General features: G+C 74.3%; 53 protein-coding genes (2 of these 53 only partly in view). 31 read left to right on the plus strand and 22 right to left on the minus strand.

Translation table 11 applies throughout. The features are described from left to right. Nucleotides 1-164: the 5' portion of a hypothetical protein gene (locus ACI79Q_RS08920; RefSeq protein ID WP_456614560.1), read on the minus strand. Its footprint begins 85 nt before the window's first position; only the first 164 of its 249 coding nucleotides appear in the window; its start codon is at nucleotides 162-164; its stop codon lies off the left edge, out of view. A gap of 308 nt (nucleotides 165-472) precedes the next feature. Between ACI79Q_RS08920 and ACI79Q_RS08925 the strand changes: the two genes are divergently transcribed. Then, nucleotides 473-1,705 carry a choice-of-anchor I domain-containing protein gene (locus ACI79Q_RS08925; RefSeq protein WP_456614561.1) on the plus strand — a complete coding sequence of 411 codons (1,233 nt, stop codon included), beginning with the start codon at nucleotides 473-475 and terminating at the stop codon, nucleotides 1,703-1,705. 43 nt (nucleotides 1,706-1,748) lie between these two features. On the opposite strand, the gene ACI79Q_RS08930 is transcribed toward ACI79Q_RS08925, so the two are convergent. Continuing rightward, nucleotides 1,749-2,456, minus strand: coding sequence for a class I SAM-dependent methyltransferase (locus ACI79Q_RS08930; RefSeq protein ID WP_456614562.1), 708 nt, complete (start codon nucleotides 2,454-2,456; stop codon nucleotides 1,749-1,751). Between the two features lie 115 nt (nucleotides 2,457-2,571). On the opposite strand from ACI79Q_RS08930, the gene ACI79Q_RS08935 reads away from it, so the two are divergent. The 9 genes from ACI79Q_RS08935 (at nucleotide 2,572) to ACI79Q_RS08975 (ending at nucleotide 10,361) form a co-directional block, all read left to right on the plus strand. Further along, nucleotides 2,572-3,231 (plus strand): prepilin peptidase, encoded by a 660-nt coding sequence (locus ACI79Q_RS08935; protein WP_456614563.1) that lies wholly within the window; start codon nucleotides 2,572-2,574, stop codon nucleotides 3,229-3,231. A gap of 187 nt (nucleotides 3,232-3,418) precedes the next feature. Continuing rightward, nucleotides 3,419-3,661 (plus strand): Flp family type IVb pilin, encoded by a 243-nt coding sequence (locus ACI79Q_RS08940; protein WP_456614564.1) that lies wholly within the window; start codon nucleotides 3,419-3,421, stop codon nucleotides 3,659-3,661. Between the two features lie 80 nt (nucleotides 3,662-3,741). Continuing rightward, nucleotides 3,742-4,152, plus strand: coding sequence for a TadE/TadG family type IV pilus assembly protein (locus tag ACI79Q_RS08945; protein WP_456589014.1), 411 nt, complete (start codon nucleotides 3,742-3,744; stop codon nucleotides 4,150-4,152). Beyond that, a complete protein-coding gene (locus tag ACI79Q_RS08950) occupies nucleotides 4,140-5,111 on the plus strand; it encodes a pilus assembly protein TadG-related protein (protein ID WP_456614565.1) in 972 nt (323 codons plus the stop codon). Before ACI79Q_RS08945 ends, ACI79Q_RS08950 begins: the two co-directional genes overlap by 13 nt. 10 nt (nucleotides 5,112-5,121) lie before the next feature. Beyond that, complete coding sequence (cpaB, locus tag ACI79Q_RS08955; protein ID WP_456589016.1) at nucleotides 5,122-5,862, plus strand: Flp pilus assembly protein CpaB; 741 nt, start codon at nucleotides 5,122-5,124, stop codon at nucleotides 5,860-5,862. Continuing rightward, nucleotides 5,859-7,052, plus strand: a complete 1,194-nt coding sequence (locus ACI79Q_RS08960; RefSeq protein ID WP_456589017.1) for an AAA family ATPase — start codon at nucleotides 5,859-5,861, stop codon at nucleotides 7,050-7,052. Before cpaB ends, ACI79Q_RS08960 begins: the two co-directional genes overlap by 4 nt. Continuing rightward, the gene (locus tag ACI79Q_RS08965) at nucleotides 7,049-8,527 is read left to right on the plus strand and encodes a CpaF family protein (protein WP_456589018.1); all 1,479 of its coding nucleotides are present in this window, start codon (nucleotides 7,049-7,051) and stop codon (nucleotides 8,525-8,527) included. Before ACI79Q_RS08960 ends, ACI79Q_RS08965 begins: the two co-directional genes overlap by 4 nt. Next, entirely contained in the window at nucleotides 8,524-9,465 is a 942-nt protein-coding gene (locus ACI79Q_RS08970) for a type II secretion system F family protein (protein WP_456589019.1), read from the plus strand. The genes ACI79Q_RS08965 and ACI79Q_RS08970 overlap by 4 nt, the downstream gene beginning before the upstream one ends. Next, complete coding sequence (locus tag ACI79Q_RS08975) at nucleotides 9,465-10,361, plus strand: type II secretion system F family protein (RefSeq protein WP_456589020.1); 897 nt, start codon at nucleotides 9,465-9,467, stop codon at nucleotides 10,359-10,361. Before ACI79Q_RS08970 ends, ACI79Q_RS08975 begins: the two co-directional genes overlap by 1 nt. A 133-nt stretch (nucleotides 10,362-10,494) precedes the next feature. On the opposite strand, the gene ACI79Q_RS08980 is transcribed toward ACI79Q_RS08975, so the two are convergent. After that, the gene (locus ACI79Q_RS08980; protein ID WP_456589021.1) at nucleotides 10,495-10,839 is read right to left on the minus strand and encodes a hypothetical protein; all 345 of its coding nucleotides are present in this window, start codon (nucleotides 10,837-10,839) and stop codon (nucleotides 10,495-10,497) included. Nucleotides 10,840-11,010: 171 nt separating this feature from the next. Between ACI79Q_RS08980 and ACI79Q_RS08985 the strand changes: the two genes are divergently transcribed. From ACI79Q_RS08985 to ACI79Q_RS09000, 4 genes are read left to right on the plus strand one after another with little or no spacing between them, the layout of a single operon-like run. Beyond that, nucleotides 11,011-12,138 carry a baeRF2 domain-containing protein gene (locus ACI79Q_RS08985; protein WP_456589022.1) on the plus strand — a complete coding sequence of 376 codons (1,128 nt, stop codon included), beginning with the start codon at nucleotides 11,011-11,013 and terminating at the stop codon, nucleotides 12,136-12,138. Nucleotides 12,139-12,170: 32 nt separating this feature from the next. Further along, complete coding sequence (locus ACI79Q_RS08990; protein ID WP_456589023.1) at nucleotides 12,171-12,428, plus strand: DUF2795 domain-containing protein; 258 nt, start codon at nucleotides 12,171-12,173, stop codon at nucleotides 12,426-12,428. A gap of 1 nt (nucleotide 12,429) precedes the next feature. Continuing rightward, nucleotides 12,430-12,660 carry a hypothetical protein gene (locus tag ACI79Q_RS08995; protein WP_456589024.1) on the plus strand — a complete coding sequence of 77 codons (231 nt, stop codon included), beginning with the start codon at nucleotides 12,430-12,432 and terminating at the stop codon, nucleotides 12,658-12,660. 1 nt (nucleotide 12,661) lies between these two features. Beyond that, nucleotides 12,662-13,045, plus strand: coding sequence for an acyl-CoA thioesterase (locus ACI79Q_RS09000; protein WP_456589025.1), 384 nt, complete (start codon nucleotides 12,662-12,664; stop codon nucleotides 13,043-13,045). On the opposite strand, the gene ACI79Q_RS09005 is transcribed toward ACI79Q_RS09000, so the two are convergent. Then, on the minus strand, nucleotides 13,046-13,594 hold the full coding sequence (locus tag ACI79Q_RS09005) for a DUF4240 domain-containing protein (protein WP_456613600.1): 549 nt from the start codon (nucleotides 13,592-13,594) through the stop codon (nucleotides 13,046-13,048). Nucleotides 13,595-13,650: 56 nt separating this feature from the next. Continuing rightward, nucleotides 13,651-14,688 (minus strand): LacI family DNA-binding transcriptional regulator, encoded by a 1,038-nt coding sequence (locus ACI79Q_RS09010; protein WP_456613601.1) that lies wholly within the window; start codon nucleotides 14,686-14,688, stop codon nucleotides 13,651-13,653. Nucleotides 14,689-14,919: 231 nt separating this feature from the next. Here ACI79Q_RS09010 and ACI79Q_RS09015 point away from each other — a divergent pair, with 231 nt between their 5' ends. Together ACI79Q_RS09015 and ACI79Q_RS09020 are read left to right on the plus strand one after the other, a co-directional pair. Further along, nucleotides 14,920-16,122 carry an endo-1,4-beta-xylanase gene (locus ACI79Q_RS09015; protein ID WP_456589028.1) on the plus strand — a complete coding sequence of 401 codons (1,203 nt, stop codon included), beginning with the start codon at nucleotides 14,920-14,922 and terminating at the stop codon, nucleotides 16,120-16,122. A gap of 179 nt (nucleotides 16,123-16,301) precedes the next feature. Then, a complete protein-coding gene (locus ACI79Q_RS09020) occupies nucleotides 16,302-16,730 on the plus strand; it encodes a ChaB family protein (protein ID WP_456614566.1) in 429 nt (142 codons plus the stop codon). Nucleotides 16,731-16,775: 45 nt separating this feature from the next. On the opposite strand, the gene ACI79Q_RS09025 is transcribed toward ACI79Q_RS09020, so the two are convergent. Together ACI79Q_RS09025 and ACI79Q_RS09030 are read right to left on the minus strand one after the other, a co-directional pair. Beyond that, nucleotides 16,776-18,074 (minus strand): M24 family metallopeptidase, encoded by a 1,299-nt coding sequence (locus tag ACI79Q_RS09025; protein WP_456614567.1) that lies wholly within the window; start codon nucleotides 18,072-18,074, stop codon nucleotides 16,776-16,778. 71 nt (nucleotides 18,075-18,145) lie between these two features. Next, nucleotides 18,146-19,261, minus strand: a complete 1,116-nt coding sequence (locus ACI79Q_RS09030) for a diguanylate cyclase (RefSeq protein WP_456589031.1) — start codon at nucleotides 19,259-19,261, stop codon at nucleotides 18,146-18,148. Nucleotides 19,262-19,409: 148 nt separating this feature from the next. On the opposite strand from ACI79Q_RS09030, the gene ACI79Q_RS09035 reads away from it, so the two are divergent. From ACI79Q_RS09035 to ACI79Q_RS09045, 3 genes are all read left to right on the plus strand, one after another. Next, on the plus strand, nucleotides 19,410-19,592 hold the full coding sequence (locus ACI79Q_RS09035; RefSeq protein ID WP_456589032.1) for a hypothetical protein: 183 nt from the start codon (nucleotides 19,410-19,412) through the stop codon (nucleotides 19,590-19,592). Between the two features lie 70 nt (nucleotides 19,593-19,662). Next, nucleotides 19,663-20,358 (plus strand): NADPH-dependent F420 reductase, encoded by a 696-nt coding sequence (gene npdG, locus ACI79Q_RS09040; protein ID WP_456589033.1) that lies wholly within the window; start codon nucleotides 19,663-19,665, stop codon nucleotides 20,356-20,358. 70 nt (nucleotides 20,359-20,428) lie between these two features. Beyond that, on the plus strand, nucleotides 20,429-21,190 hold the full coding sequence (locus ACI79Q_RS09045; protein WP_456589034.1) for a helical backbone metal receptor: 762 nt from the start codon (nucleotides 20,429-20,431) through the stop codon (nucleotides 21,188-21,190). Nucleotides 21,191-21,305: 115 nt separating this feature from the next. Here ACI79Q_RS09045 and panB read toward each other — a convergent pair whose 3' ends face one another. Beyond that, a complete protein-coding gene (panB, locus tag ACI79Q_RS09050) occupies nucleotides 21,306-22,136 on the minus strand; it encodes a 3-methyl-2-oxobutanoate hydroxymethyltransferase (RefSeq protein ID WP_456613604.1) in 831 nt (276 codons plus the stop codon). Then, complete coding sequence (locus ACI79Q_RS09055) at nucleotides 22,133-23,968, minus strand: NAD+ synthase (protein WP_456589036.1); 1,836 nt, start codon at nucleotides 23,966-23,968, stop codon at nucleotides 22,133-22,135. Before ACI79Q_RS09055 ends, panB begins: the two co-directional genes overlap by 4 nt. A gap of 152 nt (nucleotides 23,969-24,120) precedes the next feature. Here ACI79Q_RS09055 and ACI79Q_RS09060 point away from each other — a divergent pair, with 152 nt between their 5' ends. From ACI79Q_RS09060 to ACI79Q_RS09080, 5 genes are all read left to right on the plus strand, one after another. Continuing rightward, complete coding sequence (locus ACI79Q_RS09060; RefSeq protein WP_456589037.1) at nucleotides 24,121-25,461, plus strand: glutamine synthetase family protein; 1,341 nt, start codon at nucleotides 24,121-24,123, stop codon at nucleotides 25,459-25,461. A gap of 98 nt (nucleotides 25,462-25,559) precedes the next feature. Continuing rightward, complete coding sequence (locus ACI79Q_RS09065; RefSeq protein WP_456614568.1) at nucleotides 25,560-26,300, plus strand: type 1 glutamine amidotransferase; 741 nt, start codon at nucleotides 25,560-25,562, stop codon at nucleotides 26,298-26,300. Beyond that, nucleotides 26,297-29,401, plus strand: a complete 3,105-nt coding sequence (locus ACI79Q_RS09070) for a bifunctional [glutamine synthetase] adenylyltransferase/[glutamine synthetase]-adenylyl-L-tyrosine phosphorylase (protein WP_456599197.1) — start codon at nucleotides 26,297-26,299, stop codon at nucleotides 29,399-29,401. Before ACI79Q_RS09065 ends, ACI79Q_RS09070 begins: the two co-directional genes overlap by 4 nt. 117 nt (nucleotides 29,402-29,518) lie before the next feature. After that, entirely contained in the window at nucleotides 29,519-31,099 is a 1,581-nt protein-coding gene (locus ACI79Q_RS09075) for an AMIN-like domain-containing (lipo)protein (RefSeq protein ID WP_456614569.1), read from the plus strand. Nucleotides 31,100-31,150: 51 nt separating this feature from the next. Next, the gene (locus ACI79Q_RS09080; protein WP_456614570.1) at nucleotides 31,151-31,471 is read left to right on the plus strand and encodes a CDGSH iron-sulfur domain-containing protein; all 321 of its coding nucleotides are present in this window, start codon (nucleotides 31,151-31,153) and stop codon (nucleotides 31,469-31,471) included. 19 nt (nucleotides 31,472-31,490) lie between these two features. Here the strand turns inward: ACI79Q_RS09080 and ACI79Q_RS09085 are convergent, their stop codons facing one another. Continuing rightward, the gene (locus ACI79Q_RS09085; protein ID WP_456614571.1) at nucleotides 31,491-33,038 is read right to left on the minus strand and encodes a methyl-accepting chemotaxis protein; all 1,548 of its coding nucleotides are present in this window, start codon (nucleotides 33,036-33,038) and stop codon (nucleotides 31,491-31,493) included. 241 nt (nucleotides 33,039-33,279) lie between these two features. On the opposite strand from ACI79Q_RS09085, the gene ACI79Q_RS09090 reads away from it, so the two are divergent. Next, the gene (locus tag ACI79Q_RS09090; RefSeq protein ID WP_456614572.1) at nucleotides 33,280-34,194 is read left to right on the plus strand and encodes a bile acid:sodium symporter family protein; all 915 of its coding nucleotides are present in this window, start codon (nucleotides 33,280-33,282) and stop codon (nucleotides 34,192-34,194) included. Between the two features lie 13 nt (nucleotides 34,195-34,207). On the opposite strand, the gene ACI79Q_RS09095 is transcribed toward ACI79Q_RS09090, so the two are convergent. Further along, on the minus strand, nucleotides 34,208-35,221 hold the full coding sequence (locus ACI79Q_RS09095) for an iron-containing redox enzyme family protein (RefSeq protein WP_456589044.1): 1,014 nt from the start codon (nucleotides 35,219-35,221) through the stop codon (nucleotides 34,208-34,210). A gap of 75 nt (nucleotides 35,222-35,296) precedes the next feature. On the opposite strand from ACI79Q_RS09095, the gene ACI79Q_RS09100 reads away from it, so the two are divergent. Then, the gene (locus tag ACI79Q_RS09100; protein ID WP_456614573.1) at nucleotides 35,297-36,139 is read left to right on the plus strand and encodes an SDR family NAD(P)-dependent oxidoreductase; all 843 of its coding nucleotides are present in this window, start codon (nucleotides 35,297-35,299) and stop codon (nucleotides 36,137-36,139) included. A 310-nt stretch (nucleotides 36,140-36,449) separates the two neighbouring features. Here the strand turns inward: ACI79Q_RS09100 and ACI79Q_RS09105 are convergent, their stop codons facing one another. Beyond that, a complete protein-coding gene (locus ACI79Q_RS09105; protein ID WP_456614574.1) occupies nucleotides 36,450-38,522 on the minus strand; it encodes a cutinase family protein in 2,073 nt (690 codons plus the stop codon). Between the two features lie 238 nt (nucleotides 38,523-38,760). Here ACI79Q_RS09105 and ACI79Q_RS09110 point away from each other — a divergent pair, with 238 nt between their 5' ends. Continuing rightward, nucleotides 38,761-38,901, plus strand: a complete 141-nt coding sequence (locus ACI79Q_RS09110; protein ID WP_456614575.1) for a hypothetical protein — start codon at nucleotides 38,761-38,763, stop codon at nucleotides 38,899-38,901. A gap of 68 nt (nucleotides 38,902-38,969) precedes the next feature. Here the strand turns inward: ACI79Q_RS09110 and glnA are convergent, their stop codons facing one another. Then, a complete protein-coding gene (glnA, locus tag ACI79Q_RS09115; RefSeq protein WP_456589049.1) occupies nucleotides 38,970-40,403 on the minus strand; it encodes a type I glutamate--ammonia ligase in 1,434 nt (477 codons plus the stop codon). Between the two features lie 246 nt (nucleotides 40,404-40,649). On the opposite strand from glnA, the gene ACI79Q_RS09120 reads away from it, so the two are divergent. Then, a complete protein-coding gene (locus ACI79Q_RS09120) occupies nucleotides 40,650-41,012 on the plus strand; it encodes an RDD family protein (protein ID WP_456614576.1) in 363 nt (120 codons plus the stop codon). A gap of 49 nt (nucleotides 41,013-41,061) precedes the next feature. Next, nucleotides 41,062-41,595, plus strand: a complete 534-nt coding sequence (locus tag ACI79Q_RS09125; protein WP_456589051.1) for a GNAT family N-acetyltransferase — start codon at nucleotides 41,062-41,064, stop codon at nucleotides 41,593-41,595. 22 nt (nucleotides 41,596-41,617) lie between these two features. On the opposite strand, the gene ACI79Q_RS09130 is transcribed toward ACI79Q_RS09125, so the two are convergent. The 3 genes from ACI79Q_RS09130 to ACI79Q_RS09140 all read right to left on the minus strand — a co-directional run bounded on the left by ACI79Q_RS09130 (nucleotide 41,618) and on the right by ACI79Q_RS09140 (nucleotide 44,726). Next, complete coding sequence (locus tag ACI79Q_RS09130; protein WP_456614577.1) at nucleotides 41,618-42,454, minus strand: DUF4191 domain-containing protein; 837 nt, start codon at nucleotides 42,452-42,454, stop codon at nucleotides 41,618-41,620. Between the two features lie 79 nt (nucleotides 42,455-42,533). After that, entirely contained in the window at nucleotides 42,534-43,520 is a 987-nt protein-coding gene (gene lipA, locus ACI79Q_RS09135) for a lipoyl synthase (protein WP_456597629.1), read from the minus strand. Nucleotides 43,521-43,604: 84 nt separating this feature from the next. Beyond that, a complete protein-coding gene (locus ACI79Q_RS09140; RefSeq protein WP_456589054.1) occupies nucleotides 43,605-44,726 on the minus strand; it encodes a hypothetical protein in 1,122 nt (373 codons plus the stop codon). 56 nt (nucleotides 44,727-44,782) lie between these two features. Between ACI79Q_RS09140 and ACI79Q_RS09145 the strand changes: the two genes are divergently transcribed. Continuing rightward, nucleotides 44,783-45,712, plus strand: a complete 930-nt coding sequence (locus ACI79Q_RS09145; protein ID WP_456589055.1) for an LLM class F420-dependent oxidoreductase — start codon at nucleotides 44,783-44,785, stop codon at nucleotides 45,710-45,712. 40 nt (nucleotides 45,713-45,752) lie between these two features. On the opposite strand, the gene ACI79Q_RS09150 is transcribed toward ACI79Q_RS09145, so the two are convergent. Both ACI79Q_RS09150 and ACI79Q_RS09155 read right to left on the minus strand, forming a co-directional pair. Continuing rightward, complete coding sequence (locus ACI79Q_RS09150) at nucleotides 45,753-47,291, minus strand: diguanylate cyclase domain-containing protein (RefSeq protein WP_456599208.1); 1,539 nt, start codon at nucleotides 47,289-47,291, stop codon at nucleotides 45,753-45,755. A 60-nt stretch (nucleotides 47,292-47,351) separates the two neighbouring features. Beyond that, nucleotides 47,352-49,676 (minus strand): putative bifunctional diguanylate cyclase/phosphodiesterase, encoded by a 2,325-nt coding sequence (locus ACI79Q_RS09155; RefSeq protein WP_456614578.1) that lies wholly within the window; start codon nucleotides 49,674-49,676, stop codon nucleotides 47,352-47,354. 274 nt (nucleotides 49,677-49,950) lie between these two features. Between ACI79Q_RS09155 and leuS the strand changes: the two genes are divergently transcribed. Then, nucleotides 49,951-52,845 (plus strand): leucine--tRNA ligase, encoded by a 2,895-nt coding sequence (leuS, locus tag ACI79Q_RS09160; RefSeq protein ID WP_456614579.1) that lies wholly within the window; start codon nucleotides 49,951-49,953, stop codon nucleotides 52,843-52,845. A gap of 40 nt (nucleotides 52,846-52,885) precedes the next feature. Here the strand turns inward: leuS and ACI79Q_RS09165 are convergent, their stop codons facing one another. The 4 genes from ACI79Q_RS09165 to ACI79Q_RS09180 all read right to left on the minus strand — a co-directional run. After that, nucleotides 52,886-53,479, minus strand: coding sequence for a carboxymuconolactone decarboxylase family protein (locus ACI79Q_RS09165; RefSeq protein ID WP_456614580.1), 594 nt, complete (start codon nucleotides 53,477-53,479; stop codon nucleotides 52,886-52,888). 72 nt (nucleotides 53,480-53,551) lie between these two features. Further along, nucleotides 53,552-54,208 (minus strand): lipoyl(octanoyl) transferase LipB, encoded by a 657-nt coding sequence (gene lipB, locus ACI79Q_RS09170; RefSeq protein WP_456613615.1) that lies wholly within the window; start codon nucleotides 54,206-54,208, stop codon nucleotides 53,552-53,554. A 67-nt stretch (nucleotides 54,209-54,275) separates the two neighbouring features. Beyond that, on the minus strand, nucleotides 54,276-55,007 hold the full coding sequence (locus ACI79Q_RS09175) for a Type 1 glutamine amidotransferase-like domain-containing protein (protein ID WP_456613616.1): 732 nt from the start codon (nucleotides 55,005-55,007) through the stop codon (nucleotides 54,276-54,278). Next, on the minus strand, nucleotides 55,007-56,194 hold the 3' portion of the coding sequence (locus ACI79Q_RS09180; RefSeq protein WP_456614581.1) for an FAD-dependent oxidoreductase. It continues 60 nt past the right edge of the window; the window shows 1,188 of its 1,248 coding nt (coding positions 61-1,248); its start codon lies beyond the right edge, outside the window; it ends in the stop codon at nucleotides 55,007-55,009. The genes ACI79Q_RS09175 and ACI79Q_RS09180 overlap by 1 nt, the downstream gene beginning before the upstream one ends.

The following is a 56,194-nucleotide window of genomic DNA, read 5'->3' on the forward strand; positions in this document are numbered from 1 at the left end:
AGCCAGCCGGCCACCGTCGCGGCCCTCACCGCGATGTCGAAGGCCGACGTGTCGCCGGCGAGGAGGTCCCGGATCAGGAATCCGGCCGTGCCGACGAAGAGCAGGGCCGCCACCGCCAGGAACCACGGCTCGCTGCGGACGTCGCGTGCGCCTCGACCCGTCACGCAGCACAACCTAGAAGGCCGACGGTGCTGGCGACCAGCGCACGAGGCGCTTCCGGCCGACGGTGGGAGCGGCAGGCGGCACGAGTCGTCACCGCGTGCCGGGTCCGGCGCTTGCGACGTCCGGGAACGCGCCCGTGCGGGCAGTCGGTGTCCACTGCTGGTCGGGTGGCGGACACCCGGGGTTGGTCCACCGGCTGCCCGGGCGCCGTCTTCGCTGGTCAGGGTCGGGGCACTGTCCCGCTACCCCTGGAGCTCCCGTGTCACCCCGCGCCCGGCGTCTCACCTGCACGTTCCCTGCCGTCGCCCTGATGCTCGCCGCGACCGTCGCCCCCGCCGGTGCGAAGCCGGCGCCCGCGCCGGTCTTCACCGAGCTGGCCACGTTCGAGGTGACCGGGGAGGTCGCCGAGATCCTCGCGGTGACCCCCGACGGCCGGACGCTGCTCTACACCGACTCGGCCACCGGCGAGGTCGGGCTGGTCGACCTGACCAGACCCGCCGAGCCGACGGCGATCGGCAGCGTGCAGCTGGATGGGGAGCCCACGTCGGTGACCGTCACCCGCGACGGGCGCCACGCCCTCGCCGTGGTCGACACCAGCACGTCCTTCGCCGCCCCGTCGGGGGAGCTGGCCGTCGTCGACCTGCGCACCCGCGCCGTCGTCCGGACCATCGACCTGGGCGGCCAGCCCGACTCCATCGCGATCAGCCCCGACGGTGCGGTGGCGGCGGTCGCGATCGAGAACCAGCGCGACGAGGACCTCGAGGTCGACGGCGTCGAGGGCGGTCTGCCGCAGGCGCCCGCCGGTTTCCTGGCCGTCGTGGAGCTGCACGGGACGCCGGAGCGGTGGACGGTCGACCGGGTCGAGCTGACCGGGCTGGAGGGCGCCCTGTACCCGGACGACCCCGAGCCGGAGTACGTCGACATCGACCGCCGGGGCATCGCGGCGGTGACGCTGCAGGAGAACAACGCCATCGCCCTGGTCGACCTGCGTTCCCGCACGGTCGTCGGGTCCTTCTCGGCCGGGACAGTGACGCGCACCGACGCCGACACGTCCGACGACGGCGTGATCGCGTTCGACGACGCGCTGACCGCACCCCGGGAGCCCGACGCCGTCCAGTGGACGCCGGGGGGCAACCTGGTCACCGCGGACGAGGGCGACCTGGCCGAGGAGCCCAGCGGCGGTCGTGGCTGGACCGTCTTCTCCCCGGACGGGGAGGTCGTCTCGACCTCCGGGGGAGCGGCGGAGCAGGCCCTCGCCGCGGCGGGCCGCTACCCCGACGGGCGCAGCGACGACAAGGGCGCGGAGTTCGAGGGCACGGAGGTCGCCACGCTCTACGGCACCACCTACGCCTTCATCGGGTCCGAGCGCGGGGACGCCGTCCTGGTCTACGACCTCGCCGACGAGGGCGCGCCCGAGCTGCTGCAGGTGCTGCCCACCGGGGAGGCCCCGGAGGGGCTGCTCGCCGTCAAGCGCGGCCACCTGTTCCTGACCAGCAACGAGGACGACGGGACCATCTCGCTGTTCCAGCTGACGAAGCCCTGAGCTCCCCGGCCGGGGGCGCCCACCGCGCCCCCGGCCCGGGTGGTCAGGCGGCGACGGCGGTGACGAACGTGCAGATGCCCTCGCCGGAGTCCGCCCGGTGGCGTATCCCGATCAGCCAGAGCAGGGCGGTCTCGATCCGGTGGGCCAGCTTGCGTGGTCCCTCGTACCAGGTGGAGCCACCGGTCGTGACCGTGATGTCCTCGAACCCCGCCAGCCGGATGTGCTCGACGAGCATCCAGTCGGGGAGGATCGAGATGTGGCCCGGCTGGTAGTAGTGCCCGGGCCCGAAGATGAACGGGGCGCCGCGCAGGAACATCTTCAGCCGTGAGTGCGGGTGGGTGATGTTCGGGGTGCTCACCACGAGCTGGTCTCCTGGCCGGAGCAGGGCCCGGATCGAGCGCAGCACCTGCCGCGGGTTCTCCACGTGCTCGAGCGTCTCGACGCACATCACCAGGTCGAAGGGGCCGCGGGTCTCCTCGGTCCACTGCGGGTCGTCGAGGTCGAGGCGGTGGATCCAGTCGTGCGGCGGGTCCAGGTCGGTGGGGACGACGTCGAACCCGGCGTCCCGGAGCCGGCAGGCCAGCGCGCCGCAGCCGGCACCGACCTCCAGGATCCGGCCGCCGGTGGGCAGGGCCCGGCGTGCCAGCTCGACGGCGTACTCGTGCACTCCCGGGGCGGCGTGGATGCCGTGCCCCTGGTACGACCCGGTCGCAGCGGTTCGGGACGTGGTGGTGCGCTCGTCGGCGGTCACCTTCGGGAGTGTGGCCCAGCCGCCGCGTGCCCGCTCGTCGCGGCGTCGGCCGGGGCCCCGGGGCTGGCCTGTGCCAGGGTGGGCGCGTGCAGACCCCGGCCCGGTTGGCCGCCCCGTGACGGCGGCGGTCGTCGCTGTCGGCGCGATCGGTGGCCTGCTCGTGGGGGCGGCCGCGAACCGGGCCGCGGGCACCTTCCCGTGGGGCACGGCCGACGGGGCCACCCGGCGGTTCGCGGTGCGGCCCCCGGTGCTCGAACTGCTGACCGCGGGGTTGTTCGCGCTCCTGGCGCTGCGGCTGGGGGCGGTCGCGGAGCTGCCGGCCTTCCTGGTCGTCGCCGGGGCGGGCGTGCTCCTCGCGGTGATCGACCTCCGGCACCGGCTGCTGCCCGACCGGGTTACCGGTCCGGCCGTCGTGGCGACCGCGGTGCTGCTCACCGGAGCGGCAGCGGTGGAGGGCTCCTCGGACGCGCTGCTGCGGGCGGGGCTGGCGGCCGCCGCGCTGTTTTGCGGCTACCTGGTCCTCGCGCTGATCTCGCCCGCCGGCCTCGGCATGGGCGACGTCAAGCTGGCCGGCCTGCTCGGCCTGCCGCTGGGCTGGCTCGGCTGGCAGGCGGTGCTGCTGGGGGCGCTGGCCGGCTTCGTGGTCCAGGCCGCGCTGGCGCTGCTCCTGCTCGCCGCGCGGCGGATCGGGCTCAAGGGGGAGCTGCCGTTCGGGCCGGCCATGCTGCTCGGTGCGGCGATCGCGGTCGCCTGGAGCGGAACGCCCCCCGGCTGACGGCGACACCGGCGGTGACGCTGGGTCACCAGCGGACCGGAGCCGTCCCTCGATGGGCGGAGTGCCGTCCCTGGATCGGGTGACCCGCCCTCAAGCCCCGGTGTGTTCCGCACGACAACTCCCTCCAACGCCGCGAGGCCGGATCGCCCGATCCGGACCCGACGGCCCGCAACCGGAGGAGCACCGCATGCTGATCAACGCCTACGCCACCCTGGCCAGCCTCGTCGCCGTCGCCCAGGACCGCCTCAAGAACGAGGAGAAGGGCGCCACCGCCGTCGAGTACGGCCTCATGGTCGGCCTCATCGCCGTGGCCATCATCGCCGCCGTCGTGACTCTCGGCGACGAGCTGAGTGGCCTGTTCGACTCGGTCGGCGGAGAGCTGGAGAAGGCCAACGCTGGCGTGGGCACCACCACGACCACCACCGGCTGACCAGCAGCTGGCCGGAACGGCGCAGCGGCCCTCGTCCTGAGGGCCGCTGCGCCGTCGCACGAGAGAGGCGGTGGATCGGGATGAGGGGACGGCTGCGCGACGAGCGCGGTGCCAGCGCCGTGGAGTTCGCCTTCATCGTGCCGCTGCTGATCGTGCTGGTCATCGGCATCGTCGAGTTCGGCCACGCCTTCCAGGTGCAGGGCACGCTGTCGGCCGCCGCCCGCGAGGGGGTACGGGCCATGGCGCTGCGCAACGACCCGGTGGACGCGCGCAACGTCGTCCGCACCGCCGCCGCCTCGCTGCACCCGGCGATCACCGACGACCAGATCCACATCACCATCGTCGGCGGCACCGCCGAGACCTGTCCCACCACCGGCGCCGGCGACACCGCCGTCCGCCTCACCATCACCTACCCGAAGCCGTACCTCACGGACTTCTTCGGCGCGGGGATCGAGCTCACCGGAACGGGGGTCATGCGATGCAACGGCTGATCTCGCGGGCCCGGCGCCGGCTGGACGGCGAGCACGGCGCGAGCGCCGTCGTCCTCTCGCTGCTGATGGTCCCCATGCTGGGGTTCGCGGCCATCGCCGTGGACATCGGCGCGCTGTACGCCGAGCGCGCCCGGCTCCAGGTCGCGGCCGACGCCGCCGCCATCGCGGTGGCCCAGGACTGCTCCCGCGGCAACTGCGGCGACATGCTGGCGACCGCCCAGGAGCTGATCACCCTCAACGACCCCACGGGCACGGCCGGCCAGCCCGTGCTCAGCAGCGACCCGGTCAGCGTCACCGTCACCGGTGGTGCCCCCAAGGAGCACTGGTTCGCTCCCGTCATCGGGCACGACTCCAGCCACGTCTCGGCGACCGCGACGGTCGGGTGGGGCGCGCCGAGCCAGGGCACCGCGGTCCTGCCGCTGACCTTCTCCTGGTGCTCGTTCCGGGCGCAGACCGGGGGCGGGCTGCCGTCGACCGAGACGCTGCAGACGATCATGTTCAGCAAGTCCGACGACGTCGGCGGGTGCACCGGGCCGTCGGGCAACTTCGTGCCGGGTGGTTTCGGCTGGGTCGTGCCCGACGCGGGCAGGTGCCACGCCACCTCCGCGATCGGCCAGCGGCTCACCTCCGACACGGGTGTGTCGCTGCCGTCCGGCTGCTCGGAGGCCGACCTCCAGGGCTGGCTGGGCCGGACGGTCCTGCTGCCGCTCTTCGACGAGTTCGGCGACGGCGGCAGCAACGGCTGGTACCGCGTCTACGGCTACGCCGCCTTCACCCTCACCGGCTACGCGGTCAACGGCTCGATCAGCAGCGGCAAGAAGGTCTGCGGGCCCGGCACCAACTCCAGCGACCGGTGCGTCACCGGCTACTACACCCGCTTCGTCGAGCTCTCCGACGCCTGGACCTACAGCCCGGACGCCCCGCAGCTCGGGGCCTCGATCCTCCGACTCATCCGTTAGGGGCGCCCACGTGAGACGTCGACTCCTGGCCACCGCGGTGGCCCTCGCGCTCGTCGTCGCCGGCACGGTCGTCCTCGTGGGCTACGTGCGCGGCGCGGAGACCCGCGCCCTCGCCGGCGTGCAGACCGTCCAGGTCCTGGTGGCCGAGGCCCTCATCCCCGCCGGCACCCCCGGCGCGGCCCTGGGCGAGCTGGTGGGCATCGAGCTGCTGCCGGCGAAGGCGGCGCTGCCGGGCCGGGTCACCGACCTGGCGACGCTGGCCGACCGCGTCGCCACCGTCGACCTCGCGCCCGGCGAGCAGCTGCTCGACAGCCGGTTCGTACGGCCCGAGGAGCGGCAGGCGCCCGGCACGGTGCCGGTGCCGGAGGGGATGCAGGAGGTGAGCATCGTCCTGGAGCCCCAGCGGGCCGTCGGCGGCCGGCTGGCCGCCGGCGACACCGTCGGCGTCTTCGTCTCCATGGGCGACCCGGCGACGACCCACGCCGTCCTGCACGAGGTCCTGGTCACCCAGGTGCAGGGGGCACCCGCCCCGCCCGCGGCGCCCGCCGACGGGGCGACGCCGGCCGTCTCCGCACCGGCCCCCTCCGGCAGCCTCATGGTCACCTTCGCCGTGACGGCCGCGCAGGCCGAGGCCGTCGTCTTCGCCGCCGAGCACGCCAGCGTCTGGCTGTCCCTCGAACCGCCCGACCCCGACGTCTCCCGCACCCAGGTGCTCACCCCCGACACCATCTACGGAAAGGCCTACTCATGAGCCGCGTCGTCCTGGCCGGAGCCGGCGAGGACCTGGTCCTGCGCGTGAAGGAGGCCACCGGCGGCGATCTGCAGGTGCTGCCGCCGGGCCGGCTGCCCAGCGATCCGGCGCGGCTGTTCGAGCAGCTGGTCGACGACGAGCTGCCCGACGTGCTGCTCGTCGGCCCGCACACGCCGGCGCCCGAGGTGCTGACCCTGGCCGGCCGGCTCGACGTGCAGTCACCGGGCATCACCGTCGTCCTGGTGGCCGACCCGTCCCCGGACATGTGGCGGTCGGCGATGCGCGCCGGCATCCGCGACCTGCTCCCGCCGGACGCCGACGTGGCCGAGATCGCCGCCGCGGTCGAGCGCGCCGGGCATGCGGCGGCCGGCCGTCGCCGGGTGCTGCGGCCGGTGGCCGAGACCGACCGCTACGCCGGCCGGGTCATCACCATCGCCTCGCCCAAGGGCGGCGTGGGCAAGACGACGGTCTCCACGAACCTGGCGATCGGGCTGACCGCGGCCGCGCCCCAGTCCACGGTGCTCGTCGACCTCGACGTGCAGTTCGGCGACGTCGCCTCCGCCCTGAGCCTGGTGCCCGAGTACACGCTGCCCGACGCCGTCCACGGGCCGGCCAGCGAGGACACCATGGTCCTCAAGACGTTCCTCACCCAGCACCCCAGCGGGCTGTACGCGGTGTGCGGGTCCGAGTCGCCGGCGGCCGGCGACACGATCACCGGTGACGACGTCAGCCGGTTGCTGGCCTCGCTGGCCCGGGAGTTCCGGTACGTCGTCGTCGACACCGCCCCGGGGCTGTCGGAGCAGACGCTGGCGGCGCTGGACCGCGCCTCCGACGTCGTGATGCTCACCAGCATGGACGTGCCGGGGGTGCGCGGGCTGCGCAAGGAGATGGACGTGCTCCGCGAGCTGTGCATGATCCCCGCCGGCCGGCACGTCGTCATGAACTTCGCCGACCCCAAGGGCGGCCTGACCGTCCGGGACGTCGAGACGACGATCGGCACGGGGGTCGACGTCGTCCTGCCCCGGTCGAAGGCGGTGCCGGCCACCACCAACCAGGGCGTGCCCATCCTGACCAGCGGCGGCCGCCGCGACCCGATGGTGCGCGAGCTGCGCCGGCTGGTGTCGCGCTTCTCCGCCACCCCGCTCATGAAGGCCAGCCGCTACCGGGCCAAGCACCGGGCGGAGGCGTGAACCTCGCCCAGCGGCTGGAGGCCGCGCGCCAGGGAACGGGGCCCGCCGCGCCCGCGCCCGCGGCCCGGCCCGCAGCCGACGCCGGCACCGACCGGCCGGCGACCGCGGTGCCCGCCCCGGTCGTGCGCCCGGCCGCCGTCCCCCGTCCGACCGGATCGCCCGCCCCTGCGCCGCCGACCGACGCGCTGGCGCGGCTGAAGGACCGCGTGGGCAAGGCCCTGTTCGAGCGCATGGGCAGCCGGATGAACGACCCGTCGATGGCCGAGGACGCGCTGCGCGCCGTCGTGCTCAAGGAGCTTGACGAGGTCGTCGAGGAGGAGAACGTCCCGCTCAGCGCCGAGGAGCGGCAGCGGCTGACCGCCGAGCTCGCCGACGACGTGCTCGGCTACGGCCCGCTGCAGCGGCTGCTCGACGACGACGCGGTCAGCGAGATCATGGTGAACGGGCCGGACTCCATCTACGTCGAGCGCGGCGGCAGGCTCCAGCGCACCGCGACCCGGTTCACCTCCGAGGAGCACCTGCGCCGGGTGATCGACCGGATCGTCTCCCGCGTGGGCCGCCGCATCGACGAGTCCTCCCCGCTGGTCGACGCCCGGCTGGCCGACGGCTCGCGCGTGAACGCGGTGATCCCGCCGCTGGCCTTCAGCGGCTCCACCCTGACCATCCGGAAGTTCGCGAAGGACCCGTTCCGGGTCGACGACCTGATCGGCTTCGGCACGCTCTCGCCGGAGATGGCCGAGCTGCTGCACGCCTGCGTCGACGCCCGGCTCAACATCATCGTCTCCGGCGGTACCGGCACCGGGAAGACGACGCTGCTCAACGTGCTCTCCTCGTTCATCCCGGAGGGCGAGCGGATCGTCACCATCGAGGACGCCGTCGAGCTGCAGCTGCAGCAGGAGCACGTCGTCCGGCTGGAGTCACGCCCGCCGAACATCGAGGGCAAGGGCGCGATCACCATCCGCGACCTGGTGCGCAACTCGCTCCGCATGCGGCCCGACCGGATCGTGGTGGGGGAGTGCCGCGGCGGGGAGTCGCTGGACATGCTGCAGGCGATGAACACCGGGCACGACGGCTCGCTGTCGACGGTGCACGCGAACTCCCCGCGTGACGCCATCGCGCGGCTGGAGACGCTGGTGCTCATGGCCGGCATGGACCTGCCGCTGCGGGCCATCCGCGAGCAGATCGCCTCCGCGGTCGACGTCGTCGTCCAGCTCACCCGGCTGCGCGACGGCACCCGGCGGGTCACCCACGTGACCGAGGTGCAGGGCATGGAGGGCGAGACGGTCACGCTGCAGGACGCGTTCCTGTTCGACTACTCCGCCGGCGTGGACGCCTCGGGCAGGTTCCTCGGCAAGCCGGTGCCCACGGGGGTGCGGCCGCGGTTCACCGACCGGTTCGACGAGCTGGGCATCACCCTCTCACCGCGGGTGTTCGGCGCCGCGGAGCCGGCCCGCCCCTCGAGGTGGGAGCGGTGAGCGAGCTCCTCCTGGTGCTCGGCGTCGCCGCGATCTCCGCCGCCCTGCTGATCCTCGCCCTGGTCGTCGTCCCGGCCGGCCCCCCGCGGGTGCCCCTCACCCGGCTCGACCCGTCCGTGGCACCCCCCGCGTCCGCGCTGGCCGGCGCCGGCGCGGCGGCGGGAGCCGCGGTCGAGAAGGTGCTGCTCAAGCGTGGCCGGCTCGCCGCCGGCGCCGCCGCCCTGGAACGGGCCGGCATGGCGACGACGTTGCCGAACTTCGTCCTCGCCGTCGGGCTGACCACCGTCGTCGCCGGGCTCGTCGGCGGGCTGCTCGGCGGCCCGCTGCTCGCCGTGCTGTTCGTGGTGCTGGTGCCCGTCGGCGCCAAGCTGCTGCTCGGCTTCCGCGCCGGGCGGCGGCAGGCCGCGTTCGCCGACCAGCTCGACGACTCCCTGCAGCTGATGGCCAGCAGCCTGCGCGCCGGGCACAGCCTGCTGAGGGCGGTCGACTCGGTGTCCCACGAGGCCGAGGCGCCGACCTCGGAGGAGTTCGCGCGGATCGTCAACGAGACGCGCGTCGGCCGCGATCTCAGCGACGCGCTCGACGAGGTCGCCGCCCGGATGGGCAGCGACGACTTCACCTGGGTCGCCCAGGCGATCGCCATCCACCGCGAGGTCGGCGGCAACCTCGCCGAGGTGCTGGACGCCGTCGGGAACACCATCCGCGAGCGCAACGCCATCCGCCGTCAGGTCAAGGCGCTGTCGGCCGAGGGCAAGCTCTCGGCCGTCGTGCTCATGGCGCTGCCGTTCGGCGTGACCGGGTTCATCTCGATCACCAACCCCGCCTACATCGCGAAGTTCACCGAGAGCCTCGTCGGCTACGCCATGCTCGCCGCGGCGGCCGTGATGCTGCTGGTCGGGGGCCTGTGGCTCAAGAAGACCGTGGCGATCAAATTCTGATGAGCAGCGTCCCCGTTCCCGTCCTGCTGGCCGCCCTCGCGGTCAGCGTCGCCGTCCCGCTGCTCGGCTGGGCGCTGCTCGCCCGCTCCTCCGCCGCGACGGCCCAGGCGCGCGACAACCTGGTGCGCGGCCTCGGCCCGACCGGCGCGGCCGCCGCGGCCAGTTCCGGGCCGGGGGTGCTGACCCGCGTCGCCCGGGGCCTGACCCCCCGCGGAACGGTGGCCCGGCTCAACCGTCTCGCCGGCACGGCCGGTCGCCCGGCGGCCTGGCCGGTCCCGAGGCTGGTGGCGGCGAAGCTGGTGCTGGCCCTGATCGCGGGGGCGCTGGGGCTGCTCGTGGCCACCGCCCGGCCCGGCCCGCTGATGGTCGTGGTCGCCGTGGTGGCGACCGTCGTCGCCTACTTCCTCCCCGAACTGCTCCTGTACAGCCGCGGCCAGGAGCGGCAGGAGGCGATCGCCCTCGAGCTGGCCGACACGCTCGACCAGATGACGATCGCCGTGGAGGCGGGGCTCGGTTTCGAGTCGGCGATGGCGCGGTCCGGGAGCAACGGCACGGGGCCGCTGGCGGAGGAGCTCGTGCGCACGCTGCAGGACATCGCCGTCGGCCAGCCGCGTCGCGACGCCTACCTGGCGCTCGCCGAGCGGACGGGCGTCCCCGACCTGCGCCGCTTCATCCGCGCCGTGGTGCAGGCCGACCAGTACGGCGTCTCGATCGCCGACGTGCTGCGCACCCAGGCGCAGGAGATGCGGCTCAAGCGCCGCCAGCGCGCGGAGGAGAAGGCGATGCAGATCCCGGTCAAGGTGATCTTCCCGCTGATCCTCTGCATCCTGCCGACGCTGTTCATCGTGCTGCTCGGCCCCGCGGTCATGGACATCGCCGCAGCGTTCAGCGGCTGAGCACATCGTCGTCCTCCGGACGACACCGCGGCCCATGGCCGTTCCCCGGCGACGTGGAGCCGTTTCGTCGTCCCTGCGCGGAGGCCTCCGGCCCCCACTCGGGCCGACCCTGCACGGGCCGGCCCGAGTCAGGTCAGCCGGTGGAGCGGGGCTGGGCGGGGTTCGTCGGGTCGCCCTGCGAGGGCGGGTTCATCGCGGGCCCCGTGGTCGCCTCGGAGACCTTGGAGCCGGCCGCGGCGTGCGACGGGTCGTCGGCCGCCGGTGCGGCGGGGTCGCCACCCGAGGGCTGGGCGCCCTCGCGGAGCGCCTGGAGCCGGTTCTCCATGATCGCCACCACCTGCGGGCGGTCGGCGTGGGCGCGTTCGTACTCGAGCACGGTCTCCAGACCCTGGGCGTCCAGCGTCCGGATCCGCGAGGCCAGGCCCTCCACCGGCAGGTGGTCGTAGTCGGGCAGTGGCAGCTGGTCGTGCTCCGTCATCCCTCGTCCTCTCTGCGGGTCCGTGTCGCCGCACCGCCTACCCCCGCCTCCCGGAAACGACACCGGGTGTGAGCTTCCGGCCGGTGGGTAGGCGGCGACGGCGGGAGTCGCGGCTCCGCGCCGCCCCGCCATCCGAACACCCCCGATCGACCGAGGAGTTGTCCCCCCGACATGGACGTGTCCTTCCTGGAGCCGGTGTTCGCCGCGCCCGGGCCCTACGCCACGGTCTGCGCCGACGTCACGCACACCAACGAGAACGCCGACGCGGAGCTGGAGCTGCGCGTGCGTGCGCTCACCGAGCAGCTCGCGGAGCAGGGTGCGCCGGAGACGGTCGTCGAGGCCGTCCGCGGCCGGCTGCTCGAGGGCAACGAGGGCGGCGAGGCCGGCACGCTGAAGGGTCGCGCCGTCGTCGTCGCCTCCGACGGCTCCGTCGTGCTCGACGAGGCGCTGGCCGACGCGCCGGCCCGGGAGACCGCGGAGTGGGCCGACCAGCCCGACCTGGTGCAGATCCTGCCCCAGCTCGCGGGCCGCCTGCCGCACGTCGTCGTGGTCGCCGACCGCACGGGCGCCGACATCACCACGGCCGGGCTCCCCGGCCGGCCCGACCAGGAGAAGCAGGTGGAGGGCGACACCTTCCACATGCGCAAGGTCAAGGTCGGCGGCTGGGCGCACAACACGTACATGCACACCGCCGAGAACCAGTGGGAGGAGAACCTCGGACTGGTCGCCGACGAGCTCGACTCCCTGGCCCGGCGGCTGCCGCTGCGGTTCATCCTCGTCGCCGGTGACGTGCGGGCCCGGCAGATCCTGAGCGACAAGGCGCACGCCGCATGGTCGGACCTGGTGGTCACCATGGAGGAGGGTGGTCGCGCCGCCGGTGCCGAGCGGGCAGCGATCGACGCCCGCACCGCCGAGCTGATCGCCGAGCACGAGGCACGCGACATCGCAGACGCCCTCGAGAAGGTGCAGGCCGCCGGTGCGCACGGGCTCGCGCTCACCGGCACCGCCGCCGTGGTCGAGGCGCTGCGCAAGGGGCAGGTCGAGACCCTCCTGCTCGCCGACGAGCAGGACGACGCCACCCTCCTGGTCGGCAACGGCCCGCTCGAGCTCGGTGTGAAGCAGCAGGACATGGACTCCCTGGGCGTGCACGGCACCGTCGTGCCGGCCGGCCGGGCGCTGGTCGCCGCCGCCGCCGCCAGCGCGGCCGGGGTGCTCGTCGCGCCCCGTGCGGCGCTCCCCGACGGCGAGCCGGTCGCCGCGATCCTCCGTTACACCGACGACTCGACGCCGTCGGCCTGACATCCGCAACGAAGCCCGAAGGAGAACCACCCGTGAGCGACCCGCACCAGCCCGGCACCGCGCCCGGAACCGATCAGCGCGGCATCGAGCGCCGCGCCGCACTCGCCGAGGCCCTCGGCAAGGAGGTGTGGCCGGCCGACCGCGACCAGTTGATCGCCAAGGCGCAGGAGGGGCCCGCGGCCGACCGGGTGCTCTCGGACCTGCAGCGCCTGCCGGCCGGCCGGCAGTTCGAGAACGTCCAGGAGGTGGCCGAGGCCCTCGGCCTCGGCACCGAGCAGCAGCGGTTCTGACGTGACCACGCAGAAGCAGCCCAGCGCCGAGGCGCTGGACAACGTCACCGAGGACAACGTGGAGACGCGGTCCCAGCTGCTCCCGGAGGAGGCGGCGTTGCAGGGCAGCGGCATGGAGGAGGTCGCCGCCGAGGTCATCCTGGCCGAGTCGGAGGAGCGGACGGTCAACGCCGATCCCGACGACGCCCAGGGTGCCCACCGGCAGTCCGCCGAGACCGCCGACCTGCCCTGACGTGCGGCACGAGCACCCGGTCCGGCTGCGCTGGTCGGACCCCGACATGCTGGGTCACGTCAACCACGCGCGGGCGCTGAGCCTGCTCGAGGACGCGCGGCTCGCGCTGGGCGAGGATCACGCCGGAGGCGGCCTGATCCTCGCCCGGCTCGAGGTCGACTACCTGCGCCAGCTCTACTACCGGGTCGGCGAGGAGCTCTGCGTGCGCAGCTGGGTGACCCGGCTGGGCACGAAGTCCTTCACGATGCGGCAGGAGCTGGCGCAGGACGGCGAGGTGGCCATCCGGGCCGACGTCGTCCTGGTGGTCTTCGACTTCGCGGCGAACACGAGCCGGCCGATGACCGACGCCGAGCGCGCGCACTGGAGCAGGTACCTGGAGGGCTAGCTAGCTCTGGCCGTAGGCGGCCCAGAGCCGCGGGAAGCGGGCGGCGAACCACTCGTCGTCATCCTGCGGGAACGGCTCACCGGACGGCTCACCGAACTGGTCGTCCACCTCGTCGGGCCCCGGGTCCAGGTCCTCCTCGGCGAAGCCACGGTCCTCCAGCACCTCCAGGGGTGCGTAGGCCCACTCCTCGGCGCACCCGAAGTCGTCCTCGTCCTCGTCCCACTCGAGGTCGGCCAGGGCGTCCGGATCGGCGAGCACGCGCTCGTAGGCGGCCTGTCCCTGGCTGATCAGCCAGTTCCGGAAGTCGAGGAAGGCGTCGTCGCTCGCGCCGCCGAGCGCGAGGTACGCGGCGGCCCAGAGGTCCCAGCGGTTGGCCCGGGCGCGGGCGGCCATCAGCTGGCGGTAGAAGCCGAGGACGTCGTCGTCCGAGAGCTCCTCGAGGGCGGCCGTGAGGGTCGCGACGTGCTCGGCGACCACCGAGTCCTTCGCGGTCTCGGCCGCCTCCGCGCGGGTGTCCTCGACCAGCGTCCAGAAGGTGTTCGCGTCCACGGCGGGAACCTACCGGCGCGCGCGGTGGTGCCGTGGTCGTCCCGGCCCTCCCGTTCCTAGGAGGAGACCGGCTCGGCGGGGCGCAGCCGTGACGGGGTGGTGCTGTCACGCACGACGAGCCGCGTGGCCAGCTCCAGCCGCGGGCTCTCGATGGTCTCGCCGTCCACCATGCGCAGCACCGTCCGTGCTGCCAGCACGCCCATCTCGGTCAGCGGCTGGTGCACCGTGGTGAGCGGCGGGGAGGACCAGCGGGCCTCCGGCAGGTCGTCGAATCCGACGACGCTGACGTCCTCGGGCACGCGCAGGCCCCGGCGCCGGACTCCTTCGTAGATCCCCAGTGCCATCTGGTCGTTCGCGGCGAAGACGGCGGTCGGCGGGTCGGGCAGGGCCAGAAGGCGGTCGGCCGCGCGGGCTCCCGAGGCGTAGCCGAAGTCGCCTTCCACCACCAGGTCGGCGTCGAACGGCAGCCCGGCGGTCTCCAGGCCCGCCCGGTACCCGGCCAGGCGGGCGCGGCTGGCCCAGAGATCGGGCGTGCCGGCGACGAAGGCGATGCGCCGGTGGCCGAGCCCGGTCAGGTGCTCGGTGGCGCTGAGGCCGCCCGCCCAGTTGGTCGCGCCGATGGTCGGCACGTCCAGCTCCGGGACGCCGGCCGGGTCGACGACGACCGCGGGGACCTGCAGGTTGCGCAGCTCCGCGTCGAGCTCGGGGTCCAGCTCGCTGGTGACCAGGATGGCGCCGTCGCTGGCCCGGGCGCCGAGGTTGTCCAGCCACCCCCGGGTGGCGCTGGCCCGGCGGTGGATCGCGGTGACCACGGTGCCCACGCCTGCCGCGTGGGCGACGTCCTCCACCCCGCGGATGATCTCCAGCGCCCACGGGCTGTCGAGGTCGTTGAAGACCAGGTCGATCAGCCGCGCCCGGGCCCGGCCGCCTCGGCGCTGGTAGCCGTGGTCGCGGAGCAGCTGCTCCACGCGCTCGCGGGTCTGCGGAGCCACGTCGGACCGCCCGTTCAGGACGCGGGAGACCGTCGGGACCGACACCCCGGCCGCCGCGGCGATCGCCGCGATGGTCACCGCGCCGGTCTGCTCGTCGGCCAACGGACCTCCTCCTGGTCGGGGCGGCCAGCCTACGGCCGGCCCCGCGGCCCCGGGCGGGTGCGCCGCGGAGCTCCCCCTGACGGGCGAGGGCCGGCCTCCGGCGACGGCGTCCGATGCCCGCGGGTTCCCGTATTGACGCCCACATGTGACCTACGTAACGTCCGGGCTCCGGTTTCCGGAAACTTTCGGAAGCTGTTCCGACGTCTCGAGGGAAGGCAAACCATGCGCTCTGTGAGGTTCGGTTCGCGGGCGGCAGCCCGTTGCGCGGTCGGGGTGGCCCTGGTCCCGGTCGCGATCTCCGCCGCGGTCCTGCCCGCCGCGGCGGCGCCCCAGGACCAGGCGGCACCGACGGCCCAGGCCCAGGAGGACCGGGCCGGCGGCCCAGCCATCCGGAACGGCCTGCGCACCGTCGCCCCCGACGACCTGGTCATCGGGACCGCGGTCGCCGGCGGGGGGCACCACGTGGACGCCGGCTACCCCGATCCGTTCACCCGCGACCCCCGGTACCGGAAGGTCCTCGCCACGGAGTTCAGCTCGGTCTCCCCCGAGAACCAGATGAAGTGGGAGTTCATCCACCCGGAGCCCGGGGTCTACAACTTCGGGCCGGCGGATGCGATCGTCGCCTTCGCCGAGCGGCACGGGCAGGAGGTCCGCGGCCACACGCTCCTCTGGCACAGCCAGCTGGCCGACTGGGTCACCGAGGGCGACTACACCGACGAGGAGCTCCGGACCATCCTCAAGGAGCACATCCAGACGGTGGTCGGCCGCTACGAGGGCCGCATCGACCAGTGGGACGTCGCCAACGAGATCTTCGCCGACACGTGGGACGACGGCGGCGTGCGGCTACGGGACGGTTCGACGGGCGCGACTGCCAACATCTTCATCCAGCGGCTCGGCCCGGGGATCATCGCCGACGCCTTCCGCTGGGCGCACGAGGCCGATCCGGAGGCGAAGCTCTTCCTCAACGACTACGCCGTCGAGGACATCGGCCCGAAGAGCGACGCCTACTACGAGCTCGCCAAGCAGCTGCTCGCCGAGGGGGTCCCGCTGCACGGGTTCGCCTTCCAGGCCCACCTGGACCTGCAGTACCCCTTCCCGGAGACCCTCGACGAGAACATGCAGCGCTTCGACGACCTGGGGCTGGAGACCGCGATCACCGAGCTGGACGTCCGGTTCACGCTCCCCGAGAGCGGGGTGCCCACCGCGGAGCAGCTCGCCGAGCAGGCGGACACCTACGAGGGCGTCCTCGAGGCCTGCCTGTCGGTGGACGACTGCAACTCCTTCACCATCTGGGGCTTCAACGACAAGTACTCGTGGGTCCCGAGCTTCTCGCCCGGCCAGGGGGCGGCGACCGTGATGTTCGAGAACTACGAGCGCAAGCCCGCCTACTGGGCCCTGCACGAGACGCTCGCGGAGGCGCAGGCCGGGCGGTGACCGGCCCGGTCCGACCCGCCGGACCCGCCTGAGCGCCGGGCGGTCGCTCCTCGACCCGGGGAGCGGCCGCCCGGTCCCGTCGGGCGGGTGGACCCGCCGTCCGGCGGGACGGCGGCCCGATCAGGTGATCATCTCCGTCCCCCGGGGTAGGGCCGCACCCGAACCGAGAGGAGACAGCGATGCCGAAGACGACGAAGAAGGGCGACGCGAAGCAGTCCGAGCTGCCCAGCACCCTGCGACGCTCGGACAAGAAGGCCCAGCGGACGTTCACCAAGGCCTACGACTCGGCGGTGGACGAGTACGAAGACGAGGAGCGCGCCAACCGCGTCGCGTGGGCGGCGGTCAAGCACTCCTACGAGAAGGTCGGCGACCACTGGGAGAAGAAGGAGGGCGGCAAGAAGGGCCCCTCGGACGCCCAGGCCGCCGGCGGCCGCGGCACCGGCAAGCAGACCAAGGGCGGCGTCGACGCGAACGCCACCAAGGAGCACCTGCAGGAGCTCGCCAAGAAGCTCGACATCTCCGGCCGCTCGAAGATGAAGAAGCAGGAGCTGGTCGACGCCATCCAGAAGGCGAACGACAAGAAGACCGCCCAGGCCCGCACGAAGTGAGGTCACCGCGTCGCCGCTTCCCTGGTCCAGGGGAGCGGCGGCGCGTCAGCCGATGAGCTGGAACTCCGTCTGCCGGCCGGCGAGGTACTCGACGCCGTCCGCAGTGAGCGCGATGCCCTCCTCGAGCCCCAGCCGCACGCACTGGCCGCCCCACTCCGGGACCGGCCGGCGCACCGCGAGCTCCAGGGCGTAGGCCGTGTCGGCGTGCACCGGGTAGTCGCCCGCGCCCGGCACGTCCCGCTGCTGGTCCCACTGGCCGATGGCCGGCCCCGCCCCGTGGCCGTGGTAGCCGATCGGGTGCGAGTAGACGTCCCCGTCCAGACCCTCCGCTGCCGCGGCGGCGCGGGCGGCGGCCAGCACTTCGTTGCCCGTCCGGCCCGGGAGGAGCGCGGCCGCGGTCAGCTCCTGCAGCCGGTTGGCCGCCCGCATGGCGGACCGCAGGCCCTCGGGGGCATCGGTCTCGCCGGGCCGCAGGACGTAGGCGTTGCGCTGCGTGTCGGTCCGCAGCCCCAGCGAGCTCAGGCCCACGTCGCAGTGCAGCAGGTCCCCGGCCCGGACCACCGCGTCGGAGGGGACGGCGGGCAGCAGCGTCCCCCCGTCCTCGACCAGGGGCACGCCGGCGCGCTGCACCAGCACCGACGGCTGGAACCACGGCTCCACGCCCAGGTCGTGGAGCCGCTGCCGCAGCCACCACGCCACGTCCAGCGCGGTGGTCCGGCCCACCCGGACGACGGCGGGGGAGAAGGCCTCCGCGATCACCTGGTGCGCCAGCCGGTTCATCCCCCGCAGCGCCTCGATCTCCTCCGGCAGGCGGGTCTCCAGCCAGCTCACCGCGAGCTGCTCGGCCGACACCAGCCGGTCCGCGTACGGGCCGAGCGCCTCGGTGAGCAGCCGGTGCTCGGTGTGGGAGAGCCCGTCGGCCAGGGCGAAGCGCTCGGAGACGTCGATGCCGATGCGGCGCGGGCCGGCCTGCTCCACGAACCGGCGGACCTCCGCCCACTGGGCGCGCTCGGCGGGCTCCCGCGGGTCGGCGGTCCACGCGGGCAGGAACTGGCCGACCGGGTAGCGGGAGACCGCGGCGGGGGTGACGCCGTCGTCGCTGCGGTGCAGCAGCAGGATGGTGCGCCGGCGGGCGGACAACCAGGTGGCCGGGAGCAGCGTGGCGAGGACCGGGTCCTCGTCGTACTCCCGTCCGGCGACGATCCACAGATCGATGCCCGCCCGGTCCATGAGACCGGGGAGGACGTCGAGCAGCCGCTGGGTGAGCCATCGGTCGCGCACGTCGGCCTGCTCGCGCAGAGGCAGAGGCACCGTCCGCGTCGGGTCGGGCGCGACGAGCGTCATGCACCTAGCGAAGCAGAGAACCGCCGAACGCACCGGTCGAGAGCACCGTCCGGCCCCCGCCGGCGGCCGGGCTAGGAGCTGGCCTGCTCCGCCCGGGGGCTGCGGGCGCGCGGGACCACCGCGGTGGCCACCCGGTCCCGCCCCTCACGCTTGGCCCGGTACATGGCGGCGTCGGCCTCGTCGACCAGCCGCCACAACGCCGCGACGGCGTCATCCCCCTCGCCCGGCCGGGTGACGGCCAGGCCGATCGACGCGGTGACCACGTGCCCGCCGGCGCCCTGTCCGCGGGCGACGGCAGCCCGCAGCCGCTCGGCCAGCCGGCGGGCCTCCGCAGGGTCGCCCACCGAGCCCACGACGACGAGCTCCTCGCCGCCGGTGCGGGCGAGCACGTCCGCGGGCCGGACGGCGGCTGACAGCGCGGCGGCCACGGAGCTGAGGACGGAGTCGCCGACGGCGTGCCCGAACTCGTCGTTGAGCCGCTTGAAGTGGTCGAGGTCCAGCACCATGGCGCAAATCCGGGTCCCGTCCCGCCGGGCCTGTCCCCAGAGGCGCTCGGCCTGCTCGACGAGGTACCGGCGGTTGTGCAGCCCGGTGAGCGGATCCAGGTGGGTGAGGGTCGCGGTCTCCACCAGCAGGCGCTGCACCCGCCGGCGCAGCAGGTAGACCGCCGTCGCCGCGACGTTCAGCGTGACGGCGCTGACCCCGACCTGGACGCCGAGGGCCACGGCGCTGTCGTAGCTGGGCCACAGCGCGGCGAGGCAGACGCCGGTCGTCACCGCCATGTGGACCGCCAGCGCCCGGAGCTCCAGGAACCAGGCGGCCGCCAGCGCGGGGAACAGGAGCATCAGCGGGGTGGCGTAGCGCAGGGGGTCCTGGATGCAGAGGACCACGACGAGGTAGATCAGATCTCCGAGCAGCACCAGGACGAGCGTGTACCCGGGGCCGATCCGGCGGCGCGCGGCGAGTGCCGCGGCGAGGGCGAGCAGCAGCAGCATGGTGCCCGCGTAGGCCCACCGCGCCACCCCTTCGCGGAGCACGCCGTCCACCAGGAGGTTGACCGAGCCCATCACACCGCCCATGGCCAGCAGCACGGCGACGGTGACGGCGGCGACGCGGTGCTCGTGCCCACCGGGGGCGGCCGGCCCGGAGCAGACGGGGGCGGAAGTGCGCAGGTCCGGGCCGATCACGGATGCAGGATGCCGCACCAACCGGCGTTCCGGCACCCCCTGTGCGCCGCCGGTCACCCTGGGGTGCGAGCCCGGGCGGTCGTCGTCCGAGCGGACCCGCGCGCCGGGTGGAAGGCTGAGGTCGTCCGACGAGTGGAGGAGGTCGCGCATGGCCGGGGGGCCCTGGTTCTTCTGTCTCAAGCACCACCGGGTCGAGGACCGCGACGGGTGCGCCGAACGCCACCGGCTCGGGCCGTACGAGACCCGGGAGGAGGCCGAGCAGGCGCTCGCGGCCGTCGCCGAGCGGAACGAGCGGCTCGACGCGGAGGACCGCGAGTGGGAGGAGCGCTGACCCCCGTCCCGGGGGCCAGGCATGATCGGTCCCAGCCGCCGGGTCGTCCGGCGCCGTGGAAGGGGTGGACGTGACGGACGGTCGCGCGGTCGAGGAACTGGTCGTGGGAGTGCTGGGCGGCACGGGCCCGCAGGGGCGTGGGCTGGCCGTCCGGCTGGCCGCCCAGGGCCAGCGCATCCTGCTGGGCTCCCGCGACGCCGAGCGCGCCGCCGAGGTGGCCGCCGAGGTGGCCGAGCGTGCCGCGACGGTGGCCGGCGGGGTCGAGGTGTCGGTCACCGGGGGCTCCAACGTGGACGTCGCGGGCGCGGCGGACCTGGTCATCGTCGCCGTCCCCTTCGCCGGACACGCCGCGACTCTGGCCGAGCTCGCCACCCCGCTGGCCGGCAAGATCGTCGTCGACTGCGTCGTGCCCATGGGCTTCGACGAGCTCGGTGCCTACGTGCTCGACGTCGAGGAGGGCAGCGCCGCGCAGCAGGCGGCCGCGCTGCTGCCGGACTCGCACGTGGTCGGCGCCTTCCACCACCTGTCGGCCAAGCTGCTCGAGGACCTCTCGAAGCCCACGATCGACGGCGACGTCATGGTGGTCGGCGACGACCGCGCCTCGATGGACACCGTCCAGGCGCTGGCCGGCCGGCTGCCGGGGATGCGGGGGATCTACGCCGGCCGGCTGCGCAACGCCCGCCAGGTGGAGGCGCTGACGATCAACCTCGTCTCGGTCAACCGGCGCTACAAGGTGCACGCGGGCGTCCGGATCACCGACGTCTGAAAGGACCCCGTCCTCCTCACCCTTCGCAGGCTCAGGGTGAGCCTCTGGGCGGGGCCAGGGGAGTTGAGCCGTGACCGGCGCTGGAATCCGCGACGACCAGCGGCGGCCCTACGCGGGGCCGCCGCCGCGGCGGGTCGTCTCGCTGGTGCCGTCGCTGACCGAGGCGATCGCGGCCACCGACACCGGGCTGCTGGCCGGGGCGACCGACTGGTGCACCCATCCGGCCGGGCTCGACGTCCCGCGGGTCGGCGGCACCAAGTGGCCCGACGTAGGCCGGGTGCTGGAGCTCCGCCCCGACCTGGTGGTCGCCAACGCCGAGGAGAACCGGGACTCCGACGTCGCCGCGCTCCGGGCCGCCGGTGTACCCGTGTGGGTGACCGCGCCGGCCACCGTCGACCAGGCGCTGGACTCGCTCGCCCGGCTCTGCGGCGTGCTGGGCCGCCCCGACCCGGGCTGGCTGGCCGACGCCCGCGCGGCCTGGGAGGCACCGGCGCGGCTGCCGGACGTGCCGGCGGTCGTCCCGATCTGGCGCCGCCCGTGGATGGTGCTGGGTCGGGACACCTTCGCCGGTGACGTGCTGGCCCGGCTCGGCGTCCGCAACGTGTTCGCCGGGCACGCCGACCGGTACCCGAAGCTCGGCCGGGACGAGCCGGCGACGGTGCCCGCGGAGCTCGTGGTGTTCCCCGACGAGCCCTACGCGTTCACCCCCGACGACGGCCCCGAGGCGTGGCCGCAGGCTCGGCCGGTGTTCGTCAGCGGCCGGCACCTCACCTGGTACGGCCCCTCGCTGGCGGAGGCGCCGCAGGTGCTGGCCCGGCAGCTGACCACCTGAGCGGACCGGTGACGTGCTGCGCCGCGCGCGGCCGGCTCCGGGGGTCGTGCGCACGCACTGGGGGCGTTGCAGGGCGCCGACAGCGGGAGCTCGACCCCCAGAGCGAGCTGAGTGGCTACTCGAAGGAGTGCTCGGGGCCGGGGAACGCCCCGCCGCGGACGTCGTCGGCGAACTCCTGCGCGGCCCGCAGCAGCTCGCCCCGCAGGTCGGCGTACTTCTTCACGAACTTCGGCACCCGGCCGCCGTTGAGCCCGGCCATGTCCGGCCACACCAGCACCTGCGCGTCGCACTCGACGCCGGCGCCGATGCCGATCGTGGGGATGGCGAGCTCCTTGGTCACCTGGGCGGCGACGGCCGCCGGCACCATCTCCAGGACGACGGCGAACGCACCGGCCTCCTGCACCGCGTGCGCATCGGCCAGCAGCTGCTCGGCCCCGGCCCCCCGGCCCTGCACCCGGTAGCCGCCGAGGGCGTGCTCGCTCTGCGGCGTGAAGCCGACGTGCGCCATGACCGGGATCCCGGCCTCGGTCAGCAGCCGGATCTGCGGCGCCACCCGCACCCCGCCCTCCAGCTTCACCGCCTGGGCGCCGCCCTCCTTCATCATGCGGACGGCGGTGTCGAACGCCTGCTGCGGGCCCGACTCGTAGGACCCGAACGGCAGGTCGGCGACGATCAGCGCCCGCTTGGTGGAGCGGGTGACCGCCTTGGTCATCAGCAGGATGTCCTCGACGGTCACCGGCACGGTGCTGGTGTGCCCGAGCACGACGTTGCCCGAGGAGTCGCCGACGAGCATGACCGGGATGCCGGCCTCCTCGAAGATGGCCGCGCTGTAGGTGTCGTAGGCGGTGAGCATCGCCCACTTCTCGCCGCGTGCCTTGGCCTGCTGCAGGTGGTGGATGCGCACCCGCGCCGTCGACTGGCCGCCGTAGAGGACCGACTCGCTCACGCCTGTGCTCCTTCCCGCACGGTGGGGAGGGTCTCCCGCCAGCGGCTGGTGATGGGCAGGCGCCGGTCGCGCCCGAACGCCTTGAGACTGATCTTGGTGCCCGGCGCCGACTGGCGGCGCTTGAACTCCGCGGCGTCCACCAACCGGAGGACGCGCGCCACCACTTCTGGGTCGTGCCCCCGCTCGAGCAGCTGGGCCATGCCGAGGTCGCGGTCGACGTAGTCGGCGATCACCGCGTCGAGCTCGTCGTAGGAGGGCAGCGAGTCACTGTCCACCTGACCCGGCGCCAGCTCGGCCGACGGCGGCTTGTCGATCGAGTTCTGCGGGATCGGCTCGGTCTCGCCACGGCGGCGGGCCTCGGCGTTGCGCCAGCGGGCCAGCTCCCAGACCAGGGTCTTGGGCACGTCCTTGATCGGGGCGAAGCCGCCGGCCGAGTCGCCGTAGAGGGTGGAGTAGCCGACGGCGATCTCGCTCTTGTTGCCCGTCGTCAGCAGGAGGTGGCCGTGCTGGTTGGACAGCCCCATCAGGAGCGTGCCGCGGACCCGGGCCTGCAGGTTCTCGGCGGCGACCCCGGAGAGCTCCACCGAGGACTCGTAGGCGTCGACCATCGGCGCGATCGGCACGACGGAGTAGTGCAGGCCGGTGCGGCGCGCGAGGTCCTCGGCGTCGGCGAGCGAGTGCTCGCTGGACCACTTCGACGGCAGCCCGACCCCGTGCACCCGGTCGGCGCCTAGCGCGTCGACGGCGAGGGCGGCGCAGACGGCGGAGTCGATGCCCCCGGAGAGACCGAGCACCACCGAGGGCATGCCGTTCTTGTCGATGAAGTCGCGCAGGCCCAGCACCAGGGCCCGCCACACCTCCTCGCAGTCGCTGAGCGGTTCGGCGACCGTGGCGGGGCGCGGGTCGAAGGCGGGCACCGGCTCCTCGCTCAGCACGTGCCGGGTGACGGTCATCGGCCCGACCCGGCCCGAGCGGCGCTCGGGCACCGCGGACGGGTCCAGCGCGAGGTCGACGGTGAGCAGGTGCTCGACGAACTGGGGGGCGCGGGCCAGCAGTTCCCCGGTGGGGGAGACGGCCATCGAGTCGCCGTCGAACACCAGTTCGTCCTGCCCGCCCACCTGGTTGCAGTACAGGATCGCCGCCCCCGCCTCGGCCGCCCGGCGACGCACCAGCGGGAGCCGGAGGTCGTCCTTCGCCCGCTCGTACGGGGAGGCGTTGGGGGAGACGACGAGGTCGACCCCGGCCTGGCCGGCGACCCCGCACGGCCCGCCCTCGACCCAGAGGTCCTCGCAGACGGTGAGCGCGACGTCCACGCCGTGCAGCCGCACCACCGGCAGCTCGGTGCCGGGCACGAAGTAGCGCGCCTCGTCGAAGACCCCGTAGTTGGGCAGGTGCCGCTTGTAGTAGCGGACGACGACGTCGCCACCGTGCAGCAGGGCCGCCGCGTTGCGGGGAGCACCCCGGCGGGGGTTGGCGTCGCTGGGCCGGTCGTCGTCGGTGGGCGGCTCGTCGACCGGGGCCGGTCCGCTGCCCTCGGTGTGCGCCAGGTACCCCACGACGACGGCGAGCTCGCCCAGCCCGTCGGCGGCCAGCCGGGCCGCGAGGTCCACCAGCGCCTGCTCGCTGGCGCGGGCGAACGACTCGCGCAGCACCAGGTCCTCCGGCGGGTACCCGGTGAGCGTCATCTCCGGGAAGACGACGAGGTGCGCGCCGGCGGCCGCGGCCTCCGCCGCCCACCGGAGGACCAGGTCGCTGTTGCCCGCGAGGTCACCGACCCGCGTGTCGACCTGGGCGAGGGAGACCCGCATCTGCACCGGCTGCTGATCGCTCACGCCGCCAGTCTCGTCGCCCACCAGGGCCGACGGCCAGGTGGGGGCGCGACACGGGCACCGTCGCGGCCGGGAACCGTGTGCGGATCGCCCGGATTGGGCAGGCTTGCGCCGACGTCACACACCTGAAACGAGCGGACTGGATCATGGCCGGTATGGACCGACAGCAGGAGTTCGTCCTGCGGACCCTCGAAGAGCGCGACATCCGTTTCGTGCGGCTGTGGTTCACCGATGTCTCCGGCTACCTCAAGGCCGTCGCGGTGGCCCCGGCCGAGATCGAGGCCGCCTTCGCCGAGGGCATCGGCTTCGACGGCTCGGCGATCGAGGGCTTCGCCCGCGTCTACGAGTCCGACATGCTCGCCAAGCCCGATCCCGGCACCTTCCAGGTGATGCCGGCCCGCGAGGGCCGGGCCAGCGACACCGCGCGGATGTTCTGCGACATCACGCTGCCCGACGGCTCGCCCTCGTGGGCCGATCCCCGGCACGTGCTGCGCCGGACCCTGGCCAAGGCGGCCGACATGGGGTTCACCTTCTACACCCACCCCGAGATCGAGTTCTTCCTGCTCAAGGACCTGCCCACCGACGGCACCGCACCGGAGCCCGCCGACACCGGCGGCTACTTCGACCTCTCCACGCACAACGTGGCGCACGACTTCCGCCGCGAGGCGGTCTTCGCCCTGGAGGCGATGGGCATTTCCGTGGAGTTCAGCCACCACGAGGTCGCCCCGGGGCAGCAGGAGATCGACCTGCGCTACGCCGACGCGCTGTCGATGGCGGACAACATCATGACGCTGCGGCACGTCGTCCGGGAGGTCGCGCTGGCCCAGGGCGTGCACGCCACGTTCATGCCCAAGCCGTTCACCGAGCTGGCGGGCTCGGCGATGCACACCCACCTGTCGCTGTTCGAGGGCGACCGCAACGCCTTCCACGACCCGGCCGACCCGATGCGGCTGTCGACCACCGGCAAGCAGTTCATCGCCGGCCTGCTGACCCATGCCCGCGAGGTCACCGCGATCACCAACCAGACGGTGAACTCCTACCGCCGGCTGCTGGCCGGTACCGAGGCGCCCACCGCGGCGACCTGGGGTCGGGCGAACCGCTCGGCGCTGGTCCGGCTGCCGAGCTACAAGCCCAGCAAGGCGCAGTCGGCCCGGGTCGAGGTGCGCTCGCCGGACTCCGCGTGCAATCCCTACCTCACCTTCGCCGTCCTGCTGGCCGCCGGCCTGCGCGGCATCGAGAAGGGCTACGAGCTGCCGCCGGAGGCCGAGGACGACGTCTGGTCGCTCACCGACACCGAGCGCCGCGCGGCCGGCTACGAGGACCTGCCGGTCAGCCTCGGCGAGGCGCTGACGGCGATGCAGGGCAGCGAGCTGGTCGCCGAGACGCTCGGCGAGCACGTCTTCCAGTTCTTCCTGCGCAACAAGTGGGAGGAGTTCAACTCCTACCGGCAGAACGTCACGCCCTTCGAGCTGCGCCGGTACCTCCCCGGCCTCTAGCAGGACCTCGTCGCCCCCGTACCTCGCAGGCTCGGCACGGGACCCTGCGACGAGGCCGTTCCATCGCCCCACGGGGAGGCGTCACTACGCTCGACGGCGTGACCTCCACCGGCCGCCTGCTCGTCGTCGTCCCGAGCGAGACCGATCCGCCGGCCCGGCTGGGGAAGTGGCTGCGCGACGCGGGCATGGAGCTCGACGAGCGCCGGCTCGGCCTCGGCGCGCAGCTGCCGGACGGCCTCGAGGGCTTCGACGGGCTGCTCGTGCTGGGCGGCCCCCAGTCGTCGATGGACGACGAGGAGACCAGCCCCGAGCTCGTCGGCGTGCGACGACTGCTCGGGCAGGCGCTGCGGGACGATCTGCCCACCCTCGCGATCTGCCTGGGCGCCCAGCTGCTGGCCCAGGTGGGCGGCGGCCGGACCCGGGTCGGGGTGGACGGGCCCGAGGTCGGTGCGACGCTGGTGGCCAAGCGGGACGCCGCGGACGCCGACCCCGTGTTCGGGCCGCTGCCGCTCTCGCCGGACGTGATCCAGTGGCACCACGACGAGATCTCCGAACTGCCGGGGGGCGCCACCCTGCTGGCCGGCAACCCGCACTACCCGCACCAGGCCTACCGGGTGGGGACCTCCGTCTACGGCCTGCAGTTCCACATCGAGACGACGCCGGAGATGGTGCGGGCCTGGGCCGGCAGCGACCCCGTCGGCGTCGCAGCCTCCCCGCTGGACCGGGAGACGCTGTGCGCCCGGGCTGCCGCCGCCCACGACGACGTGGCCGAGGCGTGGCGCCCGTTCGCCGAGCGGTTCGCCGAGCTGGTCCGGGCGAGGGCACAGGTGCGCGCGTGAGCGCGCCGCAGGTGGAGATCCCGCGGCGCGCAATCGTCCGCCTCGTCCGGTTCGGCTTCGAGGACGGCGAGCGCGCCGCCCGGCTGCTGTCGGACCCCGCCCTGGGCCTGTGGGACCTCGAGCGCAACGAGCCCGCCGACCCGGAGGCCGGGCCGGTCGTGGCCGCACTCGCCCGGGCAGGGGACCCCGACCTCGCCGTGCGGTCGCTGCAGCGGCTGATCGAGGCGCTGGACGCCGAGGACGACACGGGCGATGCAGCGGCCGCGCTGCTGGCGCGGCTGCGGGGGTCGGGTTCCCTCCGCGCCCGTCTGCTGGCCGTCCTGGGCGCGAGCGCCGGGCTGGCCGACCACCTGGCCGCCTACCCGCTGGACTGGGAGGTGCTCGACGACGGGAACGGGCCGAGCCGGCCCACCCCGCACGCACTGGAGCAGCAGATGCTGGCCGCCGTCGGCGCCGACCCCGACGACCCCCCGTGGGGCGTGCGGCTGGGGAAGGGAGCCCCGGACGCCGGCCCGTCGCGCATCGCGGCCCTGCGGCACGCCTACCGCCGGGCGATCCTCTCCCTGGCCGGGCGGGACCTCGGCGACGGCGTGCCGGCAGAGGAGGCCGCGGCCGAGCTCGCCGACATCGCCGCCGCCGTGCTCACCGCCGGCCTGGCGCTCGCCGTCGCCGAGCAGCCGGCGGACGCCGCCGCCTGCCGGCTGGCCGTCATCGCGCTGGGCAAGACCGGTGGGCGGGAGCTGAACTACGTCAGCGACGTCGACGTCGTCTTCGTGGCCGAGCCCGCCGACCCGAGCGACCCGGAGAGCCCGGCGCTGGCCACCGCCACCCGGGTGGCCGCGTCGCTCATGCGCATCTGCCACGAGGCCGCGTGGGAGGTCGACGCCGCGCTGCGTCCCGAGGGCAAGGCCGGTGCGCTGGTGCGCACCGTCGCCGGGCACGCCGCCTACTACGGCCAGTGGGCCGACACGTGGGAGTTCCAGGCGCTGCTGAAGATGCGGCCGGTGGCCGGCGACCCCCACCTGGGCCGCGCCTACGTCGAGGAGCTGTGGCCGCTGGTCTGGAAGGCCGGCAACCGGCCCGGCTTCGTCGGCCAGGTGCAGGCCATGCGTCGCCGCGTGGAGGCCAACATCCCGCCGGCGCAGGCCGAGCGGGAGCTCAAGCTCGGCCGCGGCGGGCTGCGCGACGTCGAGTTCGCCGTCCAGCTGCTGCAGCTGGTGCACGGCCGTTCGGACCCGAACCTCCGGGTGGGCGGGACCCTGCCGGCGCTCCTGGCGCTGTCGGCCGGTGGGTACGTCGGTCGGGAGGACGCGGCGACGCTCATCGCCTCCTACCGCTTCCTGCGCACCGTCGAGCACCGGCTGCAGCTGCTCCGGCTGCGGCGCACCCACCTGCTGCCCACCGACGAGCAGCAGCTGCGCTGGCTGGCCCGCTCGATGGGGTACAAGCCCGACCACCGCGGCGACGCCGTCGACGTGCTGCGGGCGGAGCTGGCGCTGCACACCCGCGAGGTGCGGCGCCTGCACGAGAAGCTCTTCTACCGGCCGCTGCTGTCGGCCGTGGCCAAGGTGCCGTCGGAGGCCGCGCAGCTGGGCAGCAAGGCCGCCGGTGACTGGCTGCGGGCGCTCGGCTTCGCCGACCCCGACGGCGCGCTCCGGCACCTGGCGGCCCTCACCGGCGGGGTCTCCCGCTCGGCCTCGATCCAGAAGTACCTGCTGCCGGTGCTGCTGCAGACGTTCGCCTCCTGCCCCAACCCCGACGCCGGGCTGCTGGCCTACCGGCAGGTCAGCGAGGCCCTCGGCGGGAACCAGTGGTACCTGCGGCTGCTGCGCGACGAGGGGCAGGTCGCCGAGCGGCTGGCCCAGCTGCTGGGCTCCAGCCAGTACGTCGCCTCGCTGCTCACCCGGACGCCGGAGGCGCTGCGGCTGCTCGCCGACGACGCCGAGCTCGAGCCGCGCTCGGCGGCGACCCTGGCCCGGGCGTGGCGGCAGGCGGCCGGCCGCGCGCCGGACCCGCAGGCCGGCGTTCGGGTCATCCGCGGGCTGCGCCGGCAGGAGCTGCTGCGGATCGCGGCGGCGGACCTCCTCGGCCGGCTCGACGTGCACCGGGTGGGGCAGGCGCTGACCGACGTCGCCGCCGCCACGCTGCAGGCCGGGCTCGACGCCGCGCTGCGGACGCACGCCCTCGAGTCGCGCGTCGACGTCGCCGACCTGCCGATGGACCTCGCCGTGATCGGCATGGGGCGCCTGGGCGGTGGGGAGCTCGGCTACGGCTCCGACGCCGACGTGCTGTTCGTCCACCGGCCCCGGCCGGGAGCGGACGAGGCCAGGGCCTCGGCCGCGGCGAACGCCGTGGCCCACACCCTGCGGCGGCTGCTCGGTGAGCCGGCACCGGACCCCGCGTTCGAGGTCGACGCCGACCTGCGGCCCGAGGGGCGGCAGGGCGCCCTGGTGCGCAGCCTCCCCGCCTTCCGCGAGTACTACCAGCGCTGGGTGTCGGTGTGGGAGGTGCAGGCGCTGCTGCGCGCCGTCCCGGTGGCCGGCGACGAAGCCCTGGGCGCGGAGTTCGTCGCGCTGGTCGACCCCGTCCGGTATCCCGCCGACGGGTTGTCCGGCGAGCAGGTCGCCGAGATCCGGCGCATCAAGGCGCGGGTGGAGCGGGAGCGGCTGCCCCGGGGGGCCGACCCCGCCACCCACACCAAGCTCGGCCGCGGCGGGCTGGCCGACGTCGAGTGGACAGTCCAGCTGCTCCAGCTGGAGCACGCCGCCGCGAGGCCGGCGCTCCGGGTGGCCTCCACCCCGGGGGCGCTGACCGCGCTCGCCGAGGAAGGGCTGCTGCCGGCGGAGCAGGCCGAGGCGCTCACCGCGGCGTGGGAGCTGGCCACCCGGGCGCGCAACGCGATCTTCCTGGTGCGCGGGCGGCCCAGCGACCAGCTGCCGAGGCCGGGGCTGGAGCTGGGCGGCGTCGCCCGGGCGTGCGGGTACGGCGCGGACGACGACCCGGGCCGGTTCCTCGACGACTACCGCCGCACCACCCGGCACGCCCGGGCCGTGGTCGAGCAGGTCTTCTACGGTCAGCCGCAGTCCGGTCCGGTGCCCTGACCGGAGCCCCGGCGGTACATGACGATCAGGTTGCATCGGGACGGCGGAGGTTCACCGCCGGGCGCGGCGGCAAGGGGACAGAGGTGACCTGACGCCGAGATCAAGGCAGGATCTGCGATGCGCTTCCTCCCCGCCGGAGTCTGCGCGGCTCTGCTCCTCACGGCCTGCACCGCGGACGGCGGCAGCTCGGACGGCGGCAGCTCGGACGGCGACGCCGCCGCGACCGCTTCGCCGACGGCGTCGCCGACCACGACGGCGCTGAGCGACGATCAGGCCGTGGAACCGGTCGGCGACCCGGGTACCGCCGCGGTGCAGGGTGGTGGTTTCCCCGATGCCGACCGGCCGGTCGCCCACCTGGCCGATGTGCGGGCCGCCGGGCACGACGGCTTCGACCGGGTGGTCCTGGAGTTCGAAGGTGACCGGGTGCCCAGCTACCGGGTGTCCTACGTCGAGCCACCGGTGACGCAGGACGCCTCGGGGCGCCCGGTGGAGATCGAGGGGAACGCCTTCCTGGAGCTGCGCACCAGCCCGGCCAGCACGGTCGACCTGTCCGGCGAGCGCCCCGAGCAGGTGTACGAGGGCCCCGAGCGCATCGAGCCGACGGGCGGGTCCGTGGTCACGGAGGTGGTCCAGACCGGGGACTTCGAGGCGAACATGGCCTGGACGGTCGGCCTGCAGGAGCGCGTGTCGTTCGGCGTGGCCACCCTCGCGGACCCGCTGCGCCTGGTGGTCGACGTCCGCCACCCGTCGGACGAGGAACCGGGCACCCTGCAGCCGGTCGGCGACGGCGACACCGCCGAGTCCATCGCTGCCGGCGACGGGCCGCTCGTCGCACTCACCGACGTGCGGCTCGGCGCCCACGAGGGGTTCGACCGGCTCGTGTTCGAGCTGGCCGGTGAGGGCGAGGCCGGCTGGCGGGTCGGCTACACCGACGAGCCGCGTGCCCAGGGGTCCGGAGCCCCGGTCGAGGTGCCCGGCGACGCAGTCCTCGGCATCACGCTGACCAACATCGCGCTGCCGTTCGACGCCCCCGAGGGCGTGCAGCCCTGGGAGGGGCCCGACCAGCAGGCGATCGCCGGGGCGACCGTGCTGGACACCCTGGTCGAGGACACCCTCTTCGAGGGCCACTACACCTTCTTCGCCGGGGTGGACCGGGAACGGCCGTTCGCGGTCGGACTGCTGAACTCGCCGCAGCGGATCGTGGTCGACATCCTCGCGGAGGAGCCGGCCGCCCCGGTCGCGCTGTCGCAGCGCTGCGAGAGCCCCGCCGGGTTCGCCCTGTCGTATCCGGAGTCGTGGGCGGTGAACCCGGGGGACACGGTCCCCGCGTGCACGCGGTTCGCGCCCGACCCGTTCACCGTGCCGCCCGGCACCGACGCCCGGGTGGGCGCGGTGACCGCCTCGGTCGAGCCGGCACCGTTCGACCGGGTCGCCAACCCCGCGGGCGCGGAGGAGCTGAGCCGGACCGACACCACCGTCGGCGGCCGGACCGCCGTGCGGGTCGAGCGGGTCTCCTCGGGTGAGGGCCTCTGGCCCGAAGGGGTGCGGACCACCAGTTACGTCGTCGACCTCGGCGAGGGGGAGGACGGCCCGCGCACCCTGGTGGTCAACACGGTGGGCCTGCCGCAGTTCGACTACGCGCGCAACGTCCGGGTCCTGGACCGCATGGTCGAGACGTTGGAGCTCACCGAGCCCTGATCCGTTGGACCGGCGCCGTGTACCCGGGAGCCGGCAGGGCATGCTGGAGGCGTGTCGTCACCGTCGGCCGAGCCCGAACCCCCCGAGGACATCGCCGGCACGGACCCCGGCGGTGGACCGGCCGACGGCGCCACGATCACGCCCTACCGCGACGGGCCGCTGATCGTGCGCGGCAACTTCCGGTTGCTGGACCAGGACGGCGCCGAGATCGATCCCGGACGCGACACCATCGCGCTCTGCCGCTGCGGGAAGTCCGGCATCAAGCCGTTCTGCGACGGGTCCCACAAGCGCTCCGGCTTCTCCGCGCCGAGCGGGCCGAGCAGGCCGCGACCGGCCACGCGGATCCTCCGGGACGGGCGCCGGGAGACCTGACCCCGTCGCCCGTCCCGGATCAGCGCGCGGACTCGAACGCCCGGGCCATCCGGACCTGCTCCTCCAGGATCTGCGCGATCCGGGCCTGGACGGCGTCGAGCTGCCCGATGACGGCGCTCGTCGCGCTGATGCCGGAGGTCACGGATTCCGTGCCCGCCTGGATGCCGGCGACCTGCTCGGACACCCGGCTGGTCGCCTGAGCCGTCTCCCGGGCGAGCTCCTTGACCTCGTTGGCCACCACGGCGAACCCCTTGCCGGACTCCCCGGCGCGGGCCGCCTCGATGGTCGCGTTGAGGGCCAGCAGGTTGGTCTGGTCGGCGATCGCCGAGATGATCCGGATGACGTCGCCGACGGCGGCCGACGCGCTGGCCAGCGCCTGCACCTGCGTGGTCATCGACGAGGCCTCGGCGACCGCGCTCTCCGCCACCCGCCCGGCGTCGTCGCCGGCCTCGCGGAGCCGGGAGACCGTCTCCAGCAGCTCCCGGGAGTTGGCCCGGTCGGCCTCCGCGCGGCGCAGGATGTCCAGGCGCTGGGAGACCAGCTGCTGCACGTTGCGCAGCGCCGCGGCGCGTGACTCGGACAGGTCGATGGTCTCGGTGACGAAGAAGTCCATCGTGCCCACGACGCGCCCGTCGCAGAGGATCGGGAAGCAGACGCCGGAGCGCACCCCGGCCCGCTGCGCGGCGGGTGCGCGCACGCAGTCGGTCACCTCCGCGAGGTCGGGGACGAAGACCAGGTCACGGGAGCGCCAGGCGCGCCCGGACAGGCCGACGCCCTCGGCGAAGCTGGCGGCCAGGGTGACCTGGCGGAACTCGTCCCCGGCCGAGCCGGACTCGACGGAGAACCGCAGCACGCGTTGCTCCTCGTCGAGCGCCCAGAACGAGCCGTAGGCCCAGCCGAAGGCGGTCCGGACCGTCTCGAGCGCCACCCGCAGGGCGGTCGCCTCGTCGTGTGCCTCGCCCACCCGGGCGACGACGGTGGTCACCGCCTCCCGGTCGTCCAGGGTCTCGCGGAGCGTGGCGGCGGTCAGCGCGCTGCGCCGGGCGTGGGCGATCAGCCGGCCCAGAGCCTGCCACTTCTCGGCACGCCCGCCGAAGAACGGCAGCTCGCGCTCGCTGTAGTACTCGAGGACCGCGGTCACCCGGTTGCCCTCGACGACGGGGAGGAAGCAGCCCTGACGGGCGCCGGCCGCGTGGGCGGTGGCCCACCGCAGGCAGGTGCCGGTGGCCGTGCCCGCATCCATGAGCACCGGCGTCCGCCGGCGCAGGGCCTCGCCGCCGTAGCCCGCGCCCGCCACCATCGCCTCGCCGGTGGGCCATCCGGCGGCCATGGCCGCGGCGGCCGTGCCCTCGGTGACCCGGAGGACGTAGTTGCCCTGCCCGTCGGGCAGCCAGGCGGCGCCGTAGCTCAGCCCGAGCGCCTCCACGAGCGCGCGCATGATCCGCCGGTGGGCGTCCAGCTCACCGGTCACGTCGCCCTCCAGCGACGCGATGACGCGCTCCAGGGCCTCGACGTCGCGCGGTTGCTCCGCCTGCTCCGGCGTCCGACGCGTCTCCCGCCTGCGCATGGCACCCTCCCGTGGTCCGCGCCGCGCCCGGTGGGGAGCGGTCTGATCGCGCACGAGGTTTCGGCCTGCAACCACGGTTGTTGAGCCGTACCCGAGACGGGCCGGGAACGGAACGGCCGGGCCCGCGACACGGAGGGGTGGCCTGCGGCGGGGCCGGTTGCTCGATGTGACCCGCATCGCACAGGATGCGCGCAACGTCCTGCCCGGCGGGCTCCCCGGCCGGTGCCCGAACGGAGGACCCATGGATTCCGCGCTCACCGCCGTCGCGCTGCCCCTGGCGCTGGCCGTCGTCATGTTCGGGCTCGGGCTCTCGCTCACCCCCGGCGACTTCACCCGCATCGCCCGGCAGCCGAAGGCGGTCGTGATCGCCCTGGGCCTGCAGCTGCTGGCGCTGCCGGTGCTCTGTTTCGGCTTGGTGCTCCTCTTCGACCTCCCCCCGCTGCTGGCGGTCGGCATGCTGCTGCTCGCGGCCTCGCCCGGGGGCACCACGGCGAACCTGTTCAGCCACCTCTACCGGGGCGACGTCGCACTGAACATCAGCCTCACCGCGCTGAACTCGGTGATCGCCGTCGTCACGCTGCCGGTGGTCACCAACCTGGCGATCGGCTTCTTCGAGCCGGCCGCCGGCGGCAGCCTGGGCCTGCAGTTCGGCAAGACGCTGCAGGTCTTCGCGATCGTGCTGGTCCCCGTGGCCCTCGGCATGCTCGTGCGCCGGTCGGCCCCCGCCTTCGCCGACCGCTCGGACAAGCCGGTGCGCGCCCTGTCGGCGGTGGTCCTCGCGCTGGTCATCGTCGGCACCATGGTGGCCGAGCGGGAGAACATCGGGGGCTACCTGCGCGACGTCGGGCTGCCGGCGCTGCTGTTCTGCCTCTGCAGTCTCGCGATCGGGTTCGCCGTGCCGCGCCTGTTCGGCATCGCCCGGGCGCAGTCGATCGCCAGCTCCTTCGAGATCGGCGTGCACAACAGCACCCTGGCGATCGCGGTGGCCGTCAGCGTGCTCGGCAGCGTCGAGCTGGCCGTGCCGGCCGCGGTCTACGGCGTGCTGATGTTCCCCGTCGCCGCGGCGTTCGGCTGGGTGATCACCCGGAACCGCGCCATCGCTCCGGGCCGGGCCGACACCGCGGGAGTCGGTGAGGTGACCGGCCCCCCGCGGTAGGGCGGTCGAACGGTCAGGCCGCCAGCGCCGGGCGCCGGAACAGGCCCGACTGGCCGGCCTCCCACGCGCCCAGCAGGTGGTGGGCGGCCAGCCCGTCCATGGCCAGCGAGCTGGCCGCCCCGAACAGCACGTCGGGGGCCAGCTCCGGTTCCGCGGCGACCAGTGAGCCGCACATGTCCACGGAGGCGATCTGCTCGTGCACGGCGTCGGCCTCCACGTGCTCGTCGTAGAAGACGGTGGTCCGCTCGTCGAACCCCAGCCGGCGCAGCCCGGCCGAGTACCGCCGGCTGGGCTCGGAGGAGGTCATCTCCACGGTCGCCAGGTGTCCCAGGGCGGCTCCGCGCCAGCGGCGGTGCAGCCCGAACAGCGACATGGTGTTGACCGAGGCGAACGCCACGGCGGGCGCCTCGTCCCACAGCGCCCCGTAGCCGGCGTCGAGCCCCAGGTCGCGCATCAGCCCGGCGAACAGCTCGCTGTGCATCCGCTCCGCCGAGCCGCCGCCGTACTCGTCGGCCTGGATCTCGACCATGGCGGCCTTGGTGCGCCCGCTCAGCCGGGGGATGGCGAACGTGTGCGGGTCGGCCTCCTTGAGGTGGTAGACCGACCGGAGGACGAGGTACTCCCGCCACTGCTCCAGCGTGCCCCGCTTGGCCATGTAGGCCGACAGCGACGGACCGTCGTCCGCCGCGATCAGGGCGGTCAGCTGCCGGTCGATCGGCTCACCGGTGACCGCCACCTCGCCCACCAGCCCGCGCAGCGCGGCGAGGTGCCGCCGTTCCAGCCCGGTGCGCAGCCGGAGCAGCTCCGGGTCCCACTCCCAGTCCTCCGACACCCCATCGAACCCGCGGTAGTGGAGCTCGTAGCAGATCGCGAGGGCGAGCTGCAGGTCGTCGTCGAGGAGGGCCCCGGAGCGGTGGGGCTCCAGGCGCTGGGCGCACTCCCGCGTCGCGGCCGACAGGTCGGCGCGGGTGGCGAGGTCGCGCGCGAGGGCGTCGCTGAGGGGGCCCCGGGGCTCGGGCAGGCGCATGATCGTGAGCATGCCCAACGAACGTCGGTTCGATGCGCCGGCGGATGTGATGTCCCCCGCGGGTAGGACAGGGGCATGACCACCTCGGCTGAGCGCGTCGTCCTCGTCACCGGCGGCAGCGCCGGCATCGGTCGTGCCACCGTCGCCCGGCTGGCCGCGGACGGTGCGCGGGTGGCGACCTGCGCCCGGGACGGTGAGCGGCTGCGGGCGGCGGTGACCGGGGTGCCCGGGGTCACCGCCACGGAGGCCGACGTCGCCGACGCGGCGGCCCGGGCCGAGCTGGTCGACCGGGTGCTGGCCGAGCACGGCCGGCTGGACGCGGTCGTCCACAACGCGGGCCTCGGCTGGGCCGGCCTGCTGGAGGACATGCCGGGGGAGGTGGTCGCCGGCGTGGTCGCCACCAACCTGGTCGCGGTCGTCGAGCTGACCCGGCTGGCGCTGCCCCACCTCCTGCGGTCGGCCGCCGAGCGGGGCCGGGCCGACGTCGTGACGGTCTCCTCGGTCGCCGCCTGGTCGCAGGTGCCTCCCCTGACCGTGTACTCGGCGACGAAGGCCGGGGTGCAGGGCTTCTCGTCGGGGCTGCGGCGGGAGGTCGCGGCCCGGGGCGTCCGCGTGCACACGGTGAACCCGTTCTTCGTGTCGACCGAGTGGCTGGCACGCGGCCACGGTCACGCCCCGGCGTCGGACGCCGACGCGCGCGGGCGGCTGTCCCGTGGCATCGCCCCCGAGCGGGTGGCCGACCGGGTGGCAGAGTGCCTGACCTCGCCCCGGGCGCGGACGATCTCGGTCCCTCGCTGGTCGGGGCTGGCGCGGTTGGGGGAGCTGCCCCCGGTGGACCGCCTGCTGGACCGGGCGCTGTCGGCCAACGCCGGCCGCATCCGGGCGGCCGCGGAGCGGGCGGTGCGCCGCCGGGTGTGACGCGGCAACCCGGGCGGTGCCCGCCGGCGCCCGGGAGGGGTTGGCATGATCCGCTCGTGACCGGGACGACGCCGACCTCCTCCCGCGCCGTGGCCCGTACCTGGTGGGGCGCGCTCGCGGTCGTGGTCGCGGTGTCGATCGCGACCCAGTTCGTGCTGCAGGTGGCCGACCCCGCAGACCCCGCGCTGGGCGTCCTCGAGCGGATCGTCCGGTTCTTCAGCTACTTCACGGTGCAGAGCAACCTGCTCGTGCTGGCCGCGACGGTTCGATGCGGACCTGAGCCCGGCCGGCCGTTGCCGCCGGCGCTGGGTCAGGCGGCGGCGAGGAAGCGGTCGAGCGCCTCGGCGATCTGGCGGTGCCCGGTCGGGGTCGGGTGCACACCGTCGCCCGACATGCCGAAGTCCGGCAGCGCGGACAGGTCGGCGAACGCGTACCCCTGGTCGGCCGCCACGTCCGCCATAACCTGGAGGTAGGCATCCCAGGCGGCGACGGAGACGTCGGTGCGCCGCGGGTACCCGACGATCAGGACCGACGGGTCGGGACCGACGTCCGGTCCGCGGAGGTGCCCGATGGTCGCGGTGAGGTAGTCGCGGAACTGGGCGGCGGTGAACCCGGCGACGACGTCGTTGTAGCCGAGCGCCACCACGACCAGGTGCGGCGCGGCCGCGGCGACCGCCTGGCCGTGCTGCGGCGCGGTGGGCAGGTTGGCGTAGTCCTCGGCCTGCCAGCCGGAGTGGCCGGCCTCCCACACGCGGACACCGGCGGCCTCGTCCCCGTCGTACACGCTGATGCCCTCGATCAGCACGGTGCGGCCGCTGGTGTTGGTCAGGGTGACCGTGTGCGGGCCCGGGGGCAGCGGGGGCGAGGTCCAGCTGCCGCCGTCGCTCGGGGTGTAGCCACCGCCGGTGGTCGTGACCGGGATGCCTGCCGTGCCGTCGACGGAGACGGTGATCGTCCCGGTGTTGAGGCTGCTCGCGTAGTGCAGCTCGAACGAGGTGCCGGTGAAGGTGGTGGTCATCGAGTTGCCCGCGCCGGAGGGCATGTGGTTCGCCCGCATGCCGAAGCCGTACTGGGAGCCCAGCGTGGACGTGCCGCCGAAGGTGAACCGGTCCACCATGCCGGCGGCGGCGTAGTAGGCGGGGACGTAGCCCTCGCCGCCGGCGACACCGGGCGGCTGGTGGCGGGCCCGCAGGAGCCCGAGCAGGTGATCGACCCAGCGGTTGCCCTTGCCCACGTCCCGGCCCTCGGTCACCGAGTCACCGACCACGACCACGTCGAGCGGGCCGCGCCCCGCGGCGCTGTCGGCACGGGCCGCGCGGAAGGCGTCGAGCCCTTCCGTGCCCCCCGACGGAGGCGGCGTGGTGGTGGGTGCGGTCGTGGTGGTCGGTGCCGTGGTGGTCGTGGGTGCGGTCGTGCTGGTCGGCGTCGTGGTGGTCGGGGCCGAGGAGGTGGGCGCGGGGGTCGTCGTGCTCGGCGCCGGGGAGGTGGTGGGGGTGGGCGACGGCGCCGGGGTGAACGACGCGGCGATCTCCCTGGCCGCCTGCAGCATCAGTGGGCGGTAGCCGGTCCCGGTGTGGATCTGCGACGCCTGCTTGAGCGCCGCGAGGGACGGGGAGACGCCCTGGTGCAGGAGGCGCGCCGCGTCGAAGTCGCAGGCGACGTCCCGGGCGAGGCAGAGGTCGAAGACCGGGGACGTCGTCACGACGTCCCGTGCGCCCGGCTGCAGGGCCGTGCGGACCCCCTGCGCGGTGGCGGGCGCGGTGCCGCGGCGGGTGGCGGCGGTCTGGCCCACCCGGTCCCCGTCGGCGACGAGGACGCTGGCGGTGATGCGGGACAGCAGCCCCGCCCGGCCGTCGTCCGCGAGCCGGGCCAGCGCCTGGTGCACCACCATGGCGCCCTGCGAGTACCCGGCCAGGACGAAGCCCGCGCCCGGGCACCGGGTGTGCAGCGCGACCATCTGGTCGACGGCGGAGCCGACGCCCTGGTCGACGCTGTGCGTGTAGGTCCCCAGGCGTTCGGTCGTGTAGCGCTCCATCGCCGCCGGCCGCCGCGCCGGGTCCGCCAGCTGGGTCAGCTCGGCCCTCGTCGGCGTCAGGACGGTGACCGACGTGGGGGAGTGGGTGACCGCGACGTTCTCGACCACCAGCCCGCTGCCGTGCCTGGCCCTGAGCTCGCGCTCGAGCCCGTCGGCGAAGTAGTCGGCGTTCGTTCCCATCCCGCGGTTGGCCGTGGTGATCGGCTCCGTCGATCCCCGGGCGCCCACGATCGCCACGTCCGGGCAGTCGTCATCGGCCGCGCCGGCCGCCAGGGTCACGGCGACGGAGGAGGTGAGCAGCGCGAGGACGCTGCCGATCGTCAGCGCGCTCCGACGTGCACGTCCCACGACACGACCCCCCGTGATCGGGATGGGCGCCGACGGCGGGAGCCCGTCGCCGGATGCGCATCCGCCTGAGGGTTCCGGACGCTACGCCACGGCGCGGACGTCGGCTACGCTCCCGCGCCCGGCTCCTCGAGGTCCGGACGCACCGCGGCCCGCTCACGCCAGGGCTGAGCGTTCGTCGCAGTCCTCCGGGGGAGCACAGGGGAAAGCAGGTGCGCTGTGCGGCCGTGCGCCGTATGCCGTGGCGACGTGCGCCTGGAGTCGATCCGGTACCGATCCCGTCGATGGCTCACTGCTGGTGCCCTGGGCGCTGGCGCTGGCGCTGGCGCTGATGCTGATCGGGGCCTGGTCGCTGGCCCGCTTCGTCACCGACCGCCTCTGACCGTCGGCATCACGCACCGCGGCCCCCGACCTGGAGGAGGTCGGGGGCCGCGGCGTCAGCAGGCGAGATCAGATGTCGTAGTACATCGCGAACTCGTGCGGGTGCGGGCGGAGGCGGATCGGGTCGATCTCGTTCTCCCGCTTGTACTCGATCCACGTCTCGATCAGGTCGGGCGTGAAGACGCCGCCGTCGATGAGGTACTCGTGGTCGACCTCGAGCCGGTCGAGGACGGCGTCCAGGGACGCGGGCACCTTGTCGATGCCCAGGGCCTCCTCGGGCGGCAGCTCGTAGAGGTCCTTGTCCACCGGAGCCGGCGGCTCGATCTTGTTCTTGATGCCGTCGAGGCCGGCCATGAGCATCGCCGAGAAGGCGAGGTAGGGGTTGGCCGACGGGTCGGGCACGCGGAACTCGATGCGCTTGGCCTTGGGGTTGTCGCCCGAGATCGGGATGCGGCAGCAGGCCGAGCGGTTGCGGGCCGAGTAGACCAGGTTGATCGGGGCCTCGTAGCCGGGGACCAGGCGGTGGTAGCTGTTCACCGTCGGGTTGGTGAAGGCCAGCAGCGACGGGGCGTGGGCCAGCAGGCCACCGATGTAGTGGCGGGCGGTGTCGGACAGCCCGGCGTAGCCGGTCTCGGCGTGGAAGAGCGGCTGCCCGTCCTTCCAGAGGCTCTGGTGGCAGTGCATGCCCGAGCCGTTGTCACCGAACAGCGGCTTGGGCATGAAGGTGGCGGTCTTGCCGGCGGCCCAGGCGGTGTTCTTCACGACGTACTTGAAGAGCATCAGGCTGTCGGCCGACCGCAGCAGCGTGTCGAACTTGTAGTTGATCTCCGCCTGCCCGCCGGTGCCCACCTCGTGGTGCCCGCGCTCGAGCTCGAGCCCGACACCGATGAGGTTCCGCATGATGTCGGCGCGCAGGTCGCTCTGCTGGTCGTAGGGCTCGACCGGGAAGTAGCCGCCCTTGGGGCGGGCCTTGTAGCCGCGGTTGGGGCTGCCGTCGAGCTCGGTGCGGGCCCCGGTTCGCCAGGAGCCCTCCTCCGAGTCGATGTGGTAGTACCCCTCGTTGATCGAGGTGTCGTACCGCACGGAGTCGAAGACGTAGAACTCCGCCTCGGGGCCGAAGTACGCGGTGTCGGCGATGCCGCTGGCGGCGAGGTAGGCCTCGGCCTTCTTCGCCACGTTCCGCGGGTCGCGGCTGTAGGCCTCACGCGTGATCGGGTCGTGGATGAAGAAGTTGACGTTCAGCGTCTTGTGCTTGCGGAACGGGTCCACGAACGCGCTGTTGGCGTCGGGCAGCAGCAGCATGTCCGACTCGTTGATCGCCTGGAACCCGCGGATCGAGGAGCCGTCGAAGCCGAGGCCCTCGCTGAACGTGTCCTCACCGAACGTCGATGCCGGGATGGTGAAGTGCTGCATGACGCCGGGCAGGTCGCAGAAGCGGACGTCGACGAACTCGACGTCGTTGTCGCGGATGTAGGCGGCGACCTCGTCGGGACTGGTGAACATCGATCCTCCGGGTGTGGGCGGACTGCCGGGCGACACGTTATGAGCGGGGAGTTGCCCCGCGGTGTCCCGAGTGTTTCGTGGCGGTAACAACGCCCTGGGCGTGTCGCGGGTCACGCGGCTCCCTGCGCGGTCCCGCTGCGGGCGTGCGAGCGCCGGGGGGCGGGGGGTCCGGTCATTACGCTGGCGGTCATGGTCAGTGATGCCGGACAACCCTCTCAGGCCCCCGCCCGCGGCGCCTCCCTGGGGTTGCCGTCCAGCGGACCCGGCTCGCTGGCGCCCTTCACCCGGCGGGTCGGCGGCTACCTCGTCGACGCCGTCGCCTCGGCGCTGATCGCCTGGGCGTTCACCGCCCCCGAGGGCCCGGGCAACTGGAGCCTGCTGGTCTTCGGCGTCCTGACCGTCGTCACCCTGGTGCTCTTCGGCCAGACCCCGGGGCACCGGGTGCTCGGCATGCGGCTGGCCCACCCGACGCCCGGCGCGCGGCTCGCGCCGTGGCGGGCCGTGGTCCGCACCGCTCTGCTGATGCTCCTCGTGCCGGCCCTGCTGGTCGACGCCGACGGCCGCGGCCTGCACGACCGGCTCACCGGCACGGCCGTCGTGCTCGACTGAACCCGTAACCCGGTGGACCGGTAGCGCCGGCGGACAGCACACTGCGCCGGTGATCGTCCGCCGCGAACGCCCCACCGACCACGCCGCCGTGGGTGCGCTGCACCGCTCGGCCTTCGCCACCGACCCCGCCGCGGGCGCCGTCCGCGCCGCGGACGACGTCCCCGAGGCGCGGCTGGTCGACGCGCTCCGGAACGATCCGGGCTTCCTGCCGCACCTGTCCCTCGTCGCCGTGGACGGGGACGACGTGCTCGGCCACGTGATCGCGACCCGGGGATGGCTGGAGCCTTTCGGCACCTCGGTGCTCGGGCTCGGCCCACTCGGCGTGCACCCCGCCCGGCAGGGCCGCGGGGTCGGCACCGTGCTGGTGCACGCCCTCCTGGCCGTGGCCGAGGCGGCCGGCGAGCGGCTCGTCGCGCTGCTCGGCTCACCGGACTACTACCGGCGGTTCGGGTTCGCCCCGGCCGCCGACCTCGGGGTCACCGCGCCCGATCCCCGGTGGGGCGCGCACTTCCAGGCCAGGCACCTCGACGGCCCGCGGCTGCGGGGCACGTTCCGCTACGCCGCGCCGTTCGACCGGCTCTGACGGCCTCCCTGCAGGGAGGCCGTCAGCGGCGGCGGACCTGGCGCTGGCTGATCGACATCTGGCGGCCGCCCGGGAGCGGGCCACCGGGAACCGGCATCCGCGGCCCGCCCAGCGCGCTCATCCGCCGGCCAAGGGCGTTGACCTCGGCCGCGCTGAGGTTGCGCGGCAGCTTCATCACGTGGGTGCTGAGCTTCTTCAGCGGCACCTGTCCCTCGTCGTCGCCGATGGTGACGTCGTAGATCGGCGTGTCACCGACGACGCGGGCGATCTTCTTCTTCTCCTGCGCGATCAGGCCGCGCACCCGGCTCGGGGAGCCCTCGCCGACGAGCACGATCCCCGGCCGGCCGAGCACCCGGTGCACCGCGTCCATCTGCGGGGTGCCGGCGACCCCGGAGGTGACCCGCCAGTCGCCGCGCATGCCCTCCAGCACCCAGGCGGCCGCACCCGGCTGGCCCTCGACCTGGGTGTAGGCCGAGCGCTGGGCGCGACGGCCGAAGACGATGAGCGCCGCCAGGCCACCGAAGAGCAGCGCCAGCGGGATGAACAGGAACGGCGCGCTCAGCAGGATGCCGATCAGCTCGATCACTGCCGCGACCGCGACGAACCAGATCAGCATGATCCACGGCAGCTTCGGGTCGTTGCGCCGCGTCAGGGTGTAGGCCTGCTTGAGCATGCCGACCTGGCTGCGCACCTTCTTGAGGCGGCCGACCTTCGGCTGGCCGTTCTTGTCGAGCTTGGGGGCCTTGCCCGCCTTGCCCGAGCCGGCGGCCGAGGCACCCGAGCTCCGGCCACCGTCCTTCGGGGTGCGCCCGGCGCTGCCGCCCGGGGCGGTGGGGTCAGAGGACCTGCTGCGTGCCATGACCCCAGGATAGAAGAAGGACCCTCCTGCCCCCGACGCTCGCACGCTCGCGTCGGGGGCAGGAGGGCCGCACCCGGGGTCAGCCCTGGGGGGTGAGCCCCCGCGCCTCGACCGCCTGCTGGTAGAGCCGCCCGGCGCGGTAGGAGCTGCGCACCAGTGGCCCGGCCAGGACACCCGGGAAGCCGATCTCCTCGGCGTCCTTCTGGAACTGCACGAACTCGTCGGGCTTGACCCACCGGACGACGGGGTGGTGCCGGGGCGAGGGGCGCAGGTACTGGGTGATGGTGAGCAGGTCGCACCCGGCGTCGTGCAGCGCCTGCATCGTCTCCACGACCTCGTGCGGCTCCTCGCCCATGCCGAGGATGAGGTTGGACTTGGTGACCAGCCCGGCCTCACGCGCCGCGGTGATGACCGCCAGCGAGCGCTCGAAGCGGAAGCCCGGGCGGATGCGCTTGAAGATCCGCGGCACCGTCTCCACGTTGTGCGCGAGCACCTCCGGCCGGGAGGAGAACACCTCGGCGAGCTGGTCGGGGTCGGCGTTGAAGTCCGGGATCAGCAGCTCGACACCGCAGCCGGGCAGCGCGGCGTGGATCTGCCGCACCGTCTCGGCGTACAGCCACGCGCCGCCGTCGGGCAGGTCGTCGCGGGCGACGCCGGTGACCGTGGCGTACTTCAGACCCATGGTCGCCACGCTCTCGGCCACCCGGCGCGGCTCGTCGGCGTCGAACTCGGCCGGCTTGCCGGTGTCGATCTGGCAGAAGTCGCACCGCCGGGTGCACTGGTCCCCACCGATGAGGAACGTCGCCTCCCGGTCCTCCCAGCACTCGTAGATGTTGGGGCAGCCGGCCTCCTCGCAGACCGTGTGCAGGCCCTCGCGGCGGACCAGCGACTTCAGCTCGGTGTACTCGGGCCCGGTCTTGAGCCGGGTCTTGATCCACTCGGGCTTGCGCTCGATCGGGACCTGGCTGTTGCGCACCTCGAGGCGCAGCAGCTTCCGGCCGGCGGGCTCGATCCGGGAGTCCTGGGCGGTGGTCGGTTCCGGGATCCTCGGCGGTGCCTCGCTCATGATCCCCACGGTACTCGCGAAGACGCCGCAGCCCCCGTCGCGCGAGGCGGCGGGGGCTGCGGCGGTGATCCGTCGTCGAGTAGCTCAGACCTGCTTGTCGTCCGGGCCGGCGGTCGGGCCGGCGTCCGAGCCGCCGCCCGAGGTGAAGGGCTTGGGCGCGTCGCTGCCGTTCTCCGTCGCGGCGTCGGGGCCGTCGCCCTCCACCAGCTGCGCGTCGCGGACGCCCATGTCGGACTCCGCCGGCGCCGAGTCGCTGGTCTGCGACGCGGTGGAGACGGTCTTGCCGGAGTTGCTGTCGGAACTGGGCACGGGGTCCTCTCGGTAGCTGGGCACCGGGCCGTCACCGGCAGGTGCGGGCGTCCACGCGTCGGCCTTCTTGCGCCGCAGCAGGACGAACGCGGCCGTACCCAGGGCGAGCACCGCGAACACCCAGGGCCAGCGCTTCGGCTCCGGCTGCACCCCGCCCCGCCGCTTGACGGTCGTCGCGGTGGCCTGGGCGGCCTTCTCGAACTCGCGGCGCTTCTTGCCGGCCTTCTTGCGGGCCTTCTTCGCCGTCTTCCGGGCCTTGCGGGTGGACTCGGCGGCCGCTGCGGCCACCTCGGCGCGCCGGGCGTCGAGCTCGCTGCGGGCGCTGTCCACCCCGGCGAGGAGCGTGCCGCGGGCGCTCTCCAGGGCCGGCGTCACCACGTCGCGGGCGGCGGTGACCCGTGGCGTGGTGTACGCCAGCGCCGCGGCCTGGGCCGCGGTCAGCCGCGGGGCGACGTCCTCGGTGAGCGCCCGCTGGGCCGCCCCGCGCGCCGCCTCCACCCGGGGGCCGAAGTCGGCCGCGGCCCGCGCGGCGGCCAGCTGTGCGGCGGTGAGCCGTGGTGCGGCGGCCTCCCGGGCCGCCTCCACCCGCGGGGTCAGGGCGTCACGGGCGGCCTCCACCCGGGGGCCGAGGGTGTCGCGCGCCGACGCGACGGCCGGCGCGGCCGCCGCCACCGCGGCAGCCATCTTGGGCGCCACGGCCCGCTGGGCCGCCTCCACGTGCGGGGTCAGTTGATCTGCGGCGGCGCGACCTGCCTCGGTCACCGCCGTTCCCAGGTGGGACAGGCCCTCCTGCACTTCCGCGCTGATGATTTCGCCGCGCGTCTTCTTGCGGAACACGAGCTGCACCTCCGAGTTGATCGTCTGGCGGTCATCCTGCCCGGTCCGGCCGGTGCCCACACCCCGAGGACGGAGGTGGGTGAGTGACGTGGCGGCGATCTGGTTACGGTCCGGCGGTGCAGTTGCGCATCTTCACCGAACCGCAGATGGGCGCCACCTACGACGACCTGCTGGCCGTCGCCCGGCGCACGGAGGACACCGGCTTCGACGCCTTCTTCCGGTCCGACCACTACCTGACCATGGGTGGGGACGGCCTGCCCGGCCCCACCGACGCCTGGATCACCCTGGCCGGGCTGGCCCGCGAGACCAGCCGGATCCGCCTCGGCACGCTCATGACCGCCGGCACGTTCCGCCTGCCCGGCCCGCTGGCGATCTCCGTCGCGCAGGTCGACCAGATGAGCGGGGGCCGGGTCGAGCTGGGCATCGGCTCGGGGTGGTTCGAGGCCGAGCACACCGCGTACGGCATCCCGTTCCCGCCGCTGGGGGAGCGCTTCGACCGGTACGAGGAGCAGCTCGCGGTCGTCACCGGGCTCTGGCGCGCGCCGGTGGGGGAGACGTTCGACTTCGCCGGGCGGTACTACCAGCTCTCGGGCTCCCCGGCCCTGCCCAAGCCGGTGCAGGACGGCGGCATCCCGGTGCTCGTCGGTGGCCGCGGCAAGCAGCGCACCCCGCGGCTGGCGGCCCGGTACGCGAGCGAGTTCAACGTGCCGTTCATGTCCGCCGCGGACAACGCCCGGTTGTTCGCCGGCGTCCGCGAGGCCTGCGACGAGGTGGGCCGCGACCCGTCGTCCCTGGTGTACAGCTCGGCGCTCGTGCTCTGCGTCGGCCGGGACGAGGCGGAGCTCGCTCGCCGGGCGGCGGCCATCGGCCGTGACGTGGACGAGTTGCGCGAGCACGGCGTCGCCGGCACGCCGGCCGAGGCCGTCGACGTGCTGGGCCGGTACGCCGAGGCCGGCGCGCAGCGGGTGTACCTGCAGGTGCTCGACCTCGCCGATCTCGACCACCTGGACCTGGTGGCGGCCGAGGTGGCACCGCAGTTGCGCTGAGCGGCCCGGCGAACACGCCTCTCGCCCGGGAGCTCGCCGCTCAGCCGGACGGTGCGACGTCGGCCTCGGCGACCGGTGGCCGAGGCGCCGGCACGTGCTCCCGTGCCTCCGGGACGTATTGCCGCACTCCGCCGCCGGCGCGCTTGGCGGCGTACATCGCCACGTCGGCGTGGCGCAGCAGCGCAGCGGGGTCGCCGGCGTCGCGGGGGGCCAGGGCGAGGCCGATGCTGACGCCCACCCGCACCGGCACGCCGGCGACGGTCACGGGCAGGCGCACGACCTCGGCCAGCCGCTCGGCGCAGTCGGGGGCGGTGCCGGGATCCGTGGCATCCAGCACCACCACGAACTCGTCCCCCCCGAGACGGGCCACCAGGTCGCCGGGGCGCAGCGCCGCGCGCAGCCGCTCGCCCAGCCGACGCAGCAGCTCGTCCCCTGCCTCGTGCCCGAGGCCGTCGTTGACCGCCTTGAACCCGTCGAGGTCCAGCAGCAGCAACCCGGTGGGCCTGGCGGCGCCGAGGTCGTCCGCCAGGCGGCGCATCAGGGACCGGCGGTTGGGCAGACCGGTCAGGTCGTCGGTGCCCGCCTGGCGCCGGGCCTCGTGCAGGGCCCGGCTCTCCGCGAAGGTCACCGTGCTGCGCAGGAGGAAGGCCGCCACGCAGGCCACGGCGCAGATCTCGCCGGGGCCGGTGCGGCCGTCGCCCCACTGGGCACCGAGCACCCCGAGCGAGCCCACCGCGCACGCCAGGGGGATGGCCAGCGACCGCCAGCGGACGCGGTGTTCCGGTACGTCGGAGGCGCGTCGGCGGGGCCGGGTCAGCGAGGCCCCGGCAGCGGTCAGGCTGGCGTTGACCATCCAGAGCAGGTCCAGCGGGCCGCCCGGGACGTACCCGCCGGACGCCTGCTCCCTGGCCAGCAGCAGGTCACCGGCGAACTTCACGGCCACGATCACGCAGACGATGGTGAGAACGAGGTCGGCCCGGTGCCCGATCATCGCCAGCACCGCGCCCACGAGCGCCAGCAGCAGCACGTCGGCGACCGGGTAGGCCAGGTTCACGGCCACGCCGAACCCGGACATGCCCGGGGCCCCGACCGCCGGGTCGAGGACCGTGACGGCGACCGCGGTGGCGCCCAGGGCACCGACCAGGCCATCGAGCCAGGTGCCGGGACGGGGGCGGGTGAGCCGGGCGTACACCATCAGCACCGGGGTCGCGAACAGCGCCGGGTAGGCGCCGAGCCAGAACGCGTCGGCGGCCGAGGGGAACGGCGGATCCGGGTTCCCGGCCAGCAGCAGCCGGTGAGTGAGGTCGCCGGCCAGGTTGAACAGCCAGGCGGCGGCCGCGGCCCACCAGACGAACCGTTCCGCGGGCACCCGCTGGGCCGCCCGCAGGCACACCGCGACCGCGAGCAGCGGGGCGCCGATGCCGAGCGCTCCCGAGTCGACGAGGTCGGCTGCCGGCGTCCCCGGAGCCTGCCACAGCCCCAGGGCGAACACAGCCGTGCAGACGAAGGTCGCCACCACCAGCCGCCACCCCGCGTCCGACCAGCCACTTCTCACCGTCTCGGCGCGACCTCGGGGCACGCGCGCACCTTGGCACACCGACGGCTCAGGGGGTGGCGAACCGCGGCCCGACGCGCGCATTCAGGTGCGAGCCCGTTCCCCGGCCGCGCGGGGGGCGGGTACCGCCCGGCGGGGCGGCGCGGTCCGGACGCGGTCGGCCAGCCAGGTGAGGAAGTCCCCGACCGGCATCGGCCGCGCGACGGCCCAGCCTTGGGCGACGTCGCAGCCCAGGCCGGCGAGCACGGCGGCCGTCTCGTCGTCCTCCACGCCCTCGGCGACGAGGCTGAGCCCGAGGTCGTGGGCCAGCGCCACGGTGTGCCGCACGATGGCCGTCGCCCGGTCGTCTCGACCCACGTCGTGGGTGAGGCTCCGGTCGAGCTTGAGCTCGTCGGCCGGGAGGTGCCGCAGGTAGGCCAGCGAGCTGTACCCGGTGCCGTAGTCGTCGATCGAGGTCCGGATGCCCAGCCGGCGCAGCTCGCCCAGCACCGTGCGGCCCCGGTCGGGATCGGCCATGAGGGTGTCCTCGACGAGCTCGAGGGTGAGCGCCCGGGCCGGCAGGCCGTGCGCCCGGAGCAGGCCGGACACGGTGGCCGGCAGGTCCGGATCGGTCACGTTGGCCGCCGACAGGTTCACCGACACGGGCACCGCCCGCTCCGGCCACCAGCGGGTCGCGGCAGCCAGCGCGAGGCCGAGGACCGTGTCGGTCAGCGGCCGCATCAGGCCGGCCTGCTCGGCGGCGGGCAGCACCACGGCCGGGGAGAGCAGACCGCGCACCGGGTGCTCCCACCGCACCAGCGCCTCGACGCCGACGACGTCCCCGCTGGCCAGGGAGACCTGGGGCTGCAGGTGGACCACGAGCTGCCCCTCGTCCAGGGCGGTGCGGAGGTCCTCCATGGTCCGGAGCCGGTCGCCGGAGCCGCTCGCCGGGTCCGGGACGTAGGAGCGCACCCCCTCGCGGGCGTTCTTGGCCGCGTACATCGCCACGTCGGCGCAGCGCAGCAGCTCGGTCACCGTGGCGGCCGGCACCGGGCCGGTGGCGATGCCGATGCTGACCCCGACGTGCAACCGGACCCCGTCGACGACGAACGGCTCGAGCACCCGGGCGCGCAGCCGGTCGGCGCGGGCGACGGCGTCGTCCAGACCGCAGCCCGGCAGCAGGACGGCGAACTCGTCCCCGCCCAGCCGCGCCAGAAGGTCGCCCGGCCCCAGCTCCGGGCAGAGGCGGGGGCCGACCATGCGGAGCAGGTCGTCGCCCGCGGCGTGCCCCAGGCTGTCGTTGACCTCCTTGAACCCGTCCAGGTCGAGCAGCAGCAGGGCCACCGGCCGGCCGGTGCCCGACCGGAGGGCGGTCCGCGCCCGCTCGAGCAGCTCACGCCGGTTGGGCAGGCCGGTGAGTTCGTCGGTGCGCGCCTGCTCGCGGATCTCGTGCAGCCCGCGCAGCTCCTGGACCGACATGGCCGTGCGCGCGAGGATCGCCAGCAGGCAGGTGACGGCGGCCCAGCCGGCGACACCGAGGGCGCCCGATCCCCAGGTGGAGACGAGCACCACCACGCTCATCACGCTCGAACCGAGGGGGACGAAGGCCACCCGCCAGCTCAGGCGTGCGACCGGATCGGCGTCCGCGGGCTCGATCCGGTCGGTGCGTCCCGCGACGTGCGCGGCCGCGGCGGCGAAGGCCGCACCGGACAGCCAGATCAGGGTCAGGGTGCTGTGCGGGGCGATCTCCCCGCGCACCGCCTGCTTCAGGTAGAGGGCGTCCGCGGTGAGGGTGCACAGCAGGCTGGCGACGAGCAGCACCAACGGCCAGTCGCGCCGGAACCCCATCACCGCGCAGACGGCCGACACGGCGGCCAGCAGCAGGGTGTCGGTGACCGGGTACAGCTGCACGACGGCGAACGGGCCGTCGGCCGGGCCGGCCGCGATCGACGGCAGCAGGGTGACGGCGAAGATGACCGCACCGCAGGCCCCGGTCAGCGCGTCGAACCACATGCTGGGGTGCGTCGCGGTGACCCGGGACCGGACCACTCCCACCAGGGCCACGCCCATCGCCGGGTAGGCCGGTGCCCAGAGGGTCAGCAGCAACCACGTCGGCACGTCACCGAGCAGGGGGACGAACACGAGCGAGTAGAGGAGCGTGCTCGTCGCGGTGGCGGCGAACGCCACGGTGAGGGCGTTCCAGATCAGCCGGTCCGGCCCGCCACCTCGCGCGGTCCGCCGGCAGACCGCCGCCCCGAGCAGGTACACGGCGGTGTAGAGGACGAGGTCGTAGACGACGGTGACCGCGGTGCCGGGCGGGCGCCCGAACGCCCCGGTGGCGTAGGCCGCCACCACCCCGGCGCAGGCGAGCAGCAGCCCGCCGGTCGCGGGTGCGCGCCCACCACGGAGCTGCGTGTCTGGTCCGGCCACGGGGACGTCATCGGTACCGCACCGCCCGCGCCGCAGCCGGATCGCGCGCTTCCCCTCCAAGGGGGGAGGCCGCCGCGTGGCTCGCGGAGGCGCCCGGGCCGCGGCCCCGGCGCGCCGCGATAGCATCGGGCGCGTGACCGGGCGGCTCCTGCTTCGCCGGCCGTGCTGACCGCAGACCCCTCGGACAGCACGGCGACCCCTCCTGCGTGAGGGGTTTTTTGTTGCCCACCACCGGTACCGCACCGCCCGCACCACGATCCGGGAGCACGAGACGATGAGCCAGACCGACAGCCACAGCACCGAGGCCACGGGCGGCGGGGACATACCTCGGCACCGGTACACCCCGGCGCTGGCCCAGCGGATCGAGCTGGCCTGGCAGGACCGCTGGGAGGCCGAGGGCACCTTCCACACGCCCAACCCGGTCGGCCGGCTGAGCGGTGGCTTCGAGCGCGTCGCCGACCGGCCCAAGTTCTTCGCGATGGACATGTTCCCGTACCCCTCGGGCGCGGGCCTGCACGTCGGGCACCCGCTGGGCTACCTGGGCACCGACGTCACCAGCCGGTTCCGCCGCATGGACGGCGACAACGTGCTGCACCCGATGGGCTACGACGCCTTCGGGCTGCCCGCGGAGCAGTACGCCGTGCAGACCGGGCAGCACCCGCGCATCACCACCGAGGCGAACATCGCCGCGATCAAGGCGCAGCTGCGCCGGCTGGGGGTCGACCACGACCAGCGGCGCACCTTCGCCACGATCGACCCGGGCTACTACAAGTGGACCCAGTGGATCTTCCTGCAGATCTTCGGTTCCTGGTTCGACGAGGCCGCCGGGAAGGCGCGGCGGATCGAGGAGCTGGTGGCCGAGCTGGACGCCGGCACCCGTGAGCCGGCCGAGGGGACGAATCCGTACGGCCGCCCCTGGGCCGAGCTGGACGAGGTGGAGAAGGGCGCCGTCGTCGACGCGCACCGGCTCGCCTACCTGCACGAGGCGCCGGTCAACTGGTGCCCGGGCCTGGGCACCGTGCTGTCGAACGAGGAGGTCACGCCCGACGGGCGTTCCGAGCGCGGCAACTTCCCGGTCTTCCGGCGCCCGCTGAAGCAGTGGATGATGCGGATCACCGCCTACGCCGACCGGTTGCTGGCCGACCTGGACCGGCTGGACTGGTCGGACTCGCTGAAGCTGATGCAGCGCAACTGGATCGGCCGCTCCACCGGCGCCCGGATCCGGTTCGCCGCCGGGTCGCAGACCATCGAGGTCTTCACCACCCGGCCGGACACCCTGTTCGGCGCCACCTACATGGTGCTGGCGCCCGAGCACCCGCTGGTCGAGCAGCTGACCGCGGACGCCTGGCCCGCGGGCACCGACCCGCGGTGGACCAGCGGTGCGGCCACCCCGGCCGAGGCGGTGCGCGACTACCAGCGGCAGGCCTCGCGGCGCTCGGAGCTGGACCGCCAGGACGCCGCCCGGGAGAAGACGGGTGTCTGGCTGGGCGCCACCGCCGTCAACCCGGTGAACGGACGCGAGCTGCCGGTGTTCATCGCCGACTACGTGCTGACCGGCTACGGCACCGGCGCGATCATGGCGGTGCCGGGCGAGGACCAGCGGGACTGGGAGTTCGCACGGAAGTTCGGCCTGGAGATCGTGCCGACCGTCGAGCGGCCGGAAGGCTTCGACGACGACAGCGGCGCGTACACGGGCCCCGGACGGATGATCAACTCGGCCAACGACGAGATCTCGCTGGACGGCCTGGACAAGGCCGACGCCATCGCCCGGGTCACCGACTGGCTGGTGCAGCACGGGTACGGCGAGGCCACCACCACCTACAAGCTGCGCGACTGGCTGTTCAGCCGGCAGCGCTACTGGGGGGAGCCGTTCCCGATCGTCTACGACGAGCACGACCGGCCGGTCGCCGTCCCCGAGTCGATGCTGCCCGTGCTGCTGCCCGAGGTCGACGACTACTCGCCCAAGACCTTCGCCGACGACGACGCGGACTCCGCCCCGGAGCCGCCGCTGTCGCGCGCCAGCGACTGGACCACCGTCGAGCTCGACCTCGGCGACGGCCCGAAGAAGTACCGCCGTGAGACCAACACGATGCCCAACTGGGCAGGGTCGTGCTGGTACTACCTGCGCTACCTCGACCCGGGCGACGACAGCCGGATGGTCGACCCGGAGCTGGAGCGGTACTGGATGGGCCCGCGGGAGCCGGGTGACACCGGCGGCGTCGACCTGTACGTGGGCGGCGTGGAGCACGCGGTGCTGCACCTGCTGTACGCCCGCTTCTGGCACAAGGTGCTGCACGACCTGGGGTACGTCTCCAGCGAGGAGCCGTTCCGCCGGCTGGTCAACCAGGGCTACATCTCGGCCTACGCCTACACCGACGAGCGCGGGTTCTACGTGCCGGCCGCCGACGTGGAGGAGAAGGACGGCCGGTTCTTCTACGAGGGCAAGCCGGTCAACCGCGAGTACGGGAAGATCGGCAAGAGCCTGAAGAACATGGTGACGCCGGACGAGATGATCGGCGCCTACGGTGCGGACACCTTCCGCGTCTACGAGATGTCGACCGGCCCGCTGGAGCAGTCGCGGCCGTGGGAGACCAAGGCCGTCGTCGGTTCGCAGCGCCTGCTGCAGCGCATCTGGCGGGTCGTGGTGGACGAGGAGACCGGCCGGGTGCGGGTCGACGACGTCGAGCCGGCCGAGGAGACGCTGCGCGCGCTGCACAAGGCGATCGACGGCGTCCGCGACGGCTACGCCACCCTGCGGTTCAACATCGCGATCGCCCGCGTCACCGAGCTGACCAACCACCTCACCCAGGCCTACGGCGCCGACCGGCCGGTGCCGCGTTCGGTGGCCGAGCCGTTGGTGCTGATGGTCGCCCCGCTGGCGCCGCACCTGGCCGAGGAGCTGTGGTCGCGGCTGGGCCACGAGGGCTCGTCGGCGTGGGCGCCGTTCCCGGTGGCCGACGAGCGCTGGCTGGTCGAGGACACCGTGCAGGTCGCCGTGCAGGTGAACGGCAAGGTGCGGTCGCAGGTGACGGTGCCGACCGATGCCGACGCCGCGGCCCTGGAGGCGGCGGCGCGGTCCGACGAGAAGATCGCCGGCTACCTGGACGGCGCGACGATCCGCCGCGTCGTCGCCGTCCCCGGCCGGCTGGTCAACTTCGTCCTGGGCTGAGGTCCGGGCCCGTCACCGCGGGGAAGGGTGCGCCGGCTCCTCAGGAGCCGGCGTGCTTGCCCGCTTCCCAGCCCGCGTCCCGCAGGTGGTCGGCGGCCCAGGCCAGCGGCGATCGCTCCAGCTCGGTGGCCATGGTGTCGTTCCACCGGTTGAGGAAGCCGAAGTTCGCGATGACGGCGACGATCTCGACGACCTGGTCGTCGTCGAAGTGCCGGCGCAGGTCGGCCACTTCCTCGTCGGTCACGGCGTTCGGCGTCACCCCGGCGCCCCGGGCCACGCGCAGGGCGGCCCGCTCGCCGTCGGTGAAGAGGGGGCTGGACTCGAACTCCCAGACGGCGGCGAGCTTGGCGGCGTCGGCGCCCCGCTTCTCGGCCACGTGGGCGGTGTGGGCCTGGCAGTACGCGCAGCCGGCGGCGCCGGAGACGACGGTCGCGACCAGCTGCTTGAGCACGCCGCCGACCGTGCCCTCGGCCATGACCACCGCGTTGAGGTGGGCGAAGGCCTCCATGACCTCGGGCCGGCGGGCCATGGTCAGCGTGCTGTTGGGGAGGACGCCCAGCGCGGCCTCCACGGCGCGGAAGGTCTCCTCGTACTGCGGCAGCGACTCGCGCGCCAGCGGCTCGATCCTGGGCATGGCGGCTCCTCCTCGGGACGGAGCCTTACCTTAGCGCTGAGATACCGCTGGGCGCCGACCGTGCCGGAGTGGCTAGCGCGCCGCCGCGGCCCCAGCGGTGGAGAGGGCGGCGCGCATCGCGCTCTCGACCGGCGGCAGCGCGTCGGCCACCGTCACGTCGCGGCTCAGCTCGGCCGACAGCGACGTCACGCCGGCGTCGGGGATGCCGCACGGGATCATGTTGGCGAAGAACGACAGGTCGGGGTCGCAGTTGAGCGCGAAGCCGTGCATCGTCACGCCGCGGGCGACCCGGATGCCGATCGCCGCGACCTTGCGCTCGGGCCGGTGGGTCGCGGGGTCGGCGGGCAGCCACACCCCGCTGCGCCCCTCGACCCGCCCGGCGTCCACCCCGAACCCGGCGCACACGTCGATGAGCGCGCCCTCCAGCCGCCGCACGTAGGCGACAACGTCGACCGGATCGGGCAGCGCGACGATCGGGTAGCCGACCAGTTGGCCTGGTCCGTGCCAGGTGATCTTGCCGCCGCGGTCCACGTCGACGACGGGGGTCCCGTCGAACGGTCGTTCGTGCGCCTCGGTGCGCCGGCCGGCCGTGTAGACGGACGGGTGCTCCAGCAGCAGCATCGTGTCCGGGATGTCGCCGGCGACCCGCCGGGCGTGCAGTTCGCGTTGCGTCTCCCAGGCCTCCTCGTAGGGCACGGTCCCGGCGCGCACCACCCGCAGTTCGGTCACGCCACCAGCCTAGGCCCCGTCCCGAGGCTCGTCCCGAGCATGCGAGGGGGAGGAGGACGGGGTCCTTCTAGAGGCGGCGCGGTTCGAGCCGGGTCTCCACCGCCGTGCCGTCCGGGCCGCGTTCCACCCGGTAGGCGGCGGCGCCGGGGCGGTCGCTCACGACCTCGACGAGCTCGGTCCCGCGGTACACGAGCCCGGCGCCGTCGTCGGTGGCATGGCCCGCTGGCAGCGTGCCGTCGGCGACCAGGCGGTGGTAGAGCGGGCGGCGCTGTTCCTCGGAGTCGTAGTGGACGCCGTTGCTGGTGGGGATCAGGCCGAGCCCGTTCGTGACCGGCCGGAGGTCGGGACCGTAGGAGTCGGTGGTCCCGCCCACGTGCCAGCACAGCGACCCGGCCGACACCCCGGCCAGCACGACGCCGGCCCGCCACGCCTCGCGGAAAACCTCGTCCAGCCCGTGCACCCGCCACACGGCGAGCAGGTTCGCCACGCTCCCGCCACCCACCCACACCACGTCCTGCGCGAGCAGGTGCGCGCGCAGGTCGGCGACCGTGGGCATCGGGAACAGGCTCAGGTGGCTGACCTGCACGGAGCTGCCGGCGAACGCGCCGTACACGCCGGCGACCCGTGCCGGGTCGTCGCCGGTAGCGGTGCCGAGGTAGCACAGGCGCGGGCGCTCGGGGCGCCCGGCGAGCTCGGCGGCGAGGTCGAAGACCGGTCCGGGCCGCCAGTCGGTGGGGCCGCGGCCGCGCGGGGCGAAGCCCATGCTGGTCGCCACGATCGTCGGTGCGGACGCGGGCATCAGGAAGCTCCTCCGGACGGGGCCGGGCGCAGGCGGCGCAGCACGGCGCGGGCGGCGCGGGCACCGCTGGCCATCGCGCCCTGGATGGACGGGGTGTCCCGGTGGTCACCGCAGACGTACAGGCCCTCGCCGAGGTCGACCGGCCGGCGCAGCCGCAGCGGCGGGAGCGCCGCCGGTTGCGCCCCCGGCACGGTGACCGACGTCAGGTGCTCCAGGTCCGACGGCGCGACCCCGTGCGCCGCCGCGATCTCGCCGCGCACCTCGTCCTCCCGGCTCCGCGCGAGGGTGGAGCTGGCCACGAGTGCCCGGTCGTCGGGGCTGTAGCGCGGCTGGGCGTCCGAGAGCACGGCGCTGTTCACCAGCCGGCCCCGGGGCTGCGCGAGCACGATCAGCGGGGCGGGCCAGGGGGAGGCGGGGAGCACGTGCAGGTGGGTGGTGACCTCCCGGGGCGCGTCGGCCTCGACGGTGGGGAGCAGCTGCGACGCCGTGGCCGGATCGGTCGCGACGACGACGGCGTCGGCCGCCCAGCTGCCCGCATCGGTGGACGCGGAGCCGGGCGACACCGAGCGCACCGGCGTGTGCAGGTGCAGCCGCCCGGCACCCAGGCGCCCCGCCAGCTGCTCGCCGACCGCCTGCATCCCGGCCGCCGGCAGCCCGATCGAGCCCCGGACGAAGCTGCGCCACAGCAGGTGCAGGTACCGGCTGGAGGTGGCGAGCTCGTCCTCCAGGAGCACCCCCGCCAGGAACGGGCGCAGGAACCGCTCCAGGGCGGCGTTCCCCACGCCGGCCGCGCGGAGAGCCTGCTCCGCCGAGTCCTCCGGCGCCCGCAGCAGGCGGCCGACGGGGGAGTACCCGGCGCGGAGCGAGTAGGTCACCAGCGCCGCCTTCTCCCGTGGGGAGCCCAGCGGCGCCGCTGCGGTGCCGACGACCGAGGCCGGCCGGCGGCGCGGGTCGACCACCTGGTGCGCCCGTCCGGCCACGCGAATCACCGCGCCCCGCTCGAACCAGCCGAGGTCCAGCGCGTCGAGGTCGAGGTCGGCCGCCCTCGGATAGCCGGTGTTGAGCACCTGGAAGCCACGGTCGACGACGAAGCCGTCGATGTGCTCGGTCGCCAGCCGCCCGCCGGCGTGCCCCCCGGACTCCAGCACGTGCACGTCCAGGCCGGCGGCGGCCAGCCGGGTGGCGGC

It is taken from the genome of Blastococcus sp. SYSU DS0828 (assembly GCF_054050975.1).

Excerpts from the sequence above, each read along its gene's own strand:
- lipA (WP_456597629.1), bottom strand. The coding sequence starts at position 43,520 with ATGAGCGAGGCACCGCCGAGGATCCCGGAACCGACCACCGCCCAGGAC.
- ACI79Q_RS08975 (WP_456589020.1), top strand. The coding sequence starts at position 9,465 with ATGAGCAGCGTCCCCGTTCCCGTCCTGCTGGCCGCCCTCGCGGTCAGC.
- ACI79Q_RS09090 (WP_456614572.1), top strand. The coding sequence starts at position 33,280 with ATGGATTCCGCGCTCACCGCCGTCGCGCTGCCCCTGGCGCTGGCCGTC.
- ACI79Q_RS09020 (WP_456614566.1), top strand. The coding sequence starts at position 16,302 with ATGCCGAAGACGACGAAGAAGGGCGACGCGAAGCAGTCCGAGCTGCCC.
- ACI79Q_RS09130 (WP_456614577.1), bottom strand. The coding sequence starts at position 42,454 with ATGGCACGCAGCAGGTCCTCTGACCCCACCGCCCCGGGCGGCAGCGCC.
- ACI79Q_RS08950 (WP_456614565.1), top strand. The coding sequence starts at position 4,140 with ATGCAACGGCTGATCTCGCGGGCCCGGCGCCGGCTGGACGGCGAGCAC.
- ACI79Q_RS08925 (WP_456614561.1), top strand. The coding sequence starts at position 473 with ATGCTCGCCGCGACCGTCGCCCCCGCCGGTGCGAAGCCGGCGCCCGCG.
- ACI79Q_RS09085 (WP_456614571.1), bottom strand. The coding sequence starts at position 33,038 with ATGCGCAGGCGGGAGACGCGTCGGACGCCGGAGCAGGCGGAGCAACCG.
- ACI79Q_RS09035 (WP_456589032.1), top strand. The coding sequence starts at position 19,410 with ATGGCCGGGGGGCCCTGGTTCTTCTGTCTCAAGCACCACCGGGTCGAG.
- ACI79Q_RS08960 (WP_456589017.1), top strand. The coding sequence starts at position 5,859 with ATGAGCCGCGTCGTCCTGGCCGGAGCCGGCGAGGACCTGGTCCTGCGC.
- ACI79Q_RS08985 (WP_456589022.1), top strand. The coding sequence starts at position 11,011 with ATGGACGTGTCCTTCCTGGAGCCGGTGTTCGCCGCGCCCGGGCCCTAC.
- ACI79Q_RS09095 (WP_456589044.1), bottom strand. The coding sequence starts at position 35,221 with ATGCGCCTGCCCGAGCCCCGGGGCCCCCTCAGCGACGCCCTCGCGCGC.
- ACI79Q_RS09165 (WP_456614580.1), bottom strand. The coding sequence starts at position 53,479 with ATGCCCAGGATCGAGCCGCTGGCGCGCGAGTCGCTGCCGCAGTACGAG.
- ACI79Q_RS08945 (WP_456589014.1), top strand. The coding sequence starts at position 3,742 with ATGAGGGGACGGCTGCGCGACGAGCGCGGTGCCAGCGCCGTGGAGTTC.
- ACI79Q_RS09075 (WP_456614569.1), top strand. The coding sequence starts at position 29,519 with ATGCGCTTCCTCCCCGCCGGAGTCTGCGCGGCTCTGCTCCTCACGGCC.
- glnA (WP_456589049.1), bottom strand. The coding sequence starts at position 40,403 with ATGTTCACCAGTCCCGACGAGGTCGCCGCCTACATCCGCGACAACGAC.
- leuS (WP_456614579.1), top strand. The coding sequence starts at position 49,951 with ATGAGCCAGACCGACAGCCACAGCACCGAGGCCACGGGCGGCGGGGAC.
- ACI79Q_RS09100 (WP_456614573.1), top strand. The coding sequence starts at position 35,297 with ATGACCACCTCGGCTGAGCGCGTCGTCCTCGTCACCGGCGGCAGCGCC.
- ACI79Q_RS08940 (WP_456614564.1), top strand. The coding sequence starts at position 3,419 with ATGCTGATCAACGCCTACGCCACCCTGGCCAGCCTCGTCGCCGTCGCC.
- ACI79Q_RS08980 (WP_456589021.1), bottom strand. The coding sequence starts at position 10,839 with ATGACGGAGCACGACCAGCTGCCACTGCCCGACTACGACCACCTGCCG.
- ACI79Q_RS09175 (WP_456613616.1), bottom strand. The coding sequence starts at position 55,007 with ATGCCCGCGTCCGCACCGACGATCGTGGCGACCAGCATGGGCTTCGCC.
- ACI79Q_RS09025 (WP_456614567.1), bottom strand. The coding sequence starts at position 18,074 with ATGACGCTCGTCGCGCCCGACCCGACGCGGACGGTGCCTCTGCCTCTG.
- ACI79Q_RS09060 (WP_456589037.1), top strand. The coding sequence starts at position 24,121 with ATGGACCGACAGCAGGAGTTCGTCCTGCGGACCCTCGAAGAGCGCGAC.